The organism is Winogradskyella sp. (genome assembly GCF_013042245.1).
In the GTDB taxonomy this organism is placed as follows: Bacteria; Bacteroidota; Bacteroidia; order Flavobacteriales; family Flavobacteriaceae; genus Winogradskyella.
Genome location: NZ_JABDQL010000025.1, coordinates 1 through 57,671 on the forward strand (window position 1 = coordinate 1; position 57,671 = coordinate 57,671).

At 33.4% G+C, this 57,671-nt stretch carries 38 protein-coding genes, 2 tRNA genes and 1 pseudogene (1 of these 41 running past the window's edge); 10 read left to right on the forward strand and 31 right to left on the reverse strand.

The window, feature by feature from the left end:
• Window positions 1-108 precede the first annotated feature (108 nt).
• The 21 genes from HKP48_RS02085 to mutS form a co-directional block, all read right to left on the reverse strand.
• Complete coding sequence (locus HKP48_RS02085) at window positions 109-1,116, reverse strand: LacI family DNA-binding transcriptional regulator (protein ID WP_296342306.1); 1,008 nt, start codon at window positions 1,114-1,116, stop codon at window positions 109-111.
• A gap of 27 nt (window positions 1,117-1,143) precedes the next feature.
• Window positions 1,144-3,264 carry a thioredoxin domain-containing protein gene (locus HKP48_RS02090; RefSeq protein WP_296342308.1) on the reverse strand — a complete coding sequence of 707 codons (2,121 nt, stop codon included), beginning with the start codon at window positions 3,262-3,264 and terminating at the stop codon, window positions 1,144-1,146.
• 128 nt (window positions 3,265-3,392) lie between these two features.
• Complete coding sequence (locus HKP48_RS02095) at window positions 3,393-5,123, reverse strand: T9SS type A sorting domain-containing protein (RefSeq protein WP_296342311.1); 1,731 nt, start codon at window positions 5,121-5,123, stop codon at window positions 3,393-3,395.
• Between the two features lie 220 nt (window positions 5,124-5,343).
• Complete coding sequence (locus HKP48_RS02100; protein ID WP_296342313.1) at window positions 5,344-8,640, reverse strand: VCBS repeat-containing protein; 3,297 nt, start codon at window positions 8,638-8,640, stop codon at window positions 5,344-5,346.
• Between the two features lie 112 nt (window positions 8,641-8,752).
• Window positions 8,753-9,670, reverse strand: a complete 918-nt coding sequence (locus HKP48_RS02105) for a glycosyl hydrolase family 17 protein (protein ID WP_296342315.1) — start codon at window positions 9,668-9,670, stop codon at window positions 8,753-8,755.
• A gap of 201 nt (window positions 9,671-9,871) precedes the next feature.
• Window positions 9,872-11,506: an MFS transporter gene (locus tag HKP48_RS02110; RefSeq protein ID WP_296342317.1), complete on the reverse strand. Its 1,635-nt coding sequence runs from the start codon at window positions 11,504-11,506 to the stop codon at window positions 9,872-9,874.
• An 11-nt stretch (window positions 11,507-11,517) separates the two neighbouring features.
• Window positions 11,518-12,972 carry a glycoside hydrolase family 30 protein gene (locus HKP48_RS02115; RefSeq protein ID WP_296342319.1) on the reverse strand — a complete coding sequence of 485 codons (1,455 nt, stop codon included), beginning with the start codon at window positions 12,970-12,972 and terminating at the stop codon, window positions 11,518-11,520.
• Between the two features lie 60 nt (window positions 12,973-13,032).
• Window positions 13,033-14,325: a glycosyl hydrolase family 17 protein gene (locus tag HKP48_RS02120; protein WP_296342321.1), complete on the reverse strand. Its 1,293-nt coding sequence runs from the start codon at window positions 14,323-14,325 to the stop codon at window positions 13,033-13,035.
• 1 nt (window position 14,326) lies between these two features.
• The gene (locus HKP48_RS02125; RefSeq protein ID WP_296342324.1) at window positions 14,327-17,785 is read right to left on the reverse strand and encodes a hypothetical protein; all 3,459 of its coding nucleotides are present in this window, start codon (window positions 17,783-17,785) and stop codon (window positions 14,327-14,329) included.
• 92 nt (window positions 17,786-17,877) lie between these two features.
• Complete coding sequence (locus HKP48_RS02130) at window positions 17,878-20,682, reverse strand: hypothetical protein (RefSeq protein WP_296342326.1); 2,805 nt, start codon at window positions 20,680-20,682, stop codon at window positions 17,878-17,880.
• 21 nt (window positions 20,683-20,703) lie between these two features.
• Window positions 20,704-21,558 carry a glycoside hydrolase family 16 protein gene (locus HKP48_RS02135; RefSeq protein WP_296342328.1) on the reverse strand — a complete coding sequence of 285 codons (855 nt, stop codon included), beginning with the start codon at window positions 21,556-21,558 and terminating at the stop codon, window positions 20,704-20,706.
• A gap of 39 nt (window positions 21,559-21,597) precedes the next feature.
• The gene (locus HKP48_RS02140) at window positions 21,598-23,034 is read right to left on the reverse strand and encodes a carbohydrate-binding protein (RefSeq protein WP_296342330.1); all 1,437 of its coding nucleotides are present in this window, start codon (window positions 23,032-23,034) and stop codon (window positions 21,598-21,600) included.
• An 8-nt stretch (window positions 23,035-23,042) separates the two neighbouring features.
• The gene (locus HKP48_RS02145; RefSeq protein WP_296342332.1) at window positions 23,043-26,222 is read right to left on the reverse strand and encodes a glycoside hydrolase family 2 TIM barrel-domain containing protein; all 3,180 of its coding nucleotides are present in this window, start codon (window positions 26,220-26,222) and stop codon (window positions 23,043-23,045) included.
• Between the two features lie 408 nt (window positions 26,223-26,630).
• A complete protein-coding gene (locus HKP48_RS02150) occupies window positions 26,631-27,539 on the reverse strand; it encodes a glucan endo-1,3-beta-D-glucosidase (protein WP_296342334.1) in 909 nt (302 codons plus the stop codon).
• A gap of 154 nt (window positions 27,540-27,693) precedes the next feature.
• Window positions 27,694-29,664 carry a carbohydrate binding domain-containing protein gene (locus HKP48_RS02155; protein ID WP_296342336.1) on the reverse strand — a complete coding sequence of 657 codons (1,971 nt, stop codon included), beginning with the start codon at window positions 29,662-29,664 and terminating at the stop codon, window positions 27,694-27,696.
• Between the two features lie 10 nt (window positions 29,665-29,674).
• On the reverse strand, window positions 29,675-31,141 hold the full coding sequence (locus HKP48_RS02160; protein ID WP_296342338.1) for a RagB/SusD family nutrient uptake outer membrane protein: 1,467 nt from the start codon (window positions 31,139-31,141) through the stop codon (window positions 29,675-29,677).
• A gap of 4 nt (window positions 31,142-31,145) precedes the next feature.
• Complete coding sequence (locus HKP48_RS02165; protein WP_296342340.1) at window positions 31,146-34,172, reverse strand: TonB-dependent receptor; 3,027 nt, start codon at window positions 34,170-34,172, stop codon at window positions 31,146-31,148.
• A 247-nt stretch (window positions 34,173-34,419) separates the two neighbouring features.
• The gene (locus tag HKP48_RS02170) at window positions 34,420-37,182 is read right to left on the reverse strand and encodes a triple tyrosine motif-containing protein (RefSeq protein WP_296342343.1); all 2,763 of its coding nucleotides are present in this window, start codon (window positions 37,180-37,182) and stop codon (window positions 34,420-34,422) included.
• Window positions 37,183-37,530: 348 nt separating this feature from the next.
• Window positions 37,531-37,614 (reverse strand) — tRNA-Leu (locus HKP48_RS02175).
• 44 nt (window positions 37,615-37,658) lie between these two features.
• Window positions 37,659-37,730: transfer RNA gene (locus HKP48_RS02180), tRNA-Gly, on the reverse strand.
• Between the two features lie 108 nt (window positions 37,731-37,838).
• Entirely contained in the window at window positions 37,839-40,451 is a 2,613-nt protein-coding gene (gene mutS, locus HKP48_RS02185) for a DNA mismatch repair protein MutS (protein ID WP_296342345.1), read from the reverse strand.
• A 122-nt stretch (window positions 40,452-40,573) separates the two neighbouring features.
• On the opposite strand from mutS, the gene HKP48_RS02190 reads away from it, so the two are divergent.
• The gene (locus HKP48_RS02190; protein WP_296342347.1) at window positions 40,574-41,113 is read left to right on the forward strand and encodes an RNA methyltransferase; all 540 of its coding nucleotides are present in this window, start codon (window positions 40,574-40,576) and stop codon (window positions 41,111-41,113) included.
• Window positions 41,114-41,161: 48 nt separating this feature from the next.
• Complete coding sequence (locus HKP48_RS02195; RefSeq protein WP_363928577.1) at window positions 41,162-41,815, forward strand: methyltransferase domain-containing protein; 654 nt, start codon at window positions 41,162-41,164, stop codon at window positions 41,813-41,815.
• Here the strand turns inward: HKP48_RS02195 and HKP48_RS02200 are convergent.
• Entirely contained in the window at window positions 41,805-42,284 is a 480-nt protein-coding gene (locus HKP48_RS02200) for a GyrI-like domain-containing protein (protein WP_296342348.1), read from the reverse strand. The genes HKP48_RS02195 and HKP48_RS02200 overlap by 11 nt on opposite strands.
• The gene (folK, locus tag HKP48_RS02205) at window positions 42,284-43,408 is read right to left on the reverse strand and encodes a 2-amino-4-hydroxy-6-hydroxymethyldihydropteridine diphosphokinase (protein WP_296342349.1); all 1,125 of its coding nucleotides are present in this window, start codon (window positions 43,406-43,408) and stop codon (window positions 42,284-42,286) included. Before folK ends, HKP48_RS02200 begins: the two co-directional genes overlap by 1 nt.
• A gap of 70 nt (window positions 43,409-43,478) precedes the next feature.
• On the opposite strand from folK, the gene HKP48_RS02210 reads away from it, so the two are divergent.
• The 4 genes from HKP48_RS02210 (at window position 43,479) to rpsU (ending at window position 48,279) form a co-directional block, all read left to right on the forward strand.
• On the forward strand, window positions 43,479-44,183 hold the full coding sequence (locus tag HKP48_RS02210; protein WP_296342350.1) for a queuosine precursor transporter: 705 nt from the start codon (window positions 43,479-43,481) through the stop codon (window positions 44,181-44,183).
• 193 nt (window positions 44,184-44,376) lie between these two features.
• Window positions 44,377-47,010 (forward strand): AsmA family protein, encoded by a 2,634-nt coding sequence (locus HKP48_RS02215; protein WP_296342351.1) that lies wholly within the window; start codon window positions 44,377-44,379, stop codon window positions 47,008-47,010.
• Between the two features lie 107 nt (window positions 47,011-47,117).
• A complete protein-coding gene (locus HKP48_RS02220) occupies window positions 47,118-47,981 on the forward strand; it encodes an RNA polymerase sigma factor RpoD/SigA (RefSeq protein WP_296342352.1) in 864 nt (287 codons plus the stop codon).
• 103 nt (window positions 47,982-48,084) lie between these two features.
• Window positions 48,085-48,279, forward strand: coding sequence for a 30S ribosomal protein S21 (gene rpsU, locus HKP48_RS02225; RefSeq protein WP_087491986.1), 195 nt, complete (start codon window positions 48,085-48,087; stop codon window positions 48,277-48,279).
• A 78-nt stretch (window positions 48,280-48,357) separates the two neighbouring features.
• Here the strand turns inward: rpsU and HKP48_RS02230 are convergent, their stop codons facing one another.
• On the reverse strand, window positions 48,358-48,609 hold the full coding sequence (locus tag HKP48_RS02230; RefSeq protein WP_296342356.1) for a DUF2101 family protein: 252 nt from the start codon (window positions 48,607-48,609) through the stop codon (window positions 48,358-48,360).
• A gap of 105 nt (window positions 48,610-48,714) precedes the next feature.
• On the opposite strand from HKP48_RS02230, the gene HKP48_RS02235 reads away from it, so the two are divergent.
• Together HKP48_RS02235 and HKP48_RS12185 are read left to right on the forward strand one after the other, a co-directional pair.
• Window positions 48,715-48,876: a hypothetical protein gene (locus HKP48_RS02235; protein ID WP_296342358.1), complete on the forward strand. Its 162-nt coding sequence runs from the start codon at window positions 48,715-48,717 to the stop codon at window positions 48,874-48,876.
• A 56-nt stretch (window positions 48,877-48,932) separates the two neighbouring features.
• Window positions 48,933-49,037 (forward strand): annotated as a pseudogene (locus HKP48_RS12185) (LPXTG cell wall anchor domain-containing protein); the annotation flags it as partial.
• Between the two features lie 302 nt (window positions 49,038-49,339).
• Here the strand turns inward: HKP48_RS12185 and HKP48_RS02240 are convergent.
• Window positions 49,340-50,131 (reverse strand): DUF2797 domain-containing protein, encoded by a 792-nt coding sequence (locus tag HKP48_RS02240; protein WP_296342361.1) that lies wholly within the window; start codon window positions 50,129-50,131, stop codon window positions 49,340-49,342.
• 99 nt (window positions 50,132-50,230) lie between these two features.
• Here HKP48_RS02240 and HKP48_RS02245 point away from each other — a divergent pair, with 99 nt between their 5' ends.
• Entirely contained in the window at window positions 50,231-51,745 is a 1,515-nt protein-coding gene (locus HKP48_RS02245; protein WP_296342364.1) for a GH3 auxin-responsive promoter family protein, read from the forward strand.
• A gap of 208 nt (window positions 51,746-51,953) precedes the next feature.
• On the opposite strand, the gene clpX is transcribed toward HKP48_RS02245, so the two are convergent.
• The 6 genes from clpX to HKP48_RS02275 form a co-directional block, all read right to left on the reverse strand.
• Entirely contained in the window at window positions 51,954-53,186 is a 1,233-nt protein-coding gene (gene clpX, locus HKP48_RS02250; RefSeq protein ID WP_296342366.1) for an ATP-dependent Clp protease ATP-binding subunit ClpX, read from the reverse strand.
• A 53-nt stretch (window positions 53,187-53,239) separates the two neighbouring features.
• A complete protein-coding gene (locus tag HKP48_RS02255; protein WP_296342368.1) occupies window positions 53,240-53,914 on the reverse strand; it encodes an ATP-dependent Clp protease proteolytic subunit in 675 nt (224 codons plus the stop codon).
• Window positions 53,915-54,002: 88 nt separating this feature from the next.
• Complete coding sequence (gene tig, locus HKP48_RS02260) at window positions 54,003-55,325, reverse strand: trigger factor (protein ID WP_296342370.1); 1,323 nt, start codon at window positions 55,323-55,325, stop codon at window positions 54,003-54,005.
• 76 nt (window positions 55,326-55,401) lie between these two features.
• A complete protein-coding gene (locus HKP48_RS02265; RefSeq protein ID WP_296342372.1) occupies window positions 55,402-55,752 on the reverse strand; it encodes a phage holin family protein in 351 nt (116 codons plus the stop codon).
• Window positions 55,753-55,779: 27 nt separating this feature from the next.
• Complete coding sequence (locus HKP48_RS02270) at window positions 55,780-56,547, reverse strand: alpha/beta fold hydrolase (RefSeq protein WP_296342374.1); 768 nt, start codon at window positions 56,545-56,547, stop codon at window positions 55,780-55,782.
• Entirely contained in the window at window positions 56,544-57,257 is a 714-nt protein-coding gene (locus tag HKP48_RS02275; protein ID WP_296342376.1) for a pyridoxine 5'-phosphate synthase, read from the reverse strand. Before HKP48_RS02275 ends, HKP48_RS02270 begins: the two co-directional genes overlap by 4 nt.
• 90 nt (window positions 57,258-57,347) lie before the next feature.
• Here HKP48_RS02275 and HKP48_RS02280 point away from each other — a divergent pair, with 90 nt between their 5' ends.
• Window positions 57,348-57,671, forward strand: partial view of an acetoin utilization protein acuB gene (locus HKP48_RS02280; RefSeq protein ID WP_296342377.1) — the 5' portion only. It continues 333 nt past the right edge of the window; the window shows 324 of its 657 coding nt (coding positions 1-324); the start codon lies at window positions 57,348-57,350; its stop codon lies off the right edge, out of view.

Genomic DNA, 57,671 nt, shown 5'->3' on the forward strand with positions numbered 1-57,671 from the left:
TATAAAGTTACTGAATATTATATCGTAAAGTTATTTCCGAAATTTTTCCCCATTGGGCAATAGAAAAATTGCCCCAGAAAAATTTCAGAATAACTTTACTTACACACTTTATGGTTTGGTGCCTGTTGTTTCGTTAAGGTGTAATTTACTTTTTACCATAAGTGTTTTGTGCTTAATCTTTGTATCAGAACTCAATTCGTCTAATAATAGCTTGGCAGAAGTTTTACCTATTTCAAAACCTTTTTGGTCTACTACGGAGATTCGAGGACTTGACACATATTTTGAATCCACATACCCAAAACCAATAACAGAAATATCCTTAGGTACATTTTTATTAAGCTTCTTCGCCATATTTAATGCCATAATACCTGTGATATGATCTATAGAAATAATGGCGTCTATATCTGTATGATTTTTAAGATACCTTAAAATAATTTCATCTGGGTTAGAAGCATTATCAAGTTTTAAAACACTGGAGTGAAGACCTGCTTCTTGAATTGCTCTAGTATATCCTTTGATTCGAGATTGTCCAACGCTTAACTCTTCAATATTACTAATTAATAGTATTTGGCTTCTCTTCTCATCTTCAATAAGGTATTTTGTAGCTTCATATACTGTCTGAAAATCGTCCACAACAACTTTGCTACAACTTACATCATTTAGTACGCGATCGAACATAACTATCGGCGTAGTTTTTCCAACGCTTTCAAAATGCTTTACTCTATGCTTATTTTGAGTTTCTCTAGCTACTGCAACTATAAATCCATCTACACTACCTGTTGATAATAAATTAAAACTACGCTGTTCTTTCTCTAAGCTTTCGTTAGATATACAAACCGTCATGTCGTAATTGTGTTGCTCTAATGTAGTCTCAATACCGTGAACAACTTCTGCAAAGAAAGGATTCATTAAGCTAGGCACTACAACGCCTATAACCTTCGTTTTACTAGATTTTAGCTGCTGAGCAATACGATTTGGTTTGTAGTTAAGCTCATTGGCCAATTCTGTAACGCGACGTTTTGTAGCATCGCTTATTTCACTACTATCGCTCAAAGCTTTAGAAACTGTAGACACTGAAACGTTTAATAATTTTGAAAGTTCTTTAAGTGTTACCATTATTTTTTTTAAATGTTTTTATAAATGCTATTTAAAAAGTTGATTTACTGCACTATCAACTGACTTAACCGGCAACTTACATGTGCCATCTACACATACGTATATATATGTTTCGCCCTCATTAAATCTGTTTCTCATTATTGGTACTTCACTCTCTGCTAATGCTCCTGCAATTAATATATTAGGCAAATAGTATTTATTAAGTTCTTTCAATTTATCTAAAGCTTTTTCTCCAGAGACAGCAACTTCATAATAAGGGTTAGAGTAGTTTAGGTATAAACTTAACCAGTTTGAAAAACTTGAAGGAGATTTTCCTATATTATCTTTCATATTACTTAACATTTGCCTAGCAATATTTTTGTAATCTTCATTTGAATAGAAATGACTTAATTTGAAAAGACTTTCTGCTAACATAGAATTTGAAGATGGAATAACATCATCTACAATTTCTATTCTTCTTGTAATTAGAGTCGTCTCCGAATCTGGTGTAAAATAAAACATCCCATTATTTTTATCAAAAAAATGAGTTATGGTATAATCTAATATACGTCTTGATAGTTTTAACCAATCTTCATCTAATGTCACTTCATATAAGCTAATATAAGCCGAAATTATACTTGCATAGTCTTCAGAAAATCCTTCAATTGAAGTAATTTTATTCTTGTAATTATGAAAAAGACCACCCTCTTTTCTTAATTGGTTCTCTTTAATAAATTCAGCACTTTTGAGAGCCTTATCTAAATAGTCATTATTGCCTAAAACCCGATAAGCATCAACATAAGCTTTTAGCATTAGACCATTCCAAGAGGTCAATACCTTATTATCTGTCCTTGGTCGTTCTCTTTTTGCTCGCTCCTCAAATAACCTTTTCTTCCAAAGACTTACTTTTTCAACTAAACTTAAAACACTAAGATTATTAGAGTTTGCAAATTCTTCATCTGTCATGTTTTTAAATAAAACATAATTATTATTCTCCCATTTTCCGATGACATTAATATTATAATAAGACGAAAACAAGTTATAATCTTCTTTTAATGTCTCTTTAAGCTCTTCTTTGGTCCATCTGTAAAAAACACCTTCTTCTAAAATATTATTATCTGTTTTACTATCGGCATCAATTGATGAATAAAATGCCCCATTAGCTTGAGTGAGCTCTCTGTCAATAAATTCTAATGTTTCAGTTACAATCGTTTTGAATAAATCGTTTTTAGTGATTTGATATGCTTTCGAATAAAGGCTTATTAACTGGGCATTATCATATAACATTTTTTCAAAATGAGGTATATGCCATTTCTTGTCTGTAGAATACCTAGAAAATCCCCCACCTATTTGATCGTATATACCACCATTTGACATTTTAGTCAGCGTATTGGTTATGTAATTTTGAAGATTTTTATCACCGTATTGATGACTATACCTAAGAATAAAATTTAAATGACTTGGCATAGGGAATTTAGGAGCTTTATTCTGGCCTCCGTATTCATTATCTAGTTCATTTTTCCACTGTTCAATATTAGCTTTTAAGAAATCTTTACTAAAAACTACCTTATTAGTATTTAATGTAATCAAATCAGAATTTTTAACACCTTCGGTTAGCTGCTTAGCATATTCTGTTACTTTATAAGGGTCATTTTTATATAATGAAGACATTTCTACAAGTACTTTTTTCCACTGCTTTTTGGTAAAATATGTTCCTCCAAAAACTGGTCTACCATCTGGCAATGCAATACAATTTAGAGGCCAACCACCGCTTCCTGTTATTAATTGCACAGCGTTCATATAAATTTGATCTACATCGGGACGCTCTTCTCTGTCTACCTTAATACTAACAAAATTATCGTTCATTAATTTTGCAATAGAATCATTCTCAAAGCTTTCTTCTTCCATAACATGACACCAATGGCACGCCGAATAACCTACTGAGATTATAATAAGTTTATTTTCTTTTTGGGCTAGTTGTAAAGTTTCATTATTCCAAGCTTTCCACTCTACTGGATTATAGGCATGCTGAAGTAAATAAGGACTGGTTTCATTTATTAAATCATTAGCCTTAAGACCAGCTTTATTGGTATTGGCTGCATCTTTACTTTTTAAGCAACTAATCGCCAATAGAATAATGAATGTGTAATAAATAAGTCTTTTATACATGATGTGCTAAACTGAAAATATATTCATTTATTATTGAATGTAATGAATTATAAAAATAATAAATTAAAAAAAGAGGTCGTCTAAAAATTATTTAGACGACCTCAATATAATTATGTTATAAAACCAAATTAGTTTTTTACTAATCTGATTGTTTTAACAGCATCACCTGAATAAAATTTTGCTAAATATAAACCTGTTTTTAAACTAGAAGCATGAATTGTTGCTTGCAGGTTATTAGGACTTAAAGTTTGAACTTTTTTACCTAAAATATCAAAAATCTCAATGGTATCTATAACAGAACTAGAAGCTTCAATATTCCAAACATCTATTGTTGGATTAGGGTAGATTTTAAATTGATTAGCGTTAAAATCTGTATTACTTAATGAAGCACCACTAATTTTTAAAGTAAAAGGACCAGGAGCTCTACCCGTACCATCATCAGTTACTCTTACGTAGTAAGTGTTTCCAGAAGTAATACCAGTTACTGCAACATTGGTTCCTGGGTTACAGGCTACCTCTGTTAAACTACCACAAGCACCACTGAATATAGCTACATTTGGTGCAGTAGTTTCTAAATAAAATTCATCACTATCTGCTACTACTGAATACCATACATCTGAAATTACTCCCATTGGATCACAAGAAGTTGTTTGCCCAGAATCTGTTGCCCCAACATTACTTATTTCAATCGTACTACCATCTAATGGAATAGGTGTAGCTTCAGCACATGAGTCATTTACATTATAGAAATATAAATTATCAAAATAAATTGGACCTAATGTAGGTGCGCCAGCACCACCTTGAAGGATAACTTGTACTAGAGCAATATTATTTCTAGTTAAAGGTGTACCATTAAAACTATCTAAATCAATATCTGCAGAATACCATACCCCTGAGCCTATGGCATTAGCATCAAAATTTGTAAATAGACTTGTGTTACCAGCACCACTAGGATACTGATTAAAATCAATTAGAAAAACTTGTATTTCTTGGGAAGCAGCTACATCTCCCTCAATATAAAAATCAAAGTGCATCTTGTCGAAACCTGAGAGGTCTAAAGGTGTACCACCCAAATATAGATATTGCATTCCTTGACCATTAGCTCCAACCGATAATCGTCTTGTATCATCAGGATTTTCTACGGTAAAATTCTCAAAAGTAGTAGGTCCAAACGTTTCTACACCAGATGGCACTGCGTCAGTATATTCATCACTAAATACAGATATCACATCAGACGGATTTCTTATAGGTGCTAGTGGCGCTGCTGTAGATGGTGGTGATGGGCAAGCATCACAATTAGGGCCACCACAGTCAATTTCTGTTTCACCATTATTTAATATACCATCATTACATAAATCAACAATCTCTGTAAGAGATACATTGTCAATATAAATTGTTTTTCCACTGTTAGCTGTACCTCCCATATCAAAAAACACTCTACCATTGGTAGTTGATGCATTATTAAAGGTCATCGTATGTGTAAATGTTTGCGAAGTAGTCGTTAATGCAGGATTAAAAGTAGGTGCACCTCCAAAACCTCCAAAATTCTCAGAAATACCCGCTATCATTGTAGCAGTACCTGCGTCAACATATGCATCATAAGAAAGCTCATAACCTTGACCTTGTGTTAGGTCTAAGACTTGTTGTAGGTTAACTCTCCATGTATCAGCTGCATTGACAATAATTGCAGCATTAACGAAATTTCCTGTACCATCATCAATGACATTGATATTTGTACCACCATCAGAGTTGCCTCCCCAAGGCGCAGAACCAGCCTCAAAATCACCGTTGGTGACCAGTTCTTGAGAAAAACCTAATGAAATAGTCAATAGGGCAATAAAAAAAGTAATTTTTTTCATAATTTTTTTAGTTATAATTTATTAAGGTTACAATATCTAAATTTTAATTTAAAAAACTGTTAAATACACCCATACAACACCAATACAAAATGCTAAACAAATACTATATGTTGTATTTTTTATAAGAACACGTGAAATCGTGAAAAATATATAGCAAATTGATTATAAAATTCTTAATTGCTAGGTATTAGTTTTTTTTTAAAATAAGATATACTTTAATTTATTTTTCGAATAAAGTTAAAGGTCCATTATTATTGGAAATGACTATCAGATTATTTTTATCTGTACGTTCTATAATTTGAATATCTCTACTATCTGATGGAACATAAAAACCACTTTCCAAAGGAGATATAAACTCAAAATCATTAGAACCATTTCCTAAGAGTACAGTACCAAATCCTGCATCATATCGTGTTGTTTCAACCTCAACACCATAATGATTACCTACAGTTATAATATCGTTAAAACCATCTCTATTAAAATCCATTACTAAAGATGATTTTATTGGTGAAAACTGAGCTTGGATAGGTAAAGATTGTCTTTTAAGAATTCCTTTATCATTGATTAATACAATACTCTCAAAGCTATAGATTTCATAAACTATGGCATCATCAACTTTGTCTTCTGGCAAAATATCTAATAATTTAGATGATGCGAAGCTATTATAATCTTTAAATTTTTCAGCCACATAGGGCATTTGTTCACTCGTACATTCTCTACCTCTCAGTGGCACATAGTCATCTTTATAAAATTTAGCCAACACAACATCATTAGTTCCGTTATTATCAAAATCATTGGCATAAACTTTAAACGGGTATTCTTTACTGGCTTTAAACTTGTTGTTTTTACCAAGGTTACCTATGATGTAGTCATCATCACCATCATTGTCTAAATCACTTTTAGTAATTGACCACCATATACCTCTAGTATCATCAAGTCCGTATTTAGATGTGGTATTCTCAAAATTACCTTTATTATTTGTTAATACAGTTATGGTCATCCACTCGCCAACTACAATGAGATCATCATCACTATCATTGTCAACATCTGTAAAAACAGCATCAGTAACCATACCTATATTGTCAAGGCTTGAAGCAATATTAGACGAGGCTTTTGAATAAATCCCGTTATCATTGATTAGCAAATAACTTGTGGCTGGAAAACCATATTGTCCTTGAATAAGCCTTGTACCAACAAAAAGGTCTAAATCTCCATCTTGATCAATATCTGAAGATTTGACACATTGAGAACTCTGATAAATATTAGGAATTGCATTATTATTTTTAACAAAATTTCCATTACCATCATTGATATACAACCTGTCCTTTAGTTTAGTATCTCCTTGCTTAAATTCACTTCCGCCACTAGCAATATAAATATCATTATCACCATCATTATCAACATCTAAAAACAAAACACCAAGATCTTCAGATAATTTATCACCTTCCCAAGGTTGTGATTTATTTTTAATGAATTGTCCTTCTTCGTCCTGTAAATAAAGAATACCACTTTGCCCTGATGGCCCACCAATAAAAAAATCTTCAATTTTATCACCATTTACATCTCCTACAGCTGTTAATGGTCCATTTTGTGAAATATTATGTGGTTGTAAAACTTGTTCTTTATATTCATCGTATTCATTTTCTTTATGAACAAAATCAAAACCATAATCTGATGTTTTTAGTTTTGAAACAATGGACTGGCTATTAACATCTGTTTTTGGATATATTTTTGAATTGGAATATTTTGCAGTGATTACATCATTAGCTCTAACATTATTATAGATATTTGATTTTCCATCTGTCCATATAACCTCAACGTTGTCAACTTGAGTGTCTTTCCCTAATCCAAAAAATAAATTTGGCTCCACAGATGACAAATACCCTCTTGTTACAGAATTTTCTGCAATTTGTGTTTGTCCATTATGTGTGATTATTGCTTTAGCACCATAACCAAAGGTATTCTTATTTGGCCCTTCTAACTTAATCTTTAAAAAATTACCTGTAGCGTTGTTTCTATATACAAAGGCTTCCGATTCCATATTGTTAACTACAACATCTAAATCACCGTCATTATCTAAATCACCATAGGCCATCCCACTTGAAAAACTAGGTGTATTAAAACTCCAGTCTTTAGCAACCTTCTCAAATTTAAAGTTACCGTTGTTTTTAAACGCGTAATTAGATATGGGTTGTGAAGGCGCATCTTTACTTAATTGAAAAAAATTATCTATGGTCGTTTGGTCTTTATCTAAAGTCTCTAACACAATTCTATAATCGTTGTTATCAACATCTTTTTTAATGCCATTAGATACAATAATATCTTTAAAGCCATCATTATCTAAATCGACAATTAGGCTAGACCAACTCCAATCTGTACTAGATACACCAGCTAAATTCCCAATATCAGAAAATCCTCCTAATCCAGAGTTAACTTGAAGTGTATTTGTCATGTATTGGTATTGACCTCCAGCGTCTACCATCATATTAAAAGCCTCAGTACTCATAGAAGCCATATTTGTTTTGGACCTGTAATGGTCTTCGGGCGTCATATCTGTTGTCATTAAATCTATAAACCCATCATTATTAATATCACCAGTATCCGTACCCATGCTTAACTGAGTAATATGTTTTAATTCTTCATTGATAACATTTCGAAACGTACCATCTCCGCTATTGTAATACATAAAATCAGGCGCATCATAGTCATTGGCAATATACAAATCTACCCATCCATCATTATTAAAATCAGAGGCACTAACACTTAATCCATAAGCTAACTCTCTTGAAATACCAGCTCTCTCGGATACATCTTTATATACACCATTATCGTTAAGATAAAGTCGATCCTTAAAAGAATTTATATCTTTTTTAGAAATTTTGTTAGTAATAAGAAGTTTTTTATCAGCTGGCTGGTTAACCTGATACATATCTAAATCGCCGTCATTATCCATATCAAAAAAAACAGCTTCAGTAGAAAAACCTATATCTGCCAAACCATAAGCTATTGCAGATTCTGTAAATGTTAAATCTTGATTATTAATATACAATTGATTTCTTCTGTCCTTAAGATTAAAAGAATTTCCATTTCTACTAACGTATATATCTAAGTATCCATCTGAATTAACATCTGCCATGGTGACGCCCCAAGTCCATCCCGGATTAACAGCTGCTTTAGATTTTATTGTTATATCATCAAACTTCAGATTTCCTTTATTAAGATATAATCTATCATTCACTTGGTTTCCACCAAAAAACACGTCTGGTAAACCATCATTATTAATATCTCCTATGGCGACTCCAGACCCGAGATAAATTTGACTAAAAAAATAATGATGAAATCTCTTGGATTCTTTAATGCTATTATTAAAATCTATACCTGTTTGCTCAGAAGGCAATAATTCAAATCCTCCTATTAATTCTTCAGGATAAAGATTACGTTTTGAACCATTATTACATGAAATAAACAGTAAATTAAGAACTAGAAACAATGTTATAAATATATTAAATCTTTTCATTTATAATTTATAATTATGTGATTAGTAAAGATAATGAATATCTAAGTGTGATATATTAAAAAAGCCTCTTGTGTTAAACACTAAAAGGCTTTTTGTTAGTTTAAATTTTGATCTAAAATTTTAAATTCTCATGTTTATCCCATAGACCCCAATAGGCACCAACATCACCTTCGTCGCCAGTTTTCCATGATTCGTCAAAAGATGAAAAGTAAAAAATTGGGATTTCATTTTCGTTTGTCCAACGAATGGCATCTATAAAATACTTCATTGCGCCTTCTGGTCCTGCTTGCGCACCTCTTAGTCCGCCACCTTCGCTTGGCCAACCTGTTTCAGTAATAATGATAGGCTTTCCTTGAGCGGCATCTACAACCTGACCATACATAGCTTGCATGTGTCCTAGTGCATATTCAATTGGACAACCTTCCCAATACGGATAGAGGTTAGCTAATATGACATCAGAATGTTCTACCAACTCTGGGTGACGAGAAAACTCATAATAGGCATCTACATATCCTACAGGAATATCTAAACCTGCCAAAGCTTCCTTAACGCGTTTTATGTAGCCTAATAGTTCTTCTAATGATAAGTCATTGCGATATAATACTTCATTTCCAACAGCTGCTACATCTACATGACCCGCTTTTGCTAAAGCTATTAAACCTTCAATTTCTTTTTCGTTATCTTCTTTGTCATCGCTTAACCAAGCTCCAACTAAAGTTTTTAGACCGTGTTTTTTTGCAACAACTGGAATGTGCTCATTACCCTCAATACAAGAAAAAGAACGAATAGCTCCTGTAAATGGTTTTAAGATTTTTACACGACGTTCGACTTGTTCTATACTAATTTCGTCTCCAGGTTCTTGACCATCTTCGTACATGCTAAAGCATATACCGTGCATGCCATCTTGTATCGTTTTACGCCATAGGGCTTTTAATTCTTCTAATGAATATTTTGACAAATCAATACCCTGAGTATTAATTTGACTGTAACCGTCTTTTTTAAAATGATATCCTTCTCTGTATCCTCCCATTATAAGTTGTGTTTTTATTAACTATTTGAGTCAAAATTTAAGGCGCAAAAATAGTATAAAAGGTTAACTCCTATAGTGTTATGTGTTTAATTTTAAATTAAAACTAAAGAATTTTTATAATGCTATTTTTTTATAGATTATTTTTCATTTTTAATAAAAATAACAGCATATTTTAATAAAATCATATGATTTTATGATTCTCTATAATTCTCCTCTTCTTTTAACTAATTCTATTTTAATCTCTCTGGATCTAGTTTCGTTTAAATTGTACTTCCACATAATCAAAACAGCAATAAAAGCTGTCAAGGCTGGTATAACAATATCTGCTATTCGTAACTTTGTCATAGTTTCAGCAGTTTGAGTCACAGCTCCTTCATCAAAACCAACTAAACTTAATATTGCTCCTCCAAGTACTAATGCAATGGCCTGTCCCAACTTTACAAACCACCAGTATATAGCACCAAAGGTTCCTTCTTTTCGTGGCATTCCGTTTTCTAATTCATCTAAATCACAAACATCAGCCGTCATACTCATCATTAAAGTAAATAAACCTCCTAACCCAAAAGCCATAAGTGGAATAGGCAAAAACATTAGCCAAGGGCCACCTTGACTAGTATCCATACTAAACCATGACATACCTATACTATCTAAAAAAGGGTTGATTGCATCAAATACTGAAGCTAAACCACTGTTTAAGCCTTCTCCTATACTAGATTCATTAAATTGTTTATTTAACTCATTATCAAAACCCCACCATTTAAGACCATAACCAATTATAGATATAATGGTAGAAATGATAAAGGCCTTTCGTTTTCCCCATTTGTTGGCAATACGAGAGATAATTGGTATAACCATAAAAGCAGTTATTAAGGCTGTCAGTGAAGCAAACCAAGCTGGCCAAGTACTTGCCAAGCCATAGTCTCCATTGTAAATATAAAATACAATTATGAAAAAACTGAAAGAAGCCACCATTTGAAATCCATTGAATACTAAAAATGTTGCGCTACATAATTTCATGAAAGGTTTATTTTTAAATACTTCTTTTATACCTATCCATAGCTCTTTGAAATTAGATGATATTGTTTTTAAGCCAATTTCTTTTCTGTTTTCCATTTTTCCAGCATCAAGACCTTTACAGAATAATGCAGGTAATATTCCAAGAATAGCACAAACTAGACCAACGATTAACGATAAATTACGAACGCCTGTGCCTTGCAATTTTTCAGTAGTTACTTTTTGCAATTCATCACCTGTAAGCCCCATTTCTCCAATAGCTCTCAGAACTTCATCACTTATAGGAAATACGGTTGGGTCAGCTATAACTACCCAAAACCAAGGTACCAACATCCAGGCAATTTGTCCGACGGTATTAGCAAATGCCATTAAACGTGTGCGCTCATTGTAATCGGTAGTCATTTCATATCCTAAACCTACCAACGGAGTTGCATACATTGTATTTCCGACGAGAAATAATAGAGACATTAAAAGAAAATACCAAAAATTAAACATCACGGAATTATCTTCACTCATTTGAAATAAAAGAGCAAATAATATACCGCTGAGGATGGCTCCTACAAAAATATATGGTCTTCGTCGTCCCCATTTAGACTTCGTATTATCAGAGATAAAACCCATTATTGGGTCAGTAATAGCATCAAATATTCTTGGTAAACCGCCTAACAAACCTGCTAAAAACGGATCCATTCCAAATGCTGTTACTAAAAAAAACATGAAAACCGCTAATGCTCCTGGCAGTAAATTAAGTACTAAATGACCAGAACCAAAGGCTGCTTTTTGCCCAAAAGGAACTTTATCTTTTTTTGCTGTAATAGACATAATTTTATTTTTTAGTTAGTTGGTATGATTATAGTTTGTAATGCTTGCGCATTTATAGGTATATAAATAGACTTTTCTTTTAAAGATAAACTGAAATTCTGCTCTGTTTCTCCTTCATTAAAAACAACAACTGCTATGGTTCCATCTGGATTTTGAGCTGCAGTTACTTGTAATGCTTTATTAGAATTTTCAACGCCTATAACCTCAGCTCCGGGACGAATATATTTGCTAAAGTGTGCCATAACATAGTATAATGGCGTAAAATAAACCTCGTCAGCGTTTGGGTCTACAATTACTGGTGCTGCACACCAATTCTCGAACCAGTTTGGTCCGCCTTGACGGTCTAAAACCATATTCCAATCTACCCAACCATCAACCCAATTATTTAAACAACCAATAATATCTCTGGCGTATCTGTTTACAGGAGCATATTTAGGATGTAAATACTTTTCTTCTTCGGATGCCCAGTCCCAGCCCCAATCTGTGGCTTCTTTGCTCCAATACCAATTATCATCTTTCCATGCCGGGACTTCAGAGTCTACACAACCTTCAGTTTCGATGAGCAATTTATTAGGTGCCTTGTTATGTGCATACTGTAATTCGTCTGCAAAAATCTTATATGTACTTTCATACCAATGAATAGCACTCCCATCAAAGTATTTCGAGGTTTCTTCATTCTTGTACATAGAATCTACCCATTCTTTTAATCCAGCACGATTTTGGTCATAACCTAGAATTATTTTATCGCCATGACCATCAGCTTCTAATTTTGGCCCTAAATGATTCATCACAAAATTGGTCATCTCATCGGGAGTAAAGTGCATACTTTCCCAGTTATTACCATTTCCATGTGGTTCATTTTCTACAGTGAAACCCCAAATATCGATACCCTGTTCTTTATAGGCATCTACATATTTTGAAAAGAATAGCGCCCATGTATCGTAATATTTTGGCAGTAATTTACCTCCAACCCATTCGTTATTATCTTTCATCCAAGGTGCAGCTGTCCAAGGTGAAGCAAATATTTTAAACCCGTTTTCTGAAGTTGCCATAGCATCTTTAATCATAGGAATTAAATCATCCATATCATCTTCGATTGTAAAGTGTTCTAACTCCATATCATCAACTACAGGTGAGTATGAATATTGTGATAGTGAGAAGTCACACGAGTTCATATGCGTTCGCGTTAATGAATAATTTGCGCCTTTAGTACTAAAATAAGCTTCGATAATTTTATTTCTATTTTCTTTACCCAATTGATTGAGTAAATAAGCAGAAGATTCCGTGAACGCACCACCAAAACCAGTTATTCTTTGATATTTCTTATCGGTATCTAACTTTACTATTGTGGTAATATCTGCATTTGAAACTTTAGCTAAATCTGTAATCTCGGTTAACTGATTTCCACTTTTGGAAGTTTCGTATACCGTTACAGGCAGTTCTTTCTTGTTACTTTCACAACTCATTATTAAAATTAAAAAACAAATGCTATAATATTCTAATGATTTCATGTTTGATTATTACTGTTAATGTGAAGCCATGACTTCATCTGTATTTGGTGGGACTAATACGTCTTCCATCAACTTGTCTTTATCACCGTCATAGGTTTTCTTAATTGGGTTTCCATCTCTTGTTAATCCCTCAAAAATACCTTTATCTACTAAATCCCAAATAGGGTATTTTGCTTTTCCATCGATGGTGAACAATCCAAAATGATTCTCCGAGCCTTTAGGATTTTTAGCATCTTTCCATTGCTCATTAAAGGCTTCAAAATAAAAACATGAAATACCCGAATTGTTTGTCCATTCTCTCATCTGCTGATGGAATAAGCCTTGTTTGTACTCATCCGTTGCTCTTGAACCATGATTCCCATATTGTCCATTGGATACAGAAGCCCAACCTGTTTCGCCAATATGTATAGGCTTATTTACTCCTAAACTCTTCATGTAATTGCTGACGCTATCGTATTGCTTTTGCGAGAACTTGATAGCACGCTCCATAGCCATTTCTATCTTAGTTAAACCTGGCATGGTCTTATGCGCATCAGGAACATACCAAAACTCGGGGTTATAATGTGTGTTATGGTAAGGGTAAGTGTGCATTGAAATGTAGTCTACCGCCTTTATTAAATCTTCTAAATCCTTAACATGGTAGCTGTCTTCGCCACCACCCCAAGACGCAAAATCATCAGAGCTCGTAATCCATAAGTCTTTTGGTAATTTTCCTTGAGCTTTTAGGTCTTGTAAATGGTTAACCCACTTTAAGATTACATTTGGCTGTACGTAATAACTCGTTGCCCATTTTACCATAGCTTCGTTACCTACGGCAATAACTTTTACAATATCTGGATATTTATTTGCTAAAGCTACAGCTCTTTGTATTTCTCCTGCGTTATTAGGACTTTCTACATCATGGTTGGGCACTTTATCTGTCCAAGCATTGAGACAATCTATCCAAGCACCTAACATAACGTACATTTCAAAATTCTTATCCTCATTTTTAAGCTCAGTAATCGCTTTTAGTATGTTTGAGGCATGAGGCAATTTAGGCTGTACATTGTAAGTGCGGATTATTTTAATCCCCATTGCAGACATAATCTTCAAATCTTCCTTTAATTGAGGAATAGTCGGTTGGCTGTCTCTCGATTTTTTTCTGTAACCTCCGTAAGAAATAGCCAGATAGTCTGGATTTCCTAATATATCTTTTGCTGTCACTTGGTTTTGTGTCTGAATTATTTTTTCTTCTTTACGTTTTTGTCCACATGAAAATATGACTAAACTTAACACGATACAAAATAATATGTTAAGGCTATATTTCATCTTATTTTAATATTGAAGGGTTAATATGAGCAGATAAACTTTCAACTTCAGAGTTTCTTGTAAAAATCTTTTCGCTTACTTCAGTATTAAGATTTAATCCATCAGATTCCTCTCTAGTTCCGTCAACATAATTAATTGTGATAGAATTAGCCTCTCCTATTGTATAAATTACGGGAACTTGACAGTATGTAAAAGCTAAACTATTTTCAGAAACCTGAATAGATTTTGATTTACCACTAACAGAAATATAATCAAATGTTTTACCTACTTCTAAAAACTCTTCTTTTCGTAATAAACATGGATTAAAAGTTAATTCTCCTGCTTTAACAAAAACCCCTAATTCACCAATACGACTTAGAATATCTTCTTTAACCTGACCTGTCATTCCTGGTTGTTGGCCACCTTTTCCTGCTGGTGTATGCGAATATGGATCTGTTGGAAATGCACCATACAACTCAGGAGATTTATGTACTCCAATACCTTCGTTGATTTCATAATAATGTTCTAAAAGTCGTCCCACAATTTCGTCACTTTCATTATTTTGTACGGCTCTCAAACAACTTTCTTGAACGGCTACTAATAATTTAGAAACCATGTGCCAATAAATAGAACCTAAGCCTTCATAGCCATAGAATGTACCTGAACGTCCTGTAAAAGCTTTGTGGTTAAAGACGCTCTCATAAATTTGAAGCACTTGTTCTTTTTCTGCATTTATGAGTCCTTCATACTTTGTATCGAGGCTCTCTAATACATCAGATAAGCTGTTAGCATTATTAAGATTTCCATTGAAATGATAATCGCCATTGACATCCTTTGTTACAACTTGCTTATTACCATTATTTATTAATGTTTTTAATAAGTCTGATTGTTCTACCTCTACCTTTGGAATTGTATTTTTTTCCATAAAGCGTGGTAAATCCTTGTTTGGGTATAGTAAAAAACTATACTGATCTGGGCGGAAAATTTTACTATTTTTCATACTATCCAGAGCAGCCAAAGCTTCATTAGAACTCAAATAACCAGAGCTTAAGGCCGCTACTTGACCTTCTAACATTTCATCCAGATAAGATATCTTAACCTCATTATTCGCTGTTATTGTAATGAGATTGTATGCGTGGTGCATACCATCTTCTCTTACATTTGCAACAATACTATGCTCTAAGTATTGAAGTGTAACATTTATAAATTTGCTTAACTCTTCTTTTTTAATTACAACTTTACCTCCACTAAAAGCATTGTTGTAAATGTTTGTTCTAAACTCACTTCCTTCTTGACCCAAACCATCTAAAATTACTTTACGGTCTTTGTCTGAAATTTTATTTGCTAGAACATATTGATATTTTTCTAAGGTTAAATGAACGCCATCAAAAAAGATTTTTAACTCTTCTGAAATTTCTATAGTATCTTGAGGTGAATTCTGTATTATAGTATTGAAAAATTTAAGAAAACGTCTCAGATAATTTAAAGTTACCATAGACACACCATTACCAACAAGAGCATTATTAGCGTCGTTCCATTCAGGGCGTTGGGTATTTAACCAAATACCAGCTTCTGGTACAAAATTAGACACCTTAGCCAATACTGTAGCCAGTATTTTTTCTACAAAGTTTACTTTGTATATAAAAAAGTTTTTATCTCTTAAAAGTGCACCATCTGCTCCAAGTTGTTCTCTTTTTATCTGAATTTGTTTTTCAGAATTTTCATCAAAATCTATAGTATCTTTTGGATCTTTGAGAATATCTTGGTATGATTTGATTCTATATGGCACATTAGCATAGACAAATAAATCTTTATCAAAAAAGCTAGCTAGTTTTCCAGGTTTATGGTACTCTATAAATTCTAAAAACTTAAGTAAATAGATAATTTGATGATCGCCCCAGTACCCAATATAAGACCAAGGGTCATCTGGCTCAATAGTTTCCCAATCAAAACCGTCTTTTGTTACACGATATGGATTGTAACCATCAAAGGTTGTAGCGTTTAAAAATTTATGAATCATACTCTCCACAAATTCAGGATAAGCATGTGCTAAAGCTTCCCAATTCTGAAAAATATCTCGCCAATTGCCTTCATAGTCCAAAACTTTAGAGCCGTCTACTTCATTACGTGTATTGATTGAAAACTTATTCCAAGGGCGACTTGGATCACCATGTCTACGACTAAATTTTAGAGGCATATATTCTAGGCAAAGTCTTCTAAAATTTTTATCGGTACTCGCGTAGGCTAAATCTTTTAAATGAAACAAAGAAAATGTTTCAGGTAAAGCATTTAGAGCCTCAGTGTTTTTTGCAAACACTTTTTTGTTGGCTTTGGAAATATAATTTTTAAAATCCCACTTTTCAATATTGTAGTTATCATCAAAAATTCCTCCACGCATAATATTAAATAGCGTGTTGGCAAAATGTCTTGTGTCTCTGCGGTTATCGTTTGTTAACTGTAAAGCATCTGAGGAAGCGTTGAGCTTAATTAGTTTTTCTGTCCCGAGATCAATATTGTTTTGAAGTTTGTCTTCAATGGAATCATCTGTTTTAATCTCATGCATGAGTGCAACAACATCTACATGGTCTTGATTAACATTAGCAATAATTGTCCATGTTTTTTCTGAATCTCCCTTAAGTTGAATTTCAGAATTGATAAAATAAGCCCCTTTTTCAGCTTTTACATCATCTTCTTCTAAAACTGAACCTGTTTTTCTAAAAGTATCTAGCTGAAGAGAAGATACTAAATATGTAACATCTTCCAATCCTTTTGACCATACTACATTAGCTTTTAGAGCTTCACTAGGCTCTGCTTTATCTACGATTATAGCACTTAAGGCATAGATACCTAACCCATATTCTTTTTCTAACTGATTACGCTTGTAAGCATCTACCAAATTACTGACACGCATTTGTGTGTCGGAAGGTACGCCGTACGGTAAAATATTTTGAAGTCCGTCTAAAAGTTTTACGCTGACGTTGGACTTTCCATGATTGATGATGGATGATTTTTTTACAAATCCGTAAACATCACTTGAGTTCCATTCGTAACGAAACGTAAGTTTTAAGTCATGGTTAGTTTCTTCAAAAATGACCTTATTACCATGCACATTTTTGTATAGATTTCTAGATGTTTGATATAGTCCTTGTTGCCGAATTGAAAATGGCTCCCAAAGGTGTTTATTATCTACCCAAAAAATAGATTTACTTCCTGTGATTTCGGCAGATTCGGTAATCTTATCGTCAGTATAATAAGGAAATAGTGCATATTCACTGTTTTTTCTGCCTGCCGAAACACCACCATTACTTGATAAAAACATCCAATGATTAGAGTCACTAACAATACTCATGAAAAACGGACGCATTTGGTCACTATTAGAGATTTTGAAATATGACTCTCCATTAATATCAACTGTGTCGATGTTAATGTGTTTTTCAGAATTAGAAATTGAATAATTATGTGTAGAAGCAGTATTGCTCATTATTTATTTTGGTTATTTATAAGTTAAAAAAGGCTAACATTATCTATATTTTGATTGCTTGTTAGCCTTTAAATTGTATGTCTATAATTTATTTACTCTAAACGAATATTATCGAAATAGAATACTTCGTTTGCTGATAATACGTCTAAATCAGTACCATCTGGATTATTTGGCTTAATTACTAACTGATTAACACCTGTATTACTTGGAGGTATCCCCGTAAAAACAATTTCTACTTCGGTCCATGTGTTTGCATTAGTTATAGTTGCAAATTGTGGACCTGGATTTCCTGAATTTGGATCCTGTGGACTACTATTAATTTCGAATCGCATTACAACATTAGCTACAGGAGAGTATACTTTGAATTTAAAGGTACCAGTAGCGTTAAAATTATTAGGGAATGCATTTTGTACGCCTGCAAACCTTTGAGTTCCGCTAAATCGTTCAACTTTTAGAACGCTGGCTGAGGTATTTATTCCTGAAGGATCTGGATTATCATCTAAGCTTACTGCAATACCATTCTCAGGGCTTGCAAAAGTACTTGTAAAGGATTCACAAGCTTCAAAATCTACTGGAAATGAAGTTGCTGGTTCGGCACCAGTCGTACAACCACCGCCGGTTCCTCCACCTCCACCACCTGGCGTTCCATAGACCATTAGATCATCAAAGAAATAGGTGTTTGTGTTTTGTTGATTAAAACCAAAGAAAATTACGATTTTATCAAACTGTGGCGTTGCTGTTGCAGAAAAATCAAACGTGAGCTCTGTCCATTCATTTGCATTAGTTACAGTTTGTGGAATTTCTACAAAATTACCTGCATTACCGATTTCTTCCAATTTCAGTAATACTGGTGTGTTAGCGTCTGGAGACCATACTTTTAACTTAATTCCTTCAACACTATTAAAATCTAATTTATCAGTTAAATCTAACTGTAAATTGTCAAAACCTGAGTTTCCAAATCTAGCAACCTGACCTACTCGACAAGAACTATTAACAGAATTATCAAAATCTGGATTGTCAATCACTGAAAATCCTACATTATCTTCTATGAACGTTGGTGAATCTGTCTGGAAAGATACATTTAAATCTGTTGCGGCAGCTGACTCAGATGTTTCAGGGACACAGATACCTCCACCACCGCCACCGGCTCCGTATACCATTAAATCATCAAAGAAATAGGTATTAGTATTCAGCTGATTGAATCCAAAGAAAATAACCATTTTATCAAACTGTGGTGTTGCTGTAGCAGCGAAATCAAAGGTTAATTCTGTCCACTCATTAGCATTAGTTATTGTTTGTGGAATCTCAACAAAATTTCCTGCATTACCTATCTCCTCTAACTTAAGTAAAACAGGTGTGTTGGCTTCTGGAGACCATACTTTAATCTTTATCCCTTCAACGGCATTAAAATCTAATTTAGCTGTTAAGTCTAACTGTAAATTATCGAAACCTGAGTTTCCAGCTCTAGCTACCTGCCCAACACGACAAGAGTTATTGACAGCGTTGTCAGAATCTGGGTTATCTATAACACTAAAGGCTATATTATCCTCAATAAATGTTGGAGAATCTGTTAAAAACGTGATATTTAAATCTGCTGCTGCAGAAGATTCTGAAGTCTCTGCTGTACACGCAGGAGCAACAACTGAAGTGCCTTGAATAATATCATCTATATAAAACGTACCTGCGGTTGTTCCTGGTCCATCTACAAATAATACCATATCATTATAAGCACCAGTAGAAGATAACGTAAAGGTTAATTCTTCCCATCCAGTTCCCATATGCATTTGAGAATCTTCTACATTGCCTTCAGTTCCATCCTCAAATTTTAATAACACTGGTAACGCTTGTGTAGCATATAATTTTAATGTTACAGCATTTTCAGTAGAGAAGTCTATAGGTGTATCTAAATTAAAAAATGCATTTTCGAATGCAGCACCTACATTGGTTATCTCACCAACTTTTGAAGCTACATTATTAATACCAGATTGTTCTGGATTGTCAATAACTGTGAAGTTGACATTACCCACTATTTTACTTGCATAATCTATGGTTTCGCAATCAAAATCAATTGGAAATTCTAAATCTGTAGCAGTGCAAGGAATGTCATCTGTATTGATTTGAGAAATATCATCTATATAGAAAGTACCCGCTGTAGTTCCTGGGCCATCTACAAAAAATGTTGTTGTAGAATAACTTCCTGCGGAATCAAATGTAAAATACAATGCTTCCCATCCTGTACCACCATGACTCGCAGTAATCTCAGTATCAGCAGCCGAACCATTTTCTAATTTTAAAAGAATATCAATTGGTGCATTAGACCAGAATAATACTTTTACTGTTTTGTCTGTTGATAAATCTAAATCTACACCAAGGTCAAAAAACAAGCCTTCAAAAGCAGCACCACTATTTACAATTTCTCCAACATTTGAAGTATTAGGGTTAGCTCCAGATGGGTCTGGATTTTCAACTATTTGAAAAGCAACGCCATTAAATACAGTAGCATCATAAACTACTAAAGGATTATCAAAAGAAATTGGAAATGCAATAACCTCTGGAATACTAATAACAATGACATCTTCAAAGGTATCTGAATCACCAGCAACATTAGTGGCAATTAGCGTAACTGTATATGTTCCTGATTCAAAAACGATTATAGGATTAACTTCCGAAGTTTCTCTTATATCATCTGGGTTATTATTATTTACAATAGTCCACTGATAATTATCTGCATTGGTAGATGTATTTAAAAATGATACAACTCCTGTATCTTGATTTATAGTCTGCGTGAATTCTGCATTTATCTGTGGTAAAACTGCATCATCTTCATCACATGCTAAATAAGCTAAAGCCAAAAATAGGACTGATAGCAATTTTATTCCTCTGGTTATTTTTTTCATAATATTAGTGTATTGCATTATTTATTTTTGATAAACTCGTACATAGTCTACAAGCATAGTTTGTGGAAATACTGTTTCGGCATTTGGTGGTCCTGGTAAGTTACCTCCAACTGCTACATTTAGAATAATGTAGAATGGTCGGTCATTAAACACCCATTGTCCTTCGCCATTGGTTTCTTCTTCAATATCTTCAGGCGTAATTTGATTGTAAAGTACATCATCTACATAATAGTTTATATAATTTGGACCCCACTCAATTCCGTAAACATGAAATTCTGTATCTACTCTGGTATCGTCAAAAGTGTAGGCTTTAGATACAGATTCTGCACCAGAGAAATTTGGACCATGAACAGTTCCAAATATTCGAGTTGGTTCGTTTCCAACATTTTCCATAATGTCTATCTCACCTATTCTAGGCCAAACTTCTCCATCACTATCATCTCCTAACAACCAAAATGCTGGCCACATGCCTTGTCCGTATGGCAAGCGAATACGCGCTTCAAAACGCCCATAAAGTTGTTGAAACTTATTTTTTGTTTGTAACCTAGCTGATGTGTATTGGGCACCATTAAAGTTTTCTTGTTTTGCTGTAATTAATAAAAATCCATTTTCAGTAGTTACATTATCTGTTCTATCTGTATAATATTGCAGCTCATTATTGCCCCATCCAGGAATGCCTTCAGCTGTGCCATCACCGATATCAAAATTCCATATCGATGTATCTATTTCTCCGTCTTTATCAAAATTATCTTCGAGAACTAGATTATCGAAAGTTGCAACAGTTTGGGTTTCATCGGTATTACAGCTTGATAAAAACACAAGCACTGCAAAACCAAGTAGGATATGGTTTAAGGTTTGTTTTTTTCTTATTTTCATAGTCTTTAGTTTCATTTTTTTAATAAAATATTTCAAATTTTAGTAGAAATAAATATTATCTATAAATAAGTTAGATATTGTTGGGTTTGCTGGACCATCTTCGGAATTAAACAACAATAGTCCAATACGTGATAGGTCGGTTAAACCAGAAAAGCTAGATAATGGGATGTCAAAACTTACCCAAGTATCCTGCGCAAGCTCACTACCATTTATCAAATAAGAACCAACGGTCTCAGTAGCACCGTAATTAGTGAGTTGTAATAGAAGTCTATCTCCAGACTGCAGTGCCTCTTGTACATTGATATCTATATGCAGCGTGTTAAGATTAGTAGCATTTACTGGTGCTACTGCTTCAGCTGGGAATATAACATCGTTAAATACGATACCTACAAAGTTTAAATCTGTGTAACTAATTATTGATTGGTCACCAACTGGAACAACGCCTCCTAAAGTATTTTGAAAAGGTTCAAAAAATGAATTATACCTTGATACAGGAATATCAGTATATGCATCACTAAATAAGGAAACAACAGATGATGGGTCTTGCGTTGGTGTTGGCGCAAAATCGAAAGCTCCTATAGATGTAATTTCTAATGAGCCTTCAGCTAATACTCCACCCAATTGTGCAGTAATTGTTGCAGTACCTTCGCCTATGACCGAAATTTGCCCAAGTTCGTTAACAAAAGCTACATCAATATTTGATGACTCAAAATCAAAATAAGATGGTGAAACACCTACTGTGACATTGCTTCCATCTTCAACGTTAAATGTTTGTGTTAATCCTGTAGTTCCTAGTGTTGTTCCTATAAATGATTGCTGTATTAAATCTTGTCCACTAAATATTCTTGGTCTTGGTTGTGCTACGGTACCTAAATTCTCAAAACGTAATTCATCTATCCAAAACGTAAAACCAAAACCATTAGTACTATTAGATCCTGCTGAAAATATAAACATTCCTTTCTCTTGTATTAATTTTGACGGATCCGGAATTGGTATGGTATACTTTCTCCAATCTGTTGAAAGCTGTATGTTCTCTCTTGCCACAGCAAATTTATTTTGAACAAAATCAGTACCAAAACCTGCTAAACCAACCGTAGCCGTAGTCGAACTTTTGGCCCAGAAGGTTAACGCATCAAAACCACTTAGGTCTCTACCATTTCCTCTATCTAAAAATATACCACCTATAAACCCTCCGTTTGGATCGTTAGGAGCGGGAACATCTATTCTGATTGAAGACCTTCCTTCAAAAGCTTCATTATCATCTGTCCCAAAACCATCTGGGTTTGCCCCTGCAGCTGGATCAAAGGAAACAAAAAACTCATCGGTTAAACCTACAGGTGCGTCAGTAAAAATATCTCCATCACTTGGAAACGAAGCAAACTGGACATCATCAGACAATCCCCTTTCACAGCCTAGGACGACTACAGCTATTGCCAAAAACGTGAATACTTTATTTATGTTATTAATTTTCTTCATCTTAAAAATTATTTTCCAATATTAATGTGTACATAAGTTCTAATTTCCCATTCTTGTCCATTATCAAAGCCAATAGGACTTATAGGTGGTACTGGTGGAAATGTGTTTGGAGCAACAAAATTGGGTCCAAATCTTGGTGAGAACTCATTTAAGGATCTCCAAGTACCTCTTATACCTATTCTTGTGCTTGGCAAAATAAACCAATCAGGCTTACCTAAACTAGTTGATAAGTCAACCATTAACTGTAAAGGAAATGTAAGGTTAAAGTCTCTATGGTAATCGAATGGACCCCAATCATTAATTTTTACATGTGTTTGAAGCATCATTTTCTTATAGATTGCTCTAATATCACCACCAAAACGTTTAATTAATCTATCGCTATCACCATTGGCTTGTCCGTTTCCATAATAGAAGTTACCAATTATTCCTAAATCATTAGTAAGTTTTGATACCATTCTAGAATTAATTTCCCATAAATCTTCAGCTGGAGCTGATTGTGGAAATGCAAAGAACTGTCTGTTAGCTAAGAAACCTATGTGAGCATCAGTTGTAGTTGGTAAACGACGATAGGTAAATCCTAGATTTGCTGCAAACTTCGCATCTTCTGCTCTATCATTATTCCATTCATACATCCAAGTTCCTGGTGTAGGATCGTAGGTCAACAACATTTCGTATCCATATGTCTCACGACTTCCATCACGTACTGCAAATGGGTCATCGATAACATTTCTTAATCTACCTGTACCACCAACGTCATTTGGCATAGGTGCTACTAGAGGTTTTTGATACATAAAATTTGGTGCTATCTGAAAATCTCCTTTGGAGAACGTAAATCCTGAAAGCATACTTACTCTATTTCCGCTTCCTGAATCTCGTAATCTCCAACCAGTAAAAGTTTGTGTTTGGTCTGCACCACCATTAGCTACTAAGCCCATATAACTTGCTTGACCATACCAATTGAACTGACCGCCTTGATACATAACTTTAAACTTTCCTCCCCAGTTATCAGAAGATTGTATTTTATCATTGTAGACGATATAGTTTCCAGGAGTACCTCTAACATCTTGAAATGTTACACCATTTAAAGGACTTCCTGACCAAATACCTCCTACCATTACATTAAACTTTCCGAAGTCTTTCTCAACGGCTAAAGTTGCACGCTGAGTTGGAAAAGCTGGTATAATACCACTTCGTACTTGATTGGCATCTAGTACACGTTGTCCAGTCTCAGGATCAATTTGTATTTCTGTTTGGAAATCTCTGTGGTAAATACCAGTTATATCGTAACCCTTATAATTTTTAGAATACTTGAATAACATTGTAGGGTTTGCTCCCCACCAAAGTTGAGGTCCAATAGCTGCTTTTAGCCCCTTAAAATCACCCTTTCCATCAATTTCAGCGCCTAGAATTTCACCCCCATATATGTCTAAGTTAGGTCCATAATTAGCTTCTGGGTACAGTCCAAAAAAGTCTCCTTCATAACCCCAATGGTAATGACCGGTTCTATAAAAACCTCTTAAGTCAAAATCTTTAGCGTTCCACTCAAATTCAGCATTGTAAACTTGAACTCTATTATTATCGTTTAGAATTATTTCTTCACCATTTGCTCCTTCAACAGTTACAGGCCTTGCTCTATTTTCGTAAAAAATTTCATCTATAGGGTTTTGAGCAACGTTACCAACAATATTAAAATTCACATTGGCACGCATGTTTGAAGAAGGTTTACCTTCGACTCCAATAAAATAAGACTGCATATGATCGAATCCTAATTGATTAGGAAATGCATCTGAAGTTGGATCTGGGTTATCAGGTGTTGTAATCAAGCTACCACCCGTACTGAATGTAGAAAATCTTGCACTAAGTTGGCTTATACTAAGCTTACCTCCATCTTGTGCGCCTAAGGCTGCCTTATCACCTCTGGCTTTTAAAACTGCATCCATTAAATTAATATTGTTGAAATAGTTTTCAACAAAAGCAGAATCAACGCCTTCATCATAAGGGTTTAATTGGTGTGCTTCTTTAAGTGCATAATATACAGCACGTGGATATAACTCATAAAGACCTCTTTCGTTTGTTGGACCTTTAGCACATATTCCAAACCATTCTTCATTCATATTATTACCACCTGGAGCTAAATCTCTTTTATAACCTCCATTTGCCCATGTTGCTACTGTATTGTGAACATCAAAATCTTTTGTTTGATTCCATTTCCACCATCCATCACTAGATTGAAAAGTGAAACCACCAATAGAGTTACCTGATTTACCTAATCCTGCAGCATTTTGATAAATTTCTTTCCAATTACCTATGTTATAATATGCTTGTGAATATTGATCTTCCTTATTATCCATAGCATTAAAAGCATCTGCACCAAACTCCGCAAATAAAATAGGCATATTCAATTCATCATTTACTCTCTGAAAAGCATCACTAAAAGAGATACCTCGGTACATATTAGTACCATATATATCTATATCAGTACAATATTCTTTTACTATATCTAGATATAATAAATCACCATTACAAATAGCCACAGGTACAGAATTGTCTATTTTTTTAATTTCTAATGAAGCGTCATTAAAAGCTTTGTAAAGCCCTTCAGCTGCTAACCTAGTACCTGGATCAACACCATCTATAGGTATATCTTCAGTTTCAGCTCCTGTCCAAGATAAATGATAATTATTCTCGTTACCTACCATATACAATAACAGACCTGGCGTATTTTTATACTTTTTTGCCATGTCAGTGACCTCTTTCATCAAGACTTCTCGAGTAGCTTGATCTGTATAATCTGTTTGAGGAACCCAAGCACCATTTATGGTCAAACCATATGCGCCAAACTGCGTATTAAGCATAGTATAAATTCCGTAATTTTCATAGATATACGTAATCCATTTTGGTTCTAAGCCATATGTACGTATTGCATTAACACCCATATTTTTAAATAAGGACATTTCGGAATCTAATGCAGATTTTATAATGTCATCAGATTTATTCCAGATACCTTTATCTAGTATCCCATTGCCTATTGGGACATAATCCCAATTAATACCATTGATTATCATCTGTTTGCCATTTGCAATCAGTTTTTTTCCATCAGCGTCAGACACAACGGACACTTTATTTACTTGGGCAAAAATGGATGTTGAAATTAGGATTGTGAATAATCCAAGAAAGATTTTCTTCATTATTTGAGTCTGTTTATATAATCCGAATTATTGATAATTTACTTGAGTTTTAATATAACATTTGTAAACTATCATCTCTAAAATTGTAAAGTTCATAAATATATGTTTAAATACTGTGAATTAGATAAATTACACCTAAACAAAAAACATACACTAATGAAAATGTTTTTCGATGTTGTTACTATAGTTAAACATTAGTTTTAAATAATTGATTTTTAAACTTTAAAAATTAAAAATATTCTATTTAAATTTAAAAACCAACAAAATGTTGTGGTAATATTGTATTAAAATCTATTGCGGTATGGGTGTTTTTTTTGTTTCTTAATATTGTATGGTGAAAATTAATATGGGAATGTGCAAAGACTGCAAATTCCCATATTAAAATTAATGACATGTTTTTCATGGAATTTATTCAGCTATCAGAATGAAACCCCAGTCAAAATCACCATTACCGTCCGTACTTTTTACTGTCATTTCATTAGCAGATCTGGACAGTATTTGATATTGGTGATTTCCTCCTATATAATAACCTAAAAAACCTATACCAGATAAGTTCAGAGTCTCTACCCCACCAGGAGCAGTTAAAGACCACTGTTGTGAATAATCTTCGTACACATAATTAATTATATCAGCACCATCTTGTTCACCTCCTCCAACGCCTCCAAGCTCATTAATCAATACTTCGCGTCCAAATACTGTACCTGACACATCAGTTGTTGGATCATCATTTGTATTATCAACGATATGCGTAAAGGTTCCATCCTCATTAAAAACATATCTATCATCGTACATACCTACACCCGCTTTACCCTCCGCAGGTGAAGCAAAAAATGAAAAAGGATCTCCGCCTGCTGGACCTAAGCCAAAATGACCGTTTGCTTCGCTTTTTATTCTCCAAACTCTAGAACCGTCTCCGCGTAACATTTCTAATAAATCTGCTGGTGGTTCATATAAAGATAATACATCGATATTAAAAGTAATGCTTGATGAAACTCCTCCTGTTCCTGTTGCAATTGCTGTTACTGAGAACGTATTTTCTCCAAGGATGGAAAAAATATGATCTACACCATTAGGGCCTTGAAGTTTGTTCTCTCCTTGTACAACGACTTGATAATTGATGGCATTATCTGCACTAACCATAAATCTAACTTGACCACTACCTAATCCAGGAGCTTCTGTTACGTCTAGCATTCCATCGTTATCAATATCATCTAAATAAGTAACTTCAACCTGAATATTTGTAGGTGTTATCAAATCCCCAAACTCTTGATCCTCGTCTTGGCAGCTATTAAAAGTTATAGCAATTAATAAGGCCAATATTGAGCTTATATATTTATTATTTTTCATGTGTTTATATTTATTGTTTTTTTAAGGACATATGCTGTTCGCTATTAATCATTCCATTGGGTGATAATATGTTTAGCATGCTCGTTTAATAATATATCAATTTATTAATACTTAACTCTTAATACTATAATTGAGATAAGGATACGTTATCTATATTTACTAATCCTGTTTCTGCACCTACATCAAATAACACCCTTGCATCTGTTGCTCCAAAGCCCGAGGCTGTTAATGTAAGTGTATATGTTGTTCTTACAGAAGATATATCTACTGGCTGTGATGTATTCGCAAAACTACCGCCACTGAGACCAATACCCGCAATAATGGATCTGTTGCCATCAGACCATGCATCAAAAGTCAATACATAGGTTTGATCTGCTACAATTTCCAATTTCTGACTCATATTTACATCAAAGGCATTACCTGCAGATGTGACATTAACAGAGTAATATGTATTGTTTCCATCTGTAACAACAGGTGCTGGTGAATTATCATCTACCCCAACTATCCAAGGATCGCTACCATTTTGAAAATCGCCATTGACAACTAAATTACCGTTACCCACAAAAAGGGAAACATTATCAATATTAACCAAGCCTATCTCTGCACCTAAATCAAAGAGAACTCTAGCATCAACTGCTCCAAAACCAGTGGCAGCTAACGTAAGAGAATAGGTTGTTCTATCTGTAGTGATATCTACAGGAAGAGAGTTATTTGAGAAATCTCCTCCGGAAAGGCCAATACCTGCAATAATTGACCTATTAACAGCTGACCAAGCGTCAAAAGTTAAGGTGTAAGTATTACCCTCAATGATTTCAACTTTTTGGCTAATATTTACATCAAATGCATTACCTGCAGAAGTTACATCTACAGAATAGTATGTATTACCTGCATCAGTTGTTACTGGCGCAAGATTATCATCATTTACACCGATAATCCAAGAATCACTTCCTAACTCAAAATCACCATTATTTAATAATCCATCATTAAATATTGAAGCTGCTGGGCTTTTATAGAAGTATAGATTATCTACAAATACAGTTGCTCTATTTCCTAATGCATCAAACAATAATTGTGTGACTTGAGAACGATCCATATCAAAATCATCTAAAGGAATATCTACACTTACCCATTGATCTTGAATAACATCCCCAACGTTTTCAATATCTTCTTGGGCAGGAGTTAATTGCGTGTTAACAATTTTAAATCCAAGAGTTGAACCATCTGCAGTCCAATAATCAAAATGCACAAACTCCATAGCTGTTAAATCTGTTGGATTTGTATAATCAGTAACAATACCCGTAAAAGCTAAGTTTGTATAATTGACAATATTATCACCTTCAACTTGAATTTCTGCAAATTCTGTATCGGACCAGTCTGTTGGAAATTCTGTTGTTACAATATTATCGTATGCATCACTGTAAATAGATATAACATCCGCATCTTGTCTAAATGGTGGTGTTGGTGCTGCTGTAATAGGTGCCAGAATCTCGGTCACTTCAAATTCTTCAGTATAAACAAAGGTTTCGATAGCGGCACTCATGACAGTTACAGTGATGGTGTAAGTTCCTGCTTGTAAATATTCAAAAACCAATTCTTCATCTATATTAGCTGAGAGTACATCATTATTACCGTTACCAAAATCAACTTCATACATTGTAGCAAAGTCTGCTGTAACATTGACTCTTACAGTATTAGAGACTACACCATCATTCTGAATATCGACAATGACATTTTGTGGTGGTTGAAATGAAACGATAAGTTGGTGAGATGATATTGTCTCTTTACCATTAATTGCAATAGACTTTAAGCTCACCAAATATTCGCCTTCAGAATAAACATGGTCGATACTTTCGCCGACATCTAATAGGCCTGAAGATCCTGTGCCGTCACCAAAATCTAGTTCAAATTGTACAGCTCCATCTGCATTTGGTATTAAGGTTACTAAACCTGTATTATCTTGTGTAACGCTAAATGATACACTTGTATTTGTAGGTGCCTCAGCATTACTTACAAAATTTAAATCTCTTTCTTCTGTTTCACACCCTAACATCATAATAGCGACGAAAAAGGTAAAAATATACTTTATGTTTTTCATAATCTTTTTTTTAATATCCAGGGTTTTGTTCCCATATTCCACCAGCTAAATCAATCTCTAGTTGTGGTATTGGAAATATTTCGTGTTTACCCGATTGGAATCCATCAATCTCGTTAGCAGCTCTTCCGGTACGTACTAAATCAAAAAAGTGATGACCTTCACCCACTAATTCAACACGTCTTTCGTTGTAAATAGCAGTCGTTAAATTTGTTGCTGTAAGCGTTATGTTATTGTCCGCATTACCAAAAGCTCTTTCTCTAACACGGTTTACATAACCTTGCGCTCTTGTATCATCAATGTTACCTCTATTTAATGCTTCTGCAGCCATTAATAGTACGTCAGCAAAGCGAATTGCTCTGTAATTATTTGGGTTAGTTAAATTAGCATCTCCAGTATTCGCATCGCCTTGTCTAGCAATATACTTTCTGTTGAAATAGCCAGTATGCTCAAATCCAGTAGCAAAAGTTGCACCTGTATCAGCAGCCCATGCTTCAATATCCAATATTGCTGTATCTAATCTATTGTCTCCATCTTCAAATTCATCTACAACTTCCTGTGTTGGCACATTAAAACTAAATCCAGACTCAAAAACAGGCCCATTATAGTTTCTAATACCATTAAACCCAACAGCTATATTGCCTTCGCTACATTGCAAACACCCAAAACCTGCACCTTCTTCATCTGTGTATTGGACTTCAAAAACAGATTCTACGTTGTTTTCATTATCATTTTCAAATAACGTACTATAATCCGTGACTAAGTCATAAGGCCCATTCTGTATTAAATTTTCTAAAACAGGAGCTGCTAAATCAAATTTGTCTTGATATAAATAAACCTTGCCTAAAAGCGCTTGCGCCGAACCTTTTGTAGCTTGCCCAACGATGGGCTGAACATAAGGCATATTATCAACAGCATAGATTAAATCTGCCTCTATCTGAGCATATACCTCAGCTTTTGCTGTCCGCTCTAAACCAAATTGCTCTCCAAAAAGAATTCTCTTGTCAACTACTAATGGCACATCTCCAAACCATTTCACTAACTCAAAGTAGTAATAAGCTCTTAAGAATCTCGCTTGAGCTAATATGTTTTCTTTACCCGGAAAATCTGTTTTATCCTGAAACTCAAGTATAAAGTTTGCTCTATTGACACCAGAATACATCCAACCCCATATATCTACTAATTGCTGATTGATAGGGGTATGTCTCATGTCATCAATTTCTTGAATACCAAGAACATCATTTGCATTTTCTCCTCCAGCTAAAGTATTATCAGAAGCAATTTCTCCTAACATTACATTTATATACGTAGTTTGAAGTAAATCATAGGCTCCAATAAGAGCATCTTCATAATCTTGTTGTGAATTGAAAAATGCATCTGAATTTTCAAATGGAGCTTCAACGTCCACAAAATCGTCGCCACATGATGCTACCAAAAGCGTAGCTATCATTATATATATTATTTTTTTTGTCTTTATCATGGCCTTAAAATTTTAAATTCATTCCTAATAAAAAGGTTCTCGGATTTGGATAGAAACCATTATCGATACCTCCTCCAATTGGAGCTCCTGATGATGTTGTTGGGTCATATCCTTGATACTCAGTCAGTGTGAAAAGATTTTGGACTGATACATAGAATCTCATTTTACTTATTGTACTATCTTCAAGAAAATCATCTGACAAACTGTATCCCAATTGCACATTTTGAAGTCTAACAAATGAACCATCTTCAACATAAAAATCAGAGAAAAGTATGTTTGAGTTTGCCCCTGTTGTTACTCTAGGAAAGGTGTTACTCGTTCCAGGCCCAGTCCATCTATCTAAATAATTAATAGTCCTATTGGTCAATCTTTCATTACGCTCATAATTTCTTACGATATCATTTCCTACTGAAGCAAAAGCATAGGCTATAAAATCAAAATTCTTGTATTCTAAGTTTAGATTTAATCCAAACGTCATATCAGGGATTGGATTACCAATATTTGTACGATCATCGTCATCAATGACACCGTCATTGTTTATATCAACAAAAATCAAATCACCAGGTCTAACGTTATCATTTATTGTTGCAGAATTATCTATTTCACTTTGCGTCTGGTATATTCCAGCGGTTTTAAATCCACGAAAATAGCCTATTGGTAACCCAGCCTCCATCCTAGAAGGAAAATCTTGACCAATACTAAATGCGCCTCCAGGAACAAAATCCACATCTTCAGCAACTTCAATTACCTCATTGTTCAATGTAGTCATGTTAAATCTAGCTGAGACTTTAAATTCATTGGTAGGGTCATTAGAATATCCTAAGGCAATTTCTAGACCACTATTCTCGATAATACCAGCATTTACAACAGGAGGTAAAGCTCCTGGAGCATTTGGACCTAGTAAACCACTAACTGGTGATGTAATTAATAAATCTTCGGTGCGTCTTTTATAATAATCTAATGTCAAATCAAATCTATTATTCAAGAATCTAGCATCTATACCAACATCAAATGTTTTCTGTTTTTCCCATTTAATACCAGGGTTAGCAATAATTCCAGTCGCTACACCAAATGCTCGAGTATTATTGTAAACATAAGTTGCTTCTCCTCCTAGGGTTGACACAAAAGCAAAAGTAGGAATTCTATCATTACCGAGAATACCATAAGATGCTCTTACTTTTAGAAAATCAATAAAATTATTATCCGCTAAAAAGTCTTCGTCTGAAGCCACCCAACCTGTTGATACAGAAGGGAACCAACCGAATTTATTTTCTGGTCCAAAGTTAGATGAGCCATCTCGTCTTATTACAGCAGACAAAAGATATTTACCTTTGTAATCATATTGAAATCTTCCAAAATATGATAATAAACGTGAGTCAAAGAATGGATTATTGGGTAAGCCTACAAACAAACTTTCTGATTCAGTAGCATTTTCTATGCTTGCATCTTGAATAGAGTTGCTTGGAATACCAAATCCCCTAAACCCTCTATAAAAGCCTTCTGATTTAAATATTGAAGTTCCTAATAAGACTTTAACATTATGAGTGTCGTCATAAAGTTTTTCATACTTCAAAAATGCATCAAAGGTATAATCTCTGAAAATATTAGCTGTTTCTACAATTTCTTCTCTTCCTCGATTTACATTAAATACCTTTCCACTTCCATAATTTCGTGAAGGTCTAAATATTTTTGCCTTATCATCTGAATAGTTGAACTGATAATTTACTTGAGCTGTAAAATCATTTAAGAAGTTATATGATAAACCGACAACGCCACTTATTCTATTTACCTGGCCCCTATCATAGGTATCAGCTATTTGGTCTAGAGGATTAATTACCTCATTTCCTAATCCCTCTGCCAAAGCCCCTCTAACACCTTCTATGGTTGGAGCAATGTTTAAAGCATTAAAAAGAACAGAACCAATACCTCCTTCATTTAGTCTATTTCTATTTGTATAATTCCAAATTACACCAGCATTAAACTTGAAGTTATCTAAGAAATCGAGACTGTAATTTAAGCTTTGATTAAATCTTGTAAAATTAGCGCTATTCCCGCCTACAATACCATCTTGAGAAAAAATTGAGCTACCATAAGCAAAAGTTTGATTTTCGCTACCACCACGTATACTTACTGCTGTACTATATTGTGCTGCATTTTGAAAGATTTCATCTTGCCAATCTGTACCCTGACCTAAGTCAGCAACATTAGTAAATGGCAAAGGATCTCCTGCAGCTGCAAAAGCTTCGTTAGCTAATAACGCGTATTCTGTTGCATTGAGTGTTGGTAATTTTCTAGTTGTCTGCTGAAAACCTCCAAAAGCATTAATTTCTACAGTTAATGGCATATTTTTTCTACCTGTTTTGGTTTTAATAAGAATTACACCATTGGCAGCTCTTACACCGTAGATACCAGCAGTAGCATCCTTAAGAACGTTTACACTTTCAATGTCGTTAGGATTTAAAACACTCAAATCTTCAATTACGTTACCATCAACTAATATTAACGGTCTATTATCGCCATTGGTAGAAACACCTCTGATATTAATAGTTAAACCAGCTCCCGGAGCACCAGAGGTAGATGTAATATTAACACCAGCTACTTGTCCTTGTAGAGCCTGCTCTACTCTTGTAGGTTTTAATTCTTCTATGGTACTACTTGAAATTACAGAAACTGCACCTGTAACTTCCTTCTTTTTTTGGGTACCATAACCAATTACTACTATTTCATTAAGAGATTCTGCATCTTCAACAAGATTTACTGTAATTGGGTTTGCATCAATAATTGTAACCTCTTGAGTTTTGAAACCTACGTAAGAGAATACTAGTGTAGAATTTAGCGGAACGTCACTGAGCGTGAAATTTCCATCAAAGTCTGTTGAAGTTCCTTTGGTTGTATTTTTCAAAATGACGTTTACCCCTGGCAAAGGACCACCCGTGGACGCCTCGACTACTGTACCCCTTACATCTATATTTTGAGCATACACAACGGATGCAAAAAAAGCAAAGAATATTGTAAAAATTTTTAAATTCATAAGTTAATTTGATTAGTGCACTAAAATTAATAACTGTAGTGTTTTAAGACTGGTTTATCACCTATACAAAAAATATACAGAATTGATTTTTTGAAATAAACTTTACAAATCTGTGATAAAAAATCTGGTTTTAAACAGATTACATAAATAATCGAAACAAAAATATTATAGACTATAAATTTTATTGTTATTGTAAAAATTAATTTGTTGTGGCTATGTTGTGTTATTTTAAAACCATATACTTTGCTTATATCTCCAAAATATGATTTGTTAAACTGGCCTCATGTGGTAATTTCATCTTTTTACGCAAACGATATCGTTTAACTTCTACACTTCGATGAGAAATATTTAAAAGTGGCGCAATTTCTTTAGAAGAAAGATTAAGTCTAAGGTATGCACAGAGTTTTAGATCGTTAGGGGTAAGTACTGAATACTTCTTTTTAATTTTCTTTAAAAAGTCCTTATCAGCATTATTGAAAGCTTCTTCAAAAAATTTCCAGTCTTCAGTATTATTAATGTTTCTATCAATAATTTTAATAATCTTATTGAGTTCCTTTCCTGTTTCTAAAGTGTTTAACTCTCTTTTTAAAGTATTAAGAAACTCATTCTTTCTTATAAGCGTCATTGTAGACAAGCCTAACTCTCTATTCTTGTTCTCGATATCCTGCTGTAGACTCTTATTTTTATATGCCATAAGTTGTCTCTGGTTCTCCAAATCTTTTATTTCAAGCTCTTTTGCTTTTGCTTTTAACAATGCTTTCTTTTGCTTTTTATAATATAGTCTATTGAAATATTGTATCGTAGCTGCTATAATAAGAAAAAGGAATATATACCCTATTATTGCTATTGGCTTTAGGTACCAAGGTTTTTCTAAAGAAAAATTGAAAGAAGCCGTATTAGACGATAGATTATTACCTACTTTTGCTTTGACCTCAAAAGTGTAGTCTCCATATGGTAGGTTCTCAAATAAAACATTAGATTGGTTTGACCATGCACTCCAAGTATCATAAATCCCAAGTAGCCTGTATTGGTATAGAGATGGAGAGAGCTTATTATAATCTGGCACACTAAAATTAAATTGCAAATTATTCTGTTTATTCTTTAACTTCACCTCACTAGAAATATCAATAGGTAGGACGTCTTGCTTTAATGTAGAATACGATGCATTGTTGATAGAAATTTTGTATTGCTTATTACTAAATCTATCTAAATCAATAATTAAATATCCATCTGTTGTTCCAAGTAGATATAAATTATATTTGAGGTAAAGAATATTTTCAAAACCCAGTTTACTTTGTCTCAAATCGCTCGGCAAATCAATTGTTTCTACTGACGGTGTATCTGTAAGCTTTCCAGGCTGAACAAATATGAGTTGATTTTTTAAAAACCCCCAAAGGACATTATCTGCTTCATTATATACCAGCTTACCAGAAACATAGTCGGAATTTGAAAAAGCGTTCTTAAAAATTGAATTACTTTCAAAAGTGTTATCCTTCTTATTATAAGAGAACAAACCATCTTCATAGTTATATAGTACGTCTCCTTTATATCTAATTAAACTAGAGCCTATGCTTTTACCAATATCAATCTGACTATGACTCAGTACAGTCATAAAGTCATCATCTAGTTTTAGCTTATATACACCCTTGTATTCATGACTTACTAAAATTTCTGTAGTGCTAACAAATTCGAAATAACGAGAAGATATATCAAAACCCTCAATTTTATGACTTAATTTCCAATTCCCCGTTTGTGCTTTTTCAATAATACTTAACCCATTATAACTTCCTTGAATAAGTTGATTGATTCTATTAGGAGCTTTTTTAATTGACCAAATACCCTCTTTTGAAGAGATAAGAGTTGCTATACTATCCTTAATCTCAAAACTTCCTTTATCGTGACCACAAAATAATGTCCCATCTATTTGTTTTAGAAACCAAACTTGCCCTTTTGTTCCTTCTACCAATTCAAAGTTTCCATTAGTATTAATTGGCTTATAGAACAAACCTTGATTTGTTCCTAGATATAAATTTTTTTCTGTTTTCTCAGAAGCATAAACCGTACCTAAATATCCTTGCCCATCAGTGTAAACTCGATATGGTGAATCTAAATTCAAGACATTAACACCATTATCTAAACCTAGCCAAACATTTCCTGTCACATCCTGAAAGGTCGAAAGCACAGTATTATTAGAAAGACCAGAATTTTTATTTATCTGGAATAGTAAATTTCCTTCTTTATCCAACTTTATAACACCATTAGAAATTGTACCTAAAATAAAGTTTCCATTTCTTAATCTAATACTACTGTAAACGCTAACTTGATCTAAAATAGCATTAGATGTAATATCCCATTTTGTTATAGCATTATCCCGATATTCATAAAATCCAAAATCTTCTGTATGGAAGAGTAAACTATTATTATACTCATAAATATTTACTAGCTCCTTGTCTCTAATAATAATGTCGTTGGTAACGAGAATTGGTTTTCCGTTCTCAATTTTAGATATTCCTATGCCTTGCTCTTGAAAGTATATAGCCTCACCTAACTTAAACGCTTTAATTATTTTTGACTTTGAACCGATAATACCAAAGCTATTACTCGCTGTATTAAAAATATAGATACGGTCTAATGATTGAAATAGAACAAATTCTTCAAAAGGAATAATATTCCAGAACTCTTCATCTTCAATGAGTTCTTCTTCTAAATTATTGATTAACGACTGATACACTAGTCTTCCAAATGCATCTCTTTGCCAGTATCCAAAATCCATATAACTACCCGTGTAAATGAAGTCATTAATTACAGCAACTGACCTTACGATAGTCTGATTGGGCATTTTATAAGTATTCCATCGTGCTCCATTATATTCTAGTAGTCCTTTATTATTAGCCACATAAATATTTTTATCCTCACTCTGATCTATGGACCAGTTTTGATTACCTGCATTATAATTTTGAGAAGTAAATTGCTCAATAGGAGGTATTTCTTGAGAAAAAACAAAACTCAAATTGAAGAATAAAAAAGCGCTTAAAAAAAAATTGAATGTCGGTATTCTTAACTTTTCAAAAGGCATGATATTTTTTTTGTTAAGGTAGTAAAAAGATTTAAAAGACCTAAAAACAAGTTTTTTTTGGAATAAAAATTCAAAAATGTATAGGTATTGTTGACAGTACAACATGTATGTAGGTCAATAATGATGAATCTTTAGAAAATTAGGATTTCAAAATTCTAAACAGAAAGTAGGTTAAGCTTAAGATTTCTAAAGCAATAAAATTTAGATAAGTACTTGATAAAAAAAGAATTGATTTCTATATAAAACAAAAAAAGTCACGCGTAATGCATGACTTTTTATCTGTACTGAAGGCGGGACTTGAACCCGCACGACCCAAGGGTCATTGGATTTTAAGTCCAACGTGTCTACCAATTCCACCACTTCAGCATCTTGATTGTAAAACTACAATCAAACTTGGTATGTTATAATTGAGCGAAAGATGGGATTTGAACCCACGACCTCCACCTTGGCAAGGTGATGCTCTACCCCTGAGCTACTTTCGCAATTTTTTAATGAACTAATTCGCTTTTAAAGCGGAAGCAAATTTAAACTATTTATTAAAAATGCAAAGTATATTTTAAAAATAAATTGAAATTATTTTTATAAGAATTTTAAGCTTGTTTTTTCTTTTGAAGCATGCGTTTTATTTCATTCAGTTTCATTAACGCTTCAACAGGAGTTAATGTGTCTATGTCGGTATGTAAGATTTCATCTTTAATTTCTTCTAATAACGGGTCATCTAAATTGAAAAAGCTTAATTGTAAATCATCATTTAAGTTTTTTACTTTATCTGTTAACTCTTCGCTAGAATGTGACTTTTCAAGTTTTGATAAAATTTTATTTGCACGTCGTATCACTTGTTGCGGCATTCCTGCCATTTTTGCAACATGTATACCAAAGCTATGCTCACTTCCACCTTCTACCAACTTCCGTACAAAAAGCACATTATCTTTAAGTTCTTTAACGGCAACATTGAAGTTTTTAATTCTTCCAAATGTCTCCGTCATTTCATTTAACTCATGATAATGCGTAGCGAAAAGTGTTTTAGGTTGTGCTGGATGTTCGTGCAAATATTCGCTAATTGCCCAGGCAATAGAAATGCCATCATACGTGCTTGTTCCGCGACCAATCTCGTCGAGAAGTACTAAGCTTCGTTTTGAAATATTATTCAAAATAGAAGCTGTTTCATTCATCTCTACCATAAATGTAGATTCGCCCATTGAGATGTTATCACTGGCACCAACACGCGTAAAGATCTTATCTACTAAACCAATTCTCGCTTCTTTTGCAGGCACAAAACTCCCAATTTGAGCCAATAAAACAATCAATGCTGTTTGCCTTAAAATCGCTGATTTACCTGACATATTTGGTCCAGTTATCATTATAATTTGTTGGGATGCTCTATCTAAAAAAACATCGTTGGCAATATATGCTTCGCCAAGTGGCAATTGCCTTTCGATTACAGGATGACGCCCATCCTTTATTTCTAAATCATAACTATCGTCAATCTGCGGATAATTGTAATCGTTTGCTTTTGCCAAACTTGCAAATCCGCATAAACAATCAAGTTGCCCAATTAATTGAGCATTTTGTTGTACTTGTAAAATAAACTGGTGCATCCAAGTGACCAAATCAACAAATAATTGCTGTTCTATGGCTAGAATTCGCTCTTCAGCACCGAGAATTTTAGCTTCGTATTGTTTTAATTCTTCAGTAATGTAACGTTCAGCATTAACCAATGTTTGCTTTCGTATCCATTCTCCAGGCACTTTATCTTTATGAAGATTGCGAACTTCTATATAATAACCAAACACATTATTTGAGGCTATTTTAAGCGAGGTTATTCCAGTACGCTCACTTTCACGTTGCAGCATACTATCTAGATAGTCTTTACCAGATTTTGACAAACCTCTAAGCTCATCTAACTCTGCTGAGAAACCTTCTGCTATTGTATGACCTTTTAAAACATTTACCGGTGCTTCCTCGTTAAGTGTTTCTTTAATTTTTTCACGAAGCAGATCGCAATTATTCAAATTACCACCGAGAATTTTTAAGGCTTCATTATCGCACGCTCGAGCAACAGATTTAATCGGGACAATCGCTTCCAACGAATTTTTAAGCTGAATAACTTCTCTTGGACTCACCTTTGTAGTCGCAATTTTTGATATCAAACGTTCTATGTCGCCGATGTGCTTTATTTGATTCTGGATTTTTTGTAATTCCGATTCATTATTCAATAAATACTGTACAACCTCATGACGCTGTTTTATCTTATCGGCATGTTTCAACGGTAACGCCAACCAACGTTTCAAAGTACGCCCACCCATTGCAGAAATCGTTTTATCTATAACATTTATAAGCGTGACAGCGTTGGTGTTTGTAGAATGGTATAATTCTAAATTTCGGATGGTAAATTTATCCATCCAAACATAATCGTCAGTTGCAATTCTTGAAATTGTTGTAATATGCTCCAACTTATTATGCCGCGTTTCACTTAAATAATGAAGCACAACACCTGAAGCAATTATACCTTCGTATAAATCTTCAATACCATAACCTTTTAATGTTTTTGTATCGAAGTGTTTTATTAATGTTTCATTAGCATAATCGGCTTGAAACACCCAATCTTCGAGATAAAAAGTATGAAAATCATTTCCGAAGGTTTCAGTAAACTCATTTCTACATTTTTTTGAAATTAAAACTTCACTCGGACTAAAATTTTGAAGTAATTTATCTGCATATTCTGCATTACCTTGTGACGTTAAAAACTCGCCTGTAGAAACATCTAAAAACGAAATACCAATGTACTTTTTATCAAAGTGAACAGCACATAAAAAGTTGTTCGATTTAGAATGTAAGATATCATCATTAAGTGCAACACCTGGCGTTACCAATTCTGTCACACCTCGTTTTACAATTTTTTTAGTTTGTTTTGGGTCTTCGAGTTGGTCACAAATTGCCACACGTTCTCCAGCTTTAACCAACTTTGGCAAATAGGTATTTAATGAATGATGCGGAAAACCCGCCAATTCTGTTTCACTCTCACTACCTGCACCGCGTTTAGTTAAAATAATATCTAAAATCTTAGAAGCTTTTATGGCATCACTACCAAAAGTCTCATAAAAATCCCCAACACGAAATAACAACAAAGCATCAGGGTACTTTACCTTTATAGCATTGTATTGCTTCATTAGTGGTGTTACTTTTTTTACCTTTTTAGCCAAGAGTTTTGTGTATTTTTGCCGAGATAGTTATCGGGATTGTAAGATTGCTAATGTAGCTAAATACCTTAGTTTTATAAAGCGATTATACTAGAAGTTATCTACAAAAAAACCAAGATTTCAACATGCGAAAATTAAAAAATAGCGAATTAGACCGTTTAGATATTAGCGAATTTAAACAGGCAGAAAAATCGCCAATAATTATTGTTTTAGATAATATTAGAAGTCTAAATAATATCGGTTCTGTCTTTAGAACAAGCGATGCGTTTTTGATTGAAAAAATCTATTTATGTGGCATAACAGCAAAACCGCCTCATAACGATATCCGTAAAACCGCCTTAGGAAGCACCGAAACGGTAACTTGGGAATATGCCAAAAATACTATTGAAGTTATCGAAAAACTAAAATCCGAAAACGTAAAAATTTGCGCAATCGAACAAGTAGAAAACGCCACAATGCTCAACGATTTTAAACCTCAACCTGAAAATAAACACGCCTTTGTTTTTGGAAATGAAGTTAAAGGTGTATCTCAAGATGTTGTTGATGCTAGTGATGTGGTTCTTGAAATTCCACAATTTGGAACGAAGCATTCTTTGAACATTTCTGTGAGTTGTGGTGTTGTGGTTTGGGATGTTTTTGCGAAGTTAAAAAAGAAGCCTATCTAAATCTTTCCTGAGGAAGACTTTTTTACTATTGCCTTAAAGTTAAATCTATTGAAAAATTTAAAAAAATCTTGGCCAACAAAAGCCGTAATGCAACAAATCTACGAGCAGCATTTTTGGGGTGGAAATGATTATGATTTTTATTCTGGAGAAGGCTCACATAAAGCTAAAATTATTGAAGCTTATATTGAAGCTGTATCTGAGTTTCTAAAGTCAAAGAACAATACACTTACAGTTTTAGATTTGGGTTGTGGCGATTTTAATATTGGAAAACATTTTGTACCCTATTCTAAAAAATATATTGCAGTAGATATTGTAGATAATTTGATTAAAAGAAATATAACTAAATTTCAAGTTGAAAATTTAGAATTCCGCTGTCTTGATATTTCAAAAGATAAATTACCAAAAGCAGATTGCGTGATTTTAAGACAAGTGCTTCAGCATCTATCTAACTCTGAAATTAAAGCTATTTTAAAAATGCTTTCAAACTATAAATATATTATCTTAACGGAGCATTTACCCTTGGGAGATTTTACGCCGAATAAAGATAAGGTCACTAACTTAGGTATTCGTTTAAAGCAAAATAGCGGAGTTACTGTTTTGGCTTCGCCTTTTAACTTTAAAATTTCATCGAAAAGGGTTTTAAACGAAATTGTTTTAGAAAATAGTAAAGGTAGAATTGAGACACTCTTGCTTACCTTATAGGAATCCAAATTTCCTCCTCATTTTCTACTTGCATTGGGTTGTAGCTTGGTGGTAATTTTTCGAAATGCGGACGATTATCCAACTCAAAGTTTTTTGATGCTAACCAAGTAGAATGTAGTTCGCGCCACAATTCAATAAATTGTTGCACTGAACCTTTAAAATTAATCACTACGTATTTTCCTTTTGAAATGGTTAACGTATCCAAACCTTCTGGTATGTTATTAAAATTATTGACCATTACTCCAATCCATTTTTCAAACGTTTGATGCGGATTAAATTTTTCAAAATCAAAAGTATCATACTGTTGAAGTGAAATCGTAAAATCATCTGCACGTTCGTCTATTTCGCTCAACCTTGGCATAAATTTTCGTGCTATTTGCCTAGTAATTTGACCATTATTAGTAAAACTTACTTCAGCTTTTACACCGACAATTTTAATGCTACCTAATTCAACTATCTTGTACTCCATCAATTTAATTGGTTTAATATCCAAAGATAATCTTCTCTGTTTTTTACAAAATCCCGATCAGAAATATCAATGATTTTAACGTTTAAATCTGTTTGAGATTTTAAAAACTCTAAATATCTTGAATTTAATTTTTCGAGATATTCATCCTTGATATCACTCTCATACTTTCGCCCACGCTGTTTTATATTGGCTTGTAAACGCTCTGTGTTTTGATAGAGGTATACATACAAATCTGGCTTTGCAATGTCTTTATATACTTGATAAAATAATTTAAGATACAAACGGAATTCATCTTCAGGCAAGGTCACTTTAGAGAAAATCAGTGATTTATTAACGTCGTAGTCACTAACCATAAAATCTTTAAACAAGTCTAATTGCGATAAATCGTCACTAATTTGTTGATATCTATCTGCCAAAAAAGACATCTCTAAAGTAAAAGCATAGCGTTCAGGTTCCTTATAGAACTTTGGTAAAAACGGATTATCTGCAAAACGTTCTAAAATAAGTTTTGCATTAAAATCGTTTGAAATTTTATTTGCTAAACTTGTTTTTCCTGCGCCAATGTTTCCTTCAATTGCAATGTAATTGTAGTTTCCAAATGTGTAAGACTTTCTTGGGTTTTTAAGCCAAATATTAATCGATTCAATTTCTGAACCGTCTTCACAGACTTCAAAAAGCTCTTCAATGGTCTTATCCAAAATAGGATGTTTAAAATCTTTTACAATATTTAGTAAAGGCTGTAAAACAAACTTTCGGTTTTGGATTTGTGGATGTGGGACAATGAGATTTTTCTCGTTAATAACCTCATCTTCAAAAAGTAAAATATCTAAATCTATCTCTCGAGACTGATAGCCGTTTTCAGATTTTTTTGTTCTTCCGAGTTGCTTTTCTATATCCTGTAAAATCTTAAGAAGTTTCCTTGGCTTCAGCTCTGTTTCTACTACAATGCAAGCATTATAAAAATCATCACCATCAAAACCAACAGCGGATGTTTTGTATACGTTAGATAGCTTTTTTATAGCACCAATGTTTTTAAAAATAGTATCTACAGCCAACTGCAAATATTGCAATTTGTTTCCCTTATTACTGCCTAGTGCTATGTAAACGCGTTTTGGTGGTTTCATTGGATTGGCAAAATAATCAAAAGAAATATTAATAGATTATCTTTACATCAACTATTTATTAACGATTTTAATGCAGTTAAAGGACAAACTTCTTGCCCAACGTATATATCTTTTTTTGGGCGCACTATTCATAACATCTTTAGTTGTATCTAACCTTATTTTTCAGAAGTTTTTTTATTGGTATCCTATAGACGTAGAGATTTTTGGTTCTAAACTTTTTGAAATTTCAGTAGGGATTTTACCCTACCCTATTACATTCTTAATTACAGATTTAATTAGTGAAATCTATGGTAAAAAACGAGCTAATGATATTGTTATAGCTGGTATTTTTGCATCTTTATTTTCAGTAGGTATCATTTTAGTGGCAGATTATGTACCCGCTTTAGACAATTCGCCTTTAGACGATAAGACTTTTAAATTTGTATTTAGCAAAACTATAATTGCTGTAGGTTCAAGTATGTTTGCATACCTATTTGCACAATTTATAGATATTAAAATTTACCATTTCTGGAAAAACCTTACCAAAGGAAAACACTTATGGCTACGCAATAATTTTTCTACATGGATTTCACAATTTTTAGATACATTATCCATAATAACATTACTATGCTATTTTGGTGTTTTACCTTGGGACAGTTTTCAAGGCTTACTCCTTAGCGGCTTTTTATTTAAAGTTTTGGTGGCTTTTTTTGATACCCCTTTTCTATATCTAGGCGTATACTTTTTCAGAAAGCGTTTTAAACTTAAAGTTAATGAAGAAATAGATTTAATCTAAAGCCGAAGAAAATCCTAAAATCTTCATAATCTTAGTATAAATTCAGTCTTTTAGATTGTTTTTTTGTATTATAACAAAGACTTTTACGTTACAATTAATTCTTTATGAAACAAGCATGCTAAACATATTATCACCCAAAGGAATGATTAAGAGCGAACAGCATGTGTCTTAAAAAAACAATACATATAAATACATGAAAAAAATATTCAAAATACTCGGTATTTTACTTACCATTTTTTTAGTTATACTCATAAGTGTTCCGTTCTTTCTAGAATCTAAAATAGATGCTATCGTTCAAAATTATGCTGATAAAAATCTTAATGCAGATTTAAGTTTTGAAGACATTAGCTTAAGTCTAATCAGTAGTTTCCCAAAAGCAAAGGTTAGTGTAGAAAATATGAAAATTGCAACCAAAACTCCTTTTGAAAACGAGACTTTAGCCGCCGCAAAAAATCTATCTTTTGAAATGCCTTTGAGAGAACTTTTTAAAGGCTCCGAAGAACCTTTGACCATTAACCAAATTATTGCAGATGAGTTGTTATTAACTCTAAAAACAAATGCTTCTGGAAATGTTAATTATAATATTGTGAAGCCTTCTGAAGATACTCAAAACAATAGTGCATCTGAATCAAAAGCCTTTAGTTTTGATATTGAACATTATGAGATTAACAATAGTGCTTTTACATACGTAGACGAGGAAAGTAATACAAAGCTCTATGCCACTGAAATTAATCATAGTGGTAATGGTATTTTTTCTGGTGGCCTTTCAGAATTAGACACAAAAACCAAAGGTAAGATAAGCCTGTCCATAGATAATACAGAATATTTAAGTAATAACATCGTAAAACTCGACGCCCTAATTGATTTGGATTTAGAGCAAAACAAATACACCTTTAAGGACAATACTGGTTTTATTAATGCACTTCCATTAGAGTTTAAAGGCTATGTTCAACTTGTGGAAAAAGGTCAAGAAATTGACATTAGTTTTAAGAATCCGGAATCTTCATTTAAATCATTTTTAGCAGTTATACCAAAATCTTACGCCAAAAATATTGAAGATGTTAGTACTTCGGGAAATTTTACCCTAAACGGAAAAATTAAAGGTTTGGTTTCTGATAAGACAATTCCAACTCTTAATATCAAAATCAATTCTAATAACGCTTCCTTTAGATATCCAGACTTACCCAAAAAAGTAGAAAATATTGTCATCGACGCATCCTTAAAAAATACAACAGGTAATGTTGACGATACTTATATAGACATCAATACGCTTAATTTTAAAATAGACGAAGATGCTTTTAAGTCGGAAGCACATATCAAAAATCTTACTGGAAATATAGTGGTAGATGCCAACCTTGATGGAGTTCTTAACTTAGCCAACATTACTAAAGCATATCCTGTTGAATTAGACAATCAACTAAGCGGTATTTTGAAAGGAAAACTCAATACAGCTTTTGACTTTAATGCAATTGAAACTAATGCTTATCAACGAATAAAAAATAATGGAACTGTTTCTGTTGAAGATTTTATTTTTTCGTCTGAAGACATTGTAAATCCTATTCAGATTAATACCGCTGAATTAAGCTTTCGACCTGGTAGAGTAACTCTAAATAAATTTGAAGCCTTAACAGGAAAAAGTGATATCAACGCAACTGGACAAATAGATAATCTTCTCGGTTTTCTACTGAGTGACAAAAAACTGCAAGGCGATTTTAAAGTCACTTCCAACAACTTTGTGATTTCAGATTTTATGGTTGAAGATGAAGCTGCTTCCGAAACATCTAACAAATCGACTTCAGATACAGAATCCCTAAAAATTCCAGAATTTTTAGATTGTACCGTCTTTGCGAATGCACAAAACGTGGTTTATGATAATTTAAATCTTAAAAACGTTAGCGGAACACTTAGAATTAAAGACCAAAATGCGAGTTTAAGTCAAATGACCACTGATCTATTTGATGGCAAATTAGCAATTAACGGCAATGTATCTACAAAAGGCAAAAAACCTAAGTTTGATATGGCGTTAGGCATGCAAGAGTTTGATATTTCTCAATCTTTTAGAGATTTAGATTTACTAAAAGTCTTAGCTCCTATTGCAAAAGTATTGCAAGGAAAACTCAATTCTACCATACAATTAAATGGAGTTTTGGATGAAAATTTTTCTCCAGATTTAAATACTATTTCTGGCGATGCTTTAGCTGAATTAATAACTACAGAACTATCGGCTTCTAAAAGTAAAATTCTCGAAGGTTTAGATCGTAAATTCAACTTTATAGACTTTGAAGATTTAGATTTAAAAGACCTTAAAACCAAGTTAAGTTTTGAAAATGGACAAGTTTCAGTAAAGCCTTTCACTATAAATTATAAAGATATCCCAATTGAGGTCTCCGGAACACATAGTTTTTCAAATACTATGAATTACAATGCAGTACTACAAGTCCCAGCAAAGTATTTAGGCACAGAGGTGAATACTTTGATTAATAAGATTAATGATGCTGAAGTAAACAAAATCACGATACCGGTTACTGCGAAAATTGGAGGCACATTTTCGCAACCAAATATCACTACGGATTTAAATAGTGGTGTTTCTGATTTAACAAAACAACTTATCGAAATTCAAAAACAAAAACTTATTAATAAGGGTACTGATAAAGTCAACGACTTGTTAGGTGGTCTTTTAGGAGGAAATACAAAAAAGTCAACAGATTCGACAAAAGTAGACTCTACAACGACTAATCCTAAGGATAATATAAAGGATGGTGTAAAAAATATCTTGGGTGGAATTCTGAAAAAGAAGAAAAAACAGCCAGATTCGACCAAAAATTGATGTTTTTTTAGCTATTCTAAATAAAAATTAGTTAAACATAGCTAATTTTTTTGGAATTGTCATTTATTACAGTAAGTTGTTATTTGGAACAATTCTAAAAACTATACATGAGGCAATTAAAGATTACCAAGCAAGTAACAAACAGAGAGGACAAATCATTAGATAAGTACTTACACGATATAAGTAAAATACCATTGATAACTGCAGAAGAAGAAGTAGAGCTTGCACAACTTATTAAAAAAGGTAATCAACAAGCTCTAGATAAACTCACAAAAGCAAATTTAAGGTTTGTTGTTTCTGTAGCAAAACAATATCAAAATCAAGGCTTAAAATTACCAGACCTTATTAACGAAGGAAATGCTGGACTTGTAAAAGCAGCTAAACGTTTTGACGAAACTAGAGGTTTTAAATTTATCTCTTACGCTGTATGGTGGATTCGACAAGCTATACTTCAAGCTTTGGCAGAGCAATCACGAATTGTGCGCCTACCACTTAATAAAATTGGTACCATTAATAAAATTAGAAAAACTTACGCTTATTTGGAGCAAGTGAATCAAAGACCTCCTAATTCTGAAGAAATTGCAAGAGAACTTGATATGAGCATAAGAGAAGTAAAAACTTCTATGAAAAACTCTGGTCGCCACCTTTCTATGGATGCGCCTTTAAAAGCTGATGAAGATTTTAGTCTTTACGACGTGGTGTCTCAAAAAGATTCGCCAAGACCAGACAAAGAATTAATGCAAGAATCTCTAACTCTAGAGATTGAACGCCTATTAGACACTTTACCGTCTAAAGAAAGTGATGTCATAAAATTAAGTTTTGGTATAGGAGAAAAAAAACCAATGACTCTAGAAGAAATTGGACAAATCTTTGATGTTACCCGCGAACGTGTAAGACAAATAAGAGAAAAAGGAATTAGAAGATTAAAACATTCGAGCAAAAATAAAATCTTGAAAACCTATTTGGGGTAGTCTACTCTAAATGAGGAAAAAACTAAAAAAAATTATAACTTATTTAATAAGTTATATTATCTTCGCACACTCTTTAGTAAAATAGACAATACAAAATACTGATATGATTAAAATAGAAATCAAAGAAGGCGAAAACATAGAAAGAGCTCTTAAAAGATATAAGCGTAAGCATAGAAATGTTCAGATTATGCAAAACCTTAGAGAGTCTCGTTATTTTACAAAGCCTTCTGTAAAGCGTAGAAGAGAAATCCAAAAGGCTTCTTATATTCAAGGTCTAAGAGACGCTGAGAATATATAAGCTATAACATAAAATTAAAAAAGCGACCGATTAGGTCGCTTTTTTTGAGCTCAAATTGTCAAAAAAACAACTTGCTCACTACCTGAATTTTTCTTCTTCAATTTTAACTTCTATAGATTCTATTGGGTAATCTTCGTAAAAATGCTCAAAAGTTTTATCTGTTGTATAGTTGTCTGTCAATACTTTATAAACCATAACGATAATTAAAATTTGTCCAATCACAGTTAAATAAAACACCCAATTAAAAGGAAAGTTCATGGCACACATAAGGGTTATAGTAACTAGAAGTAGTGTAGTTATAGCTACATAAAACATAGGTGATACTTTCATAATATTTTTATGTATAAATTAATTTAAAAAATATTAAACAAAAAGTTATTTAACGCATTTATAACATCATTGTAAGGTTTTTAGAAACTATCCTACAAAGTTTACATGATACTCTTATACACATTAATAGGGATTACAGCTTCAATGATTAGTGCACTACCTCTAGGCGCTTCAAATATTGTGGTAATTTATACAACCATAAAACAGAATTTAAAACTGGCTATGAAAGTTGCATTTGCCGAAGGAGTAGCTGAAGTCCTAATTTAATACTATGCTTTAAATTATAATATGCTTGTCAAAGGTTTTTTTTAAGTAATCAATGGCTTCAAGTTTTGATAGCTATTCTATTATTGGGTATTGGAAGCGTTATTTTCTTCAAAAAAAGGAAAGATCAAAAAGAAAAAAACGCTAAAAAATCGATTTCTTAAATCTAAGTATGTGACTGGTTTTTTGCTAGGTTTACTCAATCCTCCCGTACTAGTGTTGGCTATTAGTTTATGGTGTTATAAACAATAGTGTTGCTATGCTTTCAATAGAATCTCCAGTATCAGTTTTACTATTATTCTTTCTTAGTGTTTACATAGGAAAAGTCCTGACACTATATGCATACGGTAGATTTAGCATTACAATGAAGAAAAAATTCAATAAATATTAATCAATTTATTAATAAAGTGACAAACCCTTTACTTTTTAAAGTTGGTATTGTACAGTTTGTTGAGCTAAACTTTATTTAAATGATGATATCCACAACCATACCTTCATTAGCTCTAATATTAAAAACGGTGTTGTCTTCAAAAATGAAATACTGCCCTTTGACACCTACTAATTTGCCTGAGTAACTTCCTTCCTTTTTTAGGTTCAAACTTCTTGGTTTTTCAGGGTATTGATGTACAGGAAAATGAAGATGTGTTTCTTGATTATGAGCAATAAAGTAGTCTCTAACCTCAGCAGGAATATGTACTTTTAACTTATTTCGCCATTCTTTTAAATCCTCGTCTACATTATCATTCTTTAACATTTTCCGCCAATTGGTTTTATCTGCAACAAAATCCTTAAGAGCTACTTCTGTTAGTCCAGCAAGATATCTGTTAGGCACTTCTACAATTTCTATGGCTTCGTGTGCACCTTGGTCGATCCATCGTGTTGGTAATTGTGCTTTTCGAGTTACCCCAACTTTTACATTACTAGAATTTGCCAAATAAACAATATGCGGCTGCAATTGTACTTTTTTTTCGTACTCCAAATCTCGGTCTTCTTTTCCCAAATGTGCTGTACTTAATTCTGGTCGCATAATCCAATCTCCAGCATTTGGGGTGTCAAAAAAACAACTTTTACAGAAACCTTGTCGGTAAATTTCTTTGCTAAGTCCACAGTTTAAACATTCTTCACCAGCAAAAGTTATGGTAATGGTTTTATCGAGTAACTGATTAACATGTATAAAGTCACTTTTAAACACCAAATAATACTGAATGGGGTCTTGAAAATCCGTTTGCATTTTAGTAAGAACTCCTGTATAAACCATAATAAAATTTAGTAATTTTAGCTGTTGATTTTTTTATTAAAAATATTTACTTAGCATATTAACGCCTAATGCCGTTTAGCGGTTAAAGATAACCAATCCATGCCAATTCCTATAGTCAATTCTATTGCTTCGTGGTTTTTAAAAAAACGGTTTCATCAGATTGAATTGTTTTTAAAATACCCTCAGGATGTACAAAACGAATTACTTTTTAGTCTTTTAAAATACGCTAAAGATACCGAAGTTGGTAAGCAGTATGACTTTGCATCTATAAAAACTTACGAAGAATTTAACCAGCGTTTACCTGTTGTTAATTATGAAGATGTACAGTCTCAGATTGAACGCTCTAGACTAGGCGAACAAAACATATTTTGGCCTAAGTCTATAAAATGGTTTGCAAAATCTAGCGGTACAACAAACGCTAAAAGCAAATTTATTCCTGTAAGTACAGAGTCTTTAGAGGACTGTCACTACGCAGCTAGTAAAGATTTATTGTGCATGTATTTAAACAATAATCCTGAGTCGCAACTGTTTACTGGAAAAAGCTTAAGGTTAGGTGGCAGTAAAGAATTATACAAAGAAAACGGAACAGCTTTTGGGGATCTATCTGCAATCCTGATTGACAACATGCCATTTTGGGCAGAATTTAGTAGCACACCAAGCAGTAAAGTTTCACTCATGAGTGAGTGGGAAACCAAAATGCAGGCTATCGTTGATGAAACTATAAATGAAAATGTTACGAGTCTTGCTGGTGTTCCATCTTGGATGTTAGTGCTATTGAATAATGTATTGGATAAAACTGGAAAAGATAATCTTTTTGATATCTGGCCAAATCTTGAAGTTTACTTTCATGGTGGTGTAAGCTTTAACCCATACATAGAGCAGTACCGTTCTATCTTACCTAAAAAGACTTTTAAGTTTTACGAAATTTATAATGCTTCTGAAGGTTTCTTTGCCATACAAGACCAAAACTATTCTGGAGATTTGTTACTCATGCTAGATTACGGTATTTTTTATGAGTTTATACCTATGAATACTTATGGTACTTCTGAGCAGAAAGTTATTCCACTTAGCGAGGTAAAAATTAATACCAATTACGCAGTCATTATCACAACCAACGCAGGACTTTGGCGTTACAAAATTGGTGATACGGTAAGATTCGTGAGTATAGACCCTTACAGAATTAAAGTGTCAGGAAGGACCAAACATCATATCAATGCTTTTGGAGAAGAGTTAATTATTGAAAATGCGGAAGATGCACTTAAGAAAGTCTGTAAACGTACAGGTGCTGAAATTGTAGATTACACTGCTGCCCCAATATTTATGAAAGGTAAAGAAAAAGGAGCGCACGAATGGTTGATAGAGTTTAAGACACCTCCAAATGATTTTAATTACTTTTCGGAATTATTTGATAATGCTTTAAAGTCTCTAAACTCTGATTACGAAGCCAAACGTTATAACAATATGACGTTGAATAAACCTAAAATCCATCAAGCGCGTCATAACTTATTTTATGACTGGTTAAAGCAAAACGATAAATTAGGCGGACAACATAAAGTACCAAGATTATCAAACACAAGAAACTATATTGATGAGTTACTTAATTTGAACTCCTGATGTTTTAATCGGTAGAATTAGCAACCTGAAATTCTATATTGATTAATACGGTATCTTATCTAAAATGATTTGAATAAGCAAACATCGCATGTGCATTTATAGAAATTAACGAACCGCTTATATTTTTAGAAGTTACTTAATCCAAAAAATAAAAACCCATGAGAAAATCATGGGTTTTACTTTTCATGAATATGTCTAAGTTGTCGTTTTACGAAACCGCTTTTAATTTCTTAAGTGTGGATTTCGTTAATTTCTCTTCTGCATAAGTTTTTGTAACATTAAGCTTAGTTTCATCAGAACCAGGCATATAGAACATAGCATCTGTTAAAATTTCTTCACAAAGCGAGCGTAATCCACGTGCGCCTAGCTTATACTCTATGGCTTTATCTACAATGAACTCTAAAGCACCATCTGTAATATTTAAATCAACCTCATCCATTTTAAACAATTTTTTGTATTGTTTTACAATGGCATTTTTTGGTTCAGTTAAAATAGCTCTTAAGGTTTTTGCGTCTAATGGATCCATGTGTGTTAACACTGGTAATCGTCCAATAATTTCAGGTATTAGACCAAAATCTTTCAAATCCTTTGGAATAATGTATTGTAGAATATTATCATTATCTACATTATCATCGGAATTGATAGAACTATAACCGATAGCCTGCATATTTAAACGTTTAGTAATTACACGCTCAATTCCATCAAAAGCACCGCCAGCGATAAATAAAATATGCTCAGTATTTACCTCAATAAATTTTTGGTCTGGATGCTTACGACCACCTTTGGGAGGTACATTTACAACTGTACCCTCTAATAATTTTAATAACGCTTGCTGAACGCCCTCACCTGATACATCTCTAGTAATTGATGGATTATCACTTTTACGAGCAATCTTATCAATTTCATCAATAAAAACGATTCCTTTTTCAGCTTTTTCAAGATTGTAATCTGCAGCTTGAAGTAGACGTGTTAAAATACTTTCAACATCTTCGCCAACATATCCAGCTTCTGTTAAAACCGTGGCATCCACTATCGCTAAGGGCACATTAAGCATACGGGCTACAGTTTTTGCCATAAGAGTTTTACCTGTACCTGTTTGTCCAACCATGATAATGTTACTTTTTTGTATCTCAATGTCATCATCTGTTGGTGGTTGTAATAGTCGTTTGTAATGGTTATATACAGCAACAGACATCACACGTTTTGTATACTCCTGCCCGATGATGTATTCGTCCAAAAACGACTTAATTTCTATAGGCTTTTTCAGCATCAATTCGGCGCTCAACTCAGCATTTGCATCTTGTTTAGATTCTTCAATGACGATACCATTTGCTTGTGTAATACAGCGGTCACAAATATGCGCGTCTAATCCTGCAATAAGCAAATTGGTTTCTGGCTTTTTCCTACCACAAAACGAACACTCTAATTCTTCCTTTGCCATAATCTTAATATTTCTAAATTTAGTTTAGAAATGTTTATTCATTATTATTTTTCTTACTTTCTTCCTAAGACCTCATCAATCATTCCGTATTCTAATGCTTCACTAGACTTCATCCAATAATCGCGATCAGAATCTCTTTCTACGTCTTCGTATGATTTACCAGAATGATTTGAGATAATCGTATATAATTCTTCTTTTACTTTAATCGTTTCACGAACAGCAATCTCCATGTCCTTTACCTGTCCTTGAGTTCCGCTCATTGGTTGATGAATCATCACTCTTGAGTGTTGAAGCGCAGAACGTTTTCCTTTTTCTCCCGCACATAACAATACTGCTGCCATAGACGCTGCAATACCTGTGCAAATAGTAGCAACATCTGGCTTAATAAATTGCATGGTATCATAAATTCCTAAACCAGCATAGACTGATCCTCCGGGAGAATTGATATAAATCTGAACATCTTTTGATGCATCCACACTTTGTAAAAATAATAATTGTGCTTGGATGATATTAGCCACTTGGTCATTAACACCAGTACCTAAAAAGATAATACGGTCCATCATTAAACGAGAGAATACATCGAAAATAGCGATGTTCATTTGACGTTCTTCTATGATATTTGGCGTCAAATTCGTAGGATACATACTTTCTATAATCTTACTGTAGTAATTACTATTTATACCTTGATCTTTGGTTGCAAATTTTTCGAATTCTTTTCCGTAATCCATATTTTAAATTCTGTTTATCGTTATAATTAATAAGGCGTAAAATCATTAGATTTCACGCCTTAAAGATACAATTTATATTGCTAAATGATTAACTGTAAAATTCTTTTACAAAATCATCATAAGAGATTTCTTTTGTTTTTAAGTTTGCTTCTGCCTTATAAAGATTTAAAAGCTTTTGACTCATCAGTTGCTCATTTAAACGCTTTACCTCATCTTGATTAGATAAAATACGAGCAGCAATGTCTTCTAATTCTTTTTCGGAAGGATTCATTTGACCAAATTGTGCCATCTGACCTTTAATCATTTGCATTGCAAAAGCTCTTAATTCTTCGAACTGAACTTGAAGCTTATGTTCTGTAATTAACTTACCTTCGATTAATTGGTAGCGCATGCTTTTTTCAGACTTTTCGTATTCTTCTTTAGCTTGCTCCTCAGTCATTGGCTCTTCACCTGCGGTTTGCATCCATTTCTGAAGAAATTCTGCTGGTAAATCAAACTTTGTACTATCTATTAAGTATTCAGTAACATCATTTAAGAGCTTCTGATCACCTTGTTGTACAAATTGCTTTTCAGTATCCTCTTTAATTTTTGCTTTTAGTTCTGTTACAGACTTTACGACGTCTTTTTCAAATAATTTATCGAACAACTCTTGGTCTAAATCTACTAATTCACGTTCATTGATTTCTGAAACTTCAAAGTTAACTTCGACATCTAAGTGTTGAGCATCATCATGAGACACTTTTAAAAATGTCATTAAATCGTGAGCGTCATTAAATAAATTTTTTGTCTTAACCGTAATAATATCACCAACTTTTACCCCAACAAACTTTTTAAGATTTGTTTCTCCTTTTATTTTGTTGAGCTCAAATGTAGCTACATTATCGATACCAGCTTCTTCATTTGTGAACTTACCAGTAACTTCAGAGTTTTCGGTGATTTCGTTTTGAGAAACGATTTTACCATATTGTTTCTGGATGTGCTTGATTTGATTATCAACCATTTTATCATCGGCAACAATCTTGTAATGTGTAATTGCTTTTTTCCCTTTCAACTCAACATCAAATTCCGGAGCTAATCCTAATTCGAATTCAAATGTAAATGCATCGGCATTCCAATCTAAATCATCCTGTGCTTTTGGTAACGGATTACCTAAAACATCTAATTTTTCTTCAACTAAATACTTACCAAGAGCATCTTGTAATAATTTATTTACCTCATCTACCAAAACAGCTTGTCCGTATTGCTTTTTTACCATTCCCATTGGCACATGCCCTTTTCTAAAACCTGGAATGTTAGCAGATTTACGGTAATCTGTTAAGATTTTTTCAACTTTATCGCTGTAATCTTCCTTAGCGATATCTACTTTAACGACTGCGTTTAACGCGTCTATGTCTTCTCTTGTAATATTCATTGTTTTACAATCTAAAATTGGGCTGCAAAAATACATATTTTTTTACAACGCAACAATAGTTTTAAGGTATTGGTTTTTAGGCTTTTTTCTCCTCTTTTAATAGTGAATGTAAGATGGACTGTAAAATAGAAAGCAGAATACTGAACAGTAAGGCCGTCCAAAAACTTGAAACCGCAAAACCATCAATAAGTTTATCTGCTAGAAGAATAATTAAAGCGTTAATTACGAGAAGAAACAATCCTAAAGTAAGAAGGGTCACCGGCAAAGTAAAAATAATTAGTACAGGCTTTACCAATAGGTTTAAAATAGAAAGTACTACAGCTACACTAATAGCACCTACATAGCCGTCAACAGTGACACCACCCAAAAAATGTGCTAAAACAAAAACAGCAAATGCGTTAATTAATAAACGAAGAATTAAATTCATAATAACTTTTTTAGATTCAATCTAGATTTAAGCATTTATAAATTGAGTAACAACTCTATAAAACCCTGCAGGATTTTCAGCATGCAACCAATGCCCTGCATCACTAATTGTTTCTATCTCTGCATCCGAAAAATGACGATGAATAATTCCTTCATCTGTAGGTCTAATATATTCAGACTTATCGCCACGCAGAAATAAGGTTGGTTTTGAGAATGTAGAATGGATAGGTAAGGCTTCTCCAACTTCGGAAACGTATTCTTTTAGAACTGGAAGATTTATTCGCAACCCTAATTGCCCCTTTTTCTCCCAATAAAGATTCTTTAGTAAAAACATACGTGTCCCTATTTCGGATATATAATTGGCTAAAGCTTTATCCGCTTCTCCTCTGGTTTTTAAGACTGAAAAATCTAAACTTGACAAACCTTCTAGTATAGCATCATGATGTACTGGATAATAACGTGGTGAAATGTCTGCAACTATTAATCTACTCACATATTCTGGATACTTTGTCGCAAAGAGCATAGCGGTTTTTCCTCCCATGGAATGTCCTAGAAGAATAATATCTGTGAGCTCATGTTCATTACAATAGGCTTTTACATCTTCCGCCATAACATCATAATCAAAATCGTACGAATGAAAACTACGTCCATGGTTACGTTGGTCTACCAAATGGACTTCGCAGTCTAAGTCTGAAAACTCACGTGCCAAAGTTTTCCAATTATCGCCCATACCTAAAAACCCATGGAGAATGACGAAGGGGTTTCCGCTACCAATTATATTGCTGTATAAAATCATGATAAGCGATGTAAATACATTTGTATCACATTTTCAATTCCCAGATACAAACTTTCAGAAATAAGTGCATGACCGATTGAAACTTCTAATAAACCTTCAATATTTTCTTTAAAAAATTTAATATTATCCAATGACAAATCATGTCCTGCATTAATACCTAAACCTAATTTATTAGCTACTACAGCACAATCTGAATAAGGCTTTATAGCCTTAGTGTTCCCTAAACCGTATTCATGAGCAAAAGCTTCAGTATACAATTCAATACGGTCAGTCCCAGTTTCTTTAGCACCTTCTATTTGCTTCATATCTGGGTCTATAAAAATTGAAGTTCTTATATTATTTCGTTTAAATTCTGAAATCACTTCAACCAAAAAATCTTTATTTTTTAAAGTATCCCAACCTGCGTTAGACGTAATGGCATCAACACTATCCGGCACTAAAGTCACTTGTGTTGGCTTCGTTTCTAAAACTAAGTCTACAAACTTAGTTATTGGGTTGCCCTCTATATTATATTCGGCATGCACAATAGGCACTAAATCTCGTGCATCTTGATAACGTATGTGGCGCTCATCTGGTCTTGGATGAATCGTTACACCTTGAGCACCAAAACGCTGCACATCTTTTGCAAATTGTACCACATTTGGCACATCACCGCCTCGGCTATTTCTTAGCGTTGCTATTTTATTAATATTAACACTGAGTTTTGTCATTTGTGTTTGGTTTTGAGGACAAAAATACAAAGTATAACGCCCTTTTTATGCTAATTTTTGATTAATTTGCAAGCCTTAGGAAAACGATTTATGCAACTACAAGATTACATTATTAACGATATAAAACCACTTAGTATTAATGATACTATTGGCAATTTGCAATTGCTTTTTAATCAGTTAACCTATTCGCATATTCCGATTGAAAAAGACGGCATTTACCTAGGCTGTATCCCTGAAACAGATGCACATTGCTTTGAGTCTGAAAAGTTAATTTCTGATTGTAGTTATACTGCTGAAGGTTTTTTTGTAAGAAACTCTACAAACTGGCTAGATGTTTTAGAAGCATTTGCTCAAAACAATAGCAACATCATGCCTGTATTAAGTCTAGAAAACAAATATCTAGGCTACTATGAG

Bases quoted from the DNA above. Each gene is read 5' to 3' on its own strand.
- HKP48_RS02145 (WP_296342332.1), bottom strand. From the start codon at position 26,222: ATGAAGAAAATCTTTCTTGGATTATTCACAATCCTAATTTCAACATCC.
- HKP48_RS02140 (WP_296342330.1), bottom strand. From the start codon at position 23,034: ATGAAGAAAATTAATAACATAAATAAAGTATTCACGTTTTTGGCAATA.
- HKP48_RS02155 (WP_296342336.1), bottom strand. From the start codon at position 29,664: ATGAAAAACATAAAGTATATTTTTACCTTTTTCGTCGCTATTATGATG.
- HKP48_RS02265 (WP_296342372.1), bottom strand. From the start codon at position 55,752: ATGAATTTAATTCTTCGTTTATTAATTAACGCATTTGCTGTTTTTGTT.
- HKP48_RS02130 (WP_296342326.1), bottom strand. From the start codon at position 20,682: ATGAAAAAAATAACCAGAGGAATAAAATTGCTATCAGTCCTATTTTTG.
- clpX (WP_296342366.1), bottom strand. From the start codon at position 53,186: ATGGCAAAGGAAGAATTAGAGTGTTCGTTTTGTGGTAGGAAAAAGCCA.
- HKP48_RS02135 (WP_296342328.1), bottom strand. From the start codon at position 21,558: ATGAAAATAAGAAAAAAACAAACCTTAAACCATATCCTACTTGGTTTT.
- tig (WP_296342370.1), bottom strand. From the start codon at position 55,325: ATGAATATTACAAGAGAAGACATAGACGCGTTAAACGCAGTCGTTAAA.
- HKP48_RS02090 (WP_296342308.1), bottom strand. From the start codon at position 3,264: ATGTATAAAAGACTTATTTATTACACATTCATTATTCTATTGGCGATT.
- HKP48_RS02115 (WP_296342319.1), bottom strand. From the start codon at position 12,972: ATGAGTTGTGAAAGTAACAAGAAAGAACTGCCTGTAACGGTATACGAA.
- HKP48_RS02110 (WP_296342317.1), bottom strand. From the start codon at position 11,506: ATGTCTATTACAGCAAAAAAAGATAAAGTTCCTTTTGGGCAAAAAGCA.
- HKP48_RS02165 (WP_296342340.1), bottom strand. From the start codon at position 34,172: ATGAATTTAAAAATTTTTACAATATTCTTTGCTTTTTTTGCATCCGTT.
- HKP48_RS02095 (WP_296342311.1), bottom strand. From the start codon at position 5,123: ATGAAAAAAATTACTTTTTTTATTGCCCTATTGACTATTTCATTAGGT.
- folK (WP_296342349.1), bottom strand. From the start codon at position 43,408: ATGAAACCACCAAAACGCGTTTACATAGCACTAGGCAGTAATAAGGGA.
- HKP48_RS02215 (WP_296342351.1), top strand. From the start codon at position 44,377: ATGAAAAAAATATTCAAAATACTCGGTATTTTACTTACCATTTTTTTA.
- HKP48_RS02085 (WP_296342306.1), bottom strand. From the start codon at position 1,116: ATGGTAACACTTAAAGAACTTTCAAAATTATTAAACGTTTCAGTGTCT.
- HKP48_RS02235 (WP_296342358.1), top strand. From the start codon at position 48,715: ATGATACTCTTATACACATTAATAGGGATTACAGCTTCAATGATTAGT.
- HKP48_RS02200 (WP_296342348.1), bottom strand. From the start codon at position 42,284: ATGGAGTACAAGATAGTTGAATTAGGTAGCATTAAAATTGTCGGTGTA.
- rpsU (WP_087491986.1), top strand. From the start codon at position 48,085: ATGATTAAAATAGAAATCAAAGAAGGCGAAAACATAGAAAGAGCTCTT.
- HKP48_RS02255 (WP_296342368.1), bottom strand. From the start codon at position 53,914: ATGGATTACGGAAAAGAATTCGAAAAATTTGCAACCAAAGATCAAGGT.
- HKP48_RS02120 (WP_296342321.1), bottom strand. From the start codon at position 14,325: ATGAAATATAGCCTTAACATATTATTTTGTATCGTGTTAAGTTTAGTC.
- HKP48_RS02105 (WP_296342315.1), bottom strand. From the start codon at position 9,670: ATGGGAGGATACAGAGAAGGATATCATTTTAAAAAAGACGGTTACAGT.
- HKP48_RS02245 (WP_296342364.1), top strand. From the start codon at position 50,231: ATGCCAATTCCTATAGTCAATTCTATTGCTTCGTGGTTTTTAAAAAAA.
- HKP48_RS02125 (WP_296342324.1), bottom strand. From the start codon at position 17,785: ATGAGCAATACTGCTTCTACACATAATTATTCAATTTCTAATTCTGAA.
- HKP48_RS02210 (WP_296342350.1), top strand. From the start codon at position 43,479: ATGCAGTTAAAGGACAAACTTCTTGCCCAACGTATATATCTTTTTTTG.
- HKP48_RS02190 (WP_296342347.1), top strand. From the start codon at position 40,574: ATGCGAAAATTAAAAAATAGCGAATTAGACCGTTTAGATATTAGCGAA.
- HKP48_RS02230 (WP_296342356.1), bottom strand. From the start codon at position 48,609: ATGAAAGTATCACCTATGTTTTATGTAGCTATAACTACACTACTTCTA.
- HKP48_RS02270 (WP_296342374.1), bottom strand. From the start codon at position 56,547: ATGATTTTATACAGCAATATAATTGGTAGCGGAAACCCCTTCGTCATT.
- HKP48_RS02275 (WP_296342376.1), bottom strand. From the start codon at position 57,257: ATGACAAAACTCAGTGTTAATATTAATAAAATAGCAACGCTAAGAAAT.
- HKP48_RS02240 (WP_296342361.1), bottom strand. From the start codon at position 50,131: ATGGTTTATACAGGAGTTCTTACTAAAATGCAAACGGATTTTCAAGAC.
- HKP48_RS02160 (WP_296342338.1), bottom strand. From the start codon at position 31,141: ATGATAAAGACAAAAAAAATAATATATATAATGATAGCTACGCTTTTG.
- HKP48_RS02220 (WP_296342352.1), top strand. From the start codon at position 47,118: ATGAGGCAATTAAAGATTACCAAGCAAGTAACAAACAGAGAGGACAAA.
- HKP48_RS02100 (WP_296342313.1), bottom strand. From the start codon at position 8,640: ATGAAAAGATTTAATATATTTATAACATTGTTTCTAGTTCTTAATTTA.